We start from the raw sequence: 57,248 nt of genomic DNA, 5'->3' as shown, positions 1-57,248 counted from the left end.
TTCAGAAAATTCCTTGACGAGGCGTCGAACATGGCGTCCACTGAAACCGGTTTCAAATTGATTCATGTACCGTTATCCAAAATAAGAAAGGCCCGCTACCGTGACTTCATTCTCTGCCGCCCAGCGCAGCCGCGTGACCATGCTTGATGTAGCCAACCGTGCCGGTGTGTCCAAGGCCAGCGTGTCGCGTTTTATCGGCGATGACCGCGCCCTGCTCTCCGACACGATCGCCCTGCGTATCGAGCAGGCCATCGAGGAGTTGGGCTACCGCCCCAACCAAATGGCCCGCGGCCTCAAGCGTGGGCGCACGCGCCTGATCGGCATGCTGGTGGCCGATATCCGCAACCCCTATTCCATTGCCGTGATGCATGGTGTGGAAACCGCCTGCCGGCAACACGGCTACAGCCTGGTGGTGTGCAATACCGACCGCGATGACGAGCAGGAGCGCCAGCACCTGGAGGCCCTGCGGGCTTACAACATCGAAGGTTTGATCGTGAACACCCTGGGCCATCACCTTGAGCAACTGCTGGAGTTGCAGCGGGAAATGCCGCTGGTGCTGGTCGATCGCAAGGTCGAGGCCTTGCACAGCGATCTGGTGGGCCTGGACAACCCGCTGGCCGTGCGCATGGCCCTGGAGCACCTGGAACAACAGGGCTACCGGGATATCCTGCTGGTCAGCGAAGCCGCTGATGGCACCAGTTCGCGGGTTGAGCGCATGGAAAGCTTCCATGCCCAGATCAGTCGCCGCAACAGCCTGCATGCCGCCGTGCTGGAAATTGGCGATGATTTGACCAGCCGTTTGCAGGCATTCCTTGGCGCCTGCGACACCGGCCCCAAAGCCCTGTTTTGTGCCAACGGCGTCGCCGCACTCGCCTGCACCAAAGCCCTTCGCCAATTGGGTTGCCGGTTGTTCGAGGACGTCGGGCTGATTGCCTTGGATGACCTGGACTGGTACCCGCTGGTAGGCAGCGGCATCACCGCCCTGGCCCAACCTACCGAAGCGATTGGCGCCAGCGCGTTCGACTGTTTGCTCAAGCGTTTGCGCGGCGATACCTCGCCGCCCCGTGCCCTGGATTTTGCTCCGCAACTCATTCTTCGAGGCTCCACCCAACCCGTGTAGGAGCTGCTTGCCGGTGAGGTGCCCGGCGTAAGGGCCTTATCGCCGGCAAGCCGGCTCCTGAAGGGTGTTTTTTTATTTACAAATGAAACCGGTTTCAGAGATCAATAACAATGCACAGATATCCCGTTTCCATCAGCCTCTCCAGCTACGGCGCCGACCTGGTTCGCCAGCGCGGCCAATTGAGTTTCGTCGAGGTGCTGGCCGCTGCCGGCGCCACGCGCATTGAATGGCGCGAAGAACTGCTCACCAGCGAACACCCCGGCGAGCTGGCCCAAGCCGCCGCTGAACAGGGCCTGGAGTGCGTGTTTTCCTCGCCCCTGGAGCTGTGGGTGGCCGGCCGCGCGCAAGCCAATGCACAGTTGTCCGCCACCCTCGACCGGGCCCAGGCCTTCGGTGCGCGCTGGTTGAAGGTTTCGCTCGGCTACTTCACCGACACCAACGACCTGCACAGCCTCAGCGCCCTGCTCCACCGCCACCCGGTACGCTTGCTGGTGGAGAACGACCAGACCCTGCACGGTGGACGCATCGAGCCGATGCAACGCTTCTTCGATCAAGCCGAACGCTTGAGCGTCCCGGTGAAGATGACTTTCGATATCGGCAACTGGCACTGGCAGGACCAGTCCCCCCAGACCGCCGCGCGCCTGTTGGGGCGGTATGTCGATTACCTGCACTGCAAGGCGGTGGCACGTCGCGCCGACGGCAAGCTGGTGGCCCTGCCGCCGGGCGCCCCCGACCTGCATCTGTGGGAACAATTGCTGGGGCTGATGCCTCAAGGAATCAGCCGGGCAGTGGAATTCCCACTGCAAGGCGACGACCTGCTGGAGGTCACTGCCCAGCAAGTGGCCACCCTTAGCGTCCTTGGCCAACCGCGTGTGGAGAATGCCCATGTCTGAGATCGATATCCTGTCGTTTGGCGAGACCATGGCGATGTTCGTCGCCGAGCAAACCGGCGACCTGGCCCAGGTCGGCCAGTTTCACAAACGGATCGCCGGCGCCGACAGCAATGTCGCAATTGGCCTGTCGCGCTTGGGTTTCAATGTGGCCTGGTTGAGTCGGGTCGGTGATGACTCATTGGGGCGTTTCGTGGTGCAGACCCTCGAGCGCGAAGGCCTGGACTGCCGACATGTGACGGTCGACCCCGCGCACCCCACCGGTTTTCAACTCAAGTCTCGGGAAGATACCGGCGCCGATCCGCAGGTCGAGTACTTTCGCCGTGGTTCGGCGGCCAGCCACCTGTCCAGTGCCGTGATCACGCCTGCGCTGCTGCAAGCGCGGCACCTGCACGCCACCGGCATTGTGCCGGCGTTGTCGGACACCGCCGCCGAGCTGTCGCGCCAGTTGATGAGCCAGATGCGCGCCGCAGGCCGCAGTGTGTCCTTCGACCCCAACCTGCGCCCCTCGCTATGGCCCAGCGAGCAAAAAATGATCCGCGAAATCAACGCTCTGGCCCGCCTGGCCCATTGGGTGCTGCCGGGGTTGAGCGAAGGTCGCCTGCTGACCGGTTTCGAAGACCCTGCGGACATCGCCGCCTTCTACCTCGACCAGGGGGCCGAAGCCGTGGCGATCAAGCTCGGCGCCCACGGCGCCTACTACCGTAGCCATCTGGACCAGGGGTTTATCGCCGCCGTGCCGGTGACCAAAGTCGTGGATACCGTGGGTGCCGGTGATGGCTTTGCCGTGGGCATGATCAGCGCGCTCCTTGAAAACCTCAGCTTTGCCCAGGCAGTGCAGCGCGCCAACTGGATCGGCAGCCGCGCGGTTCAGAGCCGTGGCGATATGGAAGGCCTGCCCCTGCGCGCCGACCTGCCCGCCCTGCAAAAAGCCGGCTGACCCGGATACACCGTTACCTGTTGCCACAACTACAACAAGCTCAGGAGCAACCCCATGAATAACCTGAAACTCGCCACCCGCCGTTGGTGGTACATCATGCCCATCGTCTTCATTACCTACAGCCTGGCGTACCTGGACCGCGCCAACTACGGCTTTGCCGCCGCCTCCGGCATGGCCGAAGACTTGATGATTACCCCGGGCATGTCTTCACTGCTCGGCGCACTGTTTTTCCTTGGCTACTTTTTCTTCCAGGTGCCGGGCGCGATCTACGCCCAGCGGCGCAGCGTGAAGAAGCTGATCTTCGTCAGCCTGATCCTCTGGGGCGGCCTGGCCACGCTGACCGGGGTGGTGTCCAACGCCTATATGCTGATCGCCATCCGCTTTTTGCTCGGGGTGGTCGAGGCCGCAGTGATGCCGGCGATGCTGGTGTACCTGTGCCATTGGTTCACCCGTGCCGAACGCTCGCGCGCCAATACCTTCCTGATCCTTGGCAACCCGGTGACCATGTTGTGGATGTCGGTCGTGTCGGGTTACCTGGTTCAGCATTACAGCTGGCGCTGGATGTTTATCGTCGAAGGCTTGCCGGCGGTGTTCTGGGCCTTTATCTGGTGGCGCCTGGCCGATGAGCGCCCAGCGGATGCCAAATGGCTGAGTGCCGGCGAGAAACACGACCTGGAAACCGCCCTGGCCGCCGAGCAGGTGGGTCTCAAGGCGGTGAAAAACTATGCCGAAGCCTTCCGCTCGCCCAAGGTCATCATCCTGGCGTTGCAATTCTTTTGCTGGAGCATCGGCGTCTACGGCTTTGTGCTGTGGCTGCCTTCGATCCTCAAGGCGGGCCTGCAGATGGATATGGTCGAAGCCGGCTGGTTATCGGCGCTGCCTTACCTCGCCGCGGTGATTGCCATGCTGCTGGTGTCCTGGGGCTCGGACAAGCTGCAAAAACGTAAACGCTTTGTGTGGCCGCCACTGCTGATCGCCTCCATCGCGTTCTACGGTTCCTACCTGCTGGGGGCCGAACACTTCTGGTGGTCCTACACCCTGCTGGTGATCGCCGGCGCGTGCATGTATGCGCCCTATGGGCCGTTTTTTGCCATCGTCCCGGAAATCCTCCCGGCCAACGTCGCCGGTGGGGCCATGGCCTTGATCAACAGCATGGGCGCGCTGGGCTCGTTTGGCGGCTCGTACCTGGTGGGCTACCTCAACAGCAGCACCGGCTCGCCGGGCGCGTCGTACCTGCTGATGAGCGGTGCGTTGCTGCTGTCGGTGGTGCTGACGATTTTCCTCAAGACCGGTGCACGTGAACCCTCCCCGACAGCACCGTTGCATTCCCTGGATTTGAAGGTAAGAACCTGATGAAAAAGCATGTCGTGTTGTACAAGAAACTCTCCGCGCCGCTGATGGCCCGCCTGCACGAAGCGGCCCAGGTCACGCTGATTGAAAACCTCGGCCCCACCGGCCTGGCACAATTGCGTGATGCCTTGCCCAGCGCCCACGGCTTGCTGGGCGCCAGCCTGCGCCTGGATGCGAACCTGCTGGACCTGGCACCGCAGCTGGAGGCGGTGGCCAGTGTTTCGGTGGGCGTTGATAACTACGACATCGACTACCTGACCCAGCGCGGCATCCTGCTGAGCAACACCCCTGATGTGCTCACCGAAACCACCGCCGACACCGGTTTTGCGCTGATCCTCGCCACCGCCCGACGCGTGGTGGAGTTGGCGAATATGGTGCGCGCCGGTAACTGGAACCAGAACATCGGCCCCCTGCACTTTGGCAGCGATGTGCATGGCAAGACCCTGGGCATCATTGGCATGGGGCGTATTGGCGAAGCGCTGGCACAGCGTGGGCACTTTGGCTTTGGCATGCCGGTGATCTACCACAGCCACTCGCCCAAGCCTGCGGTAGATCAGCGGTTTGACGCGCAATACCGCAGCTTGCCGGATCTGCTGCAGCAAGCCGATTTTGTTTGCCTGACATTGCCGTTGACTGCCGAGACTCAGGGGTTGATTGGCGCCAAGGAGTTCGCGCTTATGGGGCCGGAGACGATTTTCATCAATATCTCCCGGGGCAAAGTGGTGGACGAAGCGGCACTGGTCGAAGCCCTGCAACAGCGGACGATTCGCGCTGCGGGTCTGGATGTGTTCGAGCGTGAGCCGTTGAATCACGACTCGCCGTTGCTGCGTTTGAGCAACGTGGTGGCGACCCCCCATATCGGCTCTGCGACCCACGAAACCCGCGAAGCCATGGCCAAATGTGCGGTGGACAACCTGCTGGCATCACTGGCCGGCGAACGCCCGAAAAACCTGGTGAACACCAGCGCCTGGAAGCAATGAGCCTGGCCTGATTGGTCAGAAGACTTGCCTGTGGTGAGAGGACTTGTCTGTGGCGAGCGGGCTTGCCCCGCGCTGGGCGGCAAAGCCGCCCCAATAGCCTCACCCTGTCCTGCCAGGTACACCAAGGTGGCTGGTTTTGGCGCTACCGCCGCCCCCCTTTCCACACCAATAGTTAGATCACGAAGCGTGCCACCATGGCATTCAAGTCCACTGCCAGGCGCGACAGTTCGTGGCTGGCGGCGCTGGTCTGGTTGGCACCGGCCGCCGATTGGGTGGCCAGGTCGCGGATGTTCACCAGGTTGCGGTCCACTTCCCGTGATACCTGGGCCTGCTCTTCAGAGGCGCTGGCGATCACCAGGTTGCGCTCGTTGATCAGGCTGATGGACTGGGTGATCTGCTCCAGTGCCACACCCGCCGCGCGGGCCATTTCCAAAGTGCTTTGGGTACGCTGGTTGCTCTGCTGCATGGATTGCACCGCTTCACCCGTACCGTTCTGGATCCCGGCCACCATCTTCTCGATCTCTTGAGTCGACTGCTGGGTGCGATGGGCCAGGGCGCGTACTTCATCGGCCACTACGGCAAACCCACGCCCGGCTTCACCGGCGCGTGCGGCCTCGATGGCCGCGTTGAGGGCCAGCAGGTTGGTTTGCTCGGCAATCGCGCGAATCACGTCCAGTACCTTGCCAATATCACGGCCCTGGGTCGCCAGGCCTTCGATCAACACCGAGGTGTTCTGCACGTCCTGGGTCATGGTCTGGATCGCGCCCACGGTTTCCACCACACGGTCGCGCCCTTCCCGCGCGGCCTGGTTCGACTGGGTCGAGGCCTCGGAGGTCGACACCGCGTTGCGCGCCACTTCTTCTACGGCGGCGGTCATTTCATTGACCGCCGTGGCGGCCTGGTCGATTTCATTGTTCTGCTGCTGCAAGCCCTTGGAGGCTTCCTCAGTAACTGCGCTCAGCTCTTCGGCGGCCGAGGCCAATTGCGTAGCTGAGCCGGCGATGTGCTGGATGGTCTGGCGCAGGTTGTTCTGCATGGTCGCCAGGGCACCGATCAGGCGGGCAGGCTCGTCCTGGCCGTCGTCCTCGATGGCTTTGCTCAGGTCGCCACTGGAGATGGTCTCGGCGGCTGCCACGGCCTTGCGCAGGGGCGTTACGATGCTGCGGGTCAGCAGCCAGGCAAGCAATACGGTCATCAGCGCCGCGACCACCGACACCACGATGATCCCGCTGATCGCATCGCTATAGCTGCGCCCGGCGTCTTCGCCGGCCTGTTTGGCATCGGCGGCATTGATCGCAATCAACTGGTTCAGTTGCTCACCCATCCGATCGGTGCCGTCCTTGATCCGGCTGTTGATCAGGGCGCGCATCTCCTCGACTTTGTTCTGCTGGGACAGCGCAAGCATTTCGGCCTGGGCTTTGAGGTAGTTGTCGAGCGTGGCCGCAAAGGTCTTGTACAGCGCGGCTTCTTCGGCGCCGGCCGGCATCGCGGCATAACCTGCCTGGGCTTGGCGGGCCTTGTCGACCAGCACCCCGATGCGCGTTTGGGCATCTTGCAGGGCTGCCGGCTCACGATTGACCAAGATACGGAAGGACAGAATGCGCAGGCGCAACACGTTCTCGGTCATATTGGCCAGGTAGCCGACACTCGGCAGTTGGTTGGCGCCCATGTCCAACGCGGCCTGGCGAATCAGCGTCATGCGGTTGACGGCAAACACCCCTAGAACAATCACAAGCAACGCAATAAACGCAAAACCGAGAAACGCCCGAGGTGCGATATTCAAATTACGGAGGGACATAGGAAAGCTCTCAAGAAGGGATGGCTGCGAGCGTCCTTGCCGCGACACGGTCACTGTGCGTCAACGCACACAGGCGACTGTTCGGCGCCACTGTTGTAAGGGTTATGTGGGCCTATAAGGGATATCGGCAGGCTTGAGGCTTTTTGCACGGATCCGAGAAATATATTTTCACACTTTTGACAGCGGGCGCTTTCTGGCATCCTGCGCGTCCATTTTCTGACCCGAGCACATATTTTGTCTGACGCTCAAGCCCCCCGCCCCCGCTATAAATCGGACCTGATCTATGGTCTGGAAGACCGTCCGCACTTCACGGCGGCGATTTTTGCCGCCCTGCAGCACGTGCTCGCCAGCTTTGTTGGGATCATTACCCCGACCCTGATCGTCGGCGGCGTGCTGGGCCTGGAAAGCGAAGTGCCCTACCTGGTCAGCATGGCCCTGTTCGTCTCGGGGCTGGGCACGTTTGTCCAGGCGCGGCGCTTTGGTCCGGTGGGCTCGGGTTTGTTATGCCTGCAAGGCACCAGCTTTTCGTTTATCAGCGTAATTCTCAGTGCCGGGTTCATGGTCAAGGCCCGGGGCGGCGGCACCGATGAGATCCTGTCGACGATCTTTGGCATCTGCTTCTTTGCAGCGTTTATCGAAGTGGTGCTCAGCCAGTTCATCGGAAAATTGCGCAAACTGATCACCCCGGTGGTTACCGGCACCATCATCACCTTGATGGGCCTGTCGTTGATCAAGGTCGCCGTCACTGACATGGCCGGCGGCTACGGCGCCGCCGACCTGGGTGCCGCCAGCAATATGGGGTTGGCCGCCCTGGTGTTGGTGACCATCGTGGTGCTCAACCGCTTCAATAACCCATTCCTGCGTCTGGGCTCGATTGTCATCGGCCTGACCCTGGGGTTTGTCGTGGCCTGGTGGCTGGGCCGGGTCGACCTGGCGGCATTGCCCCAGGTGCCGTTGGTCAGCGTGCCGGTGCCGTTCAAGTACGGATTTTCGTTTGATTGGGTGGCGTTTATCTCGGTAGCCGTGATCTTCCTGATTTCCCCGCTGGAGGCGGCCGGAGATCTGACAGCCAACTCGATGATTTCCCAGCAACCGGTCAAAGGCCCGCTGTACATCAAGCGCATCAAGTCTGGCCTGCTGGCTGACGGCCTGAACTCGGTGATGGCCGCCACCTTCAATAGCCTGCCGATGGTGACCTTCGCCCAGAACAACGGCGTGATCCAGTTGACCGGCGTGGCCAGCCGCTATGTGGCGTATTTCATTGCCGGCCTGCTGGTGCTACTCGGTCTGTTCCCGATGATTGGCGCGGTCTTGCAATTGATGCCCAAGCCGGTGCTAGGTAGCGCGACCCTGATCATGTTCGGTACCGTGGCCGTGGCCGGGATCAAGATCCTCGCCGAGGCCGGGCTGCATCGACGCAATGTGCTGATCGTGGCCATTTCCCTGGGGATGGGCCTGGGTGTGGCGGCGGTGCCAGAAGTGCTGCGCGAGTTGCCCAAGGCCCTGCATAACATCTTCGAGTCGCCGATTACCGTCGGTGCATTCTGTGCGATCCTGCTGAACATCTTCCTGCCTGAAGAGTTCATAGAGTTGCAGGAAGATGAATTTGATCCGGAAGCCTCGACCCTCAAAGTGATGCAGGACCCGGCCCCGACGAAATAGGAACCCTTATGCGCAGATTGATCGGCCTGACCCTATCCCTGGTATTGCTCAGCCTGAGCGCCTGCGCCCTGTTCCCCGACCGTGATGCGCTGCATATCAATGTGGTGGGCATCGAACCGTTGCAAAGCCAGGACCTGGAAGTGCGGTTTGCGGTGAAACTGCGGGTGCAGAACCCCAACGAAACAGCGATCGACTACAACGGCGTGGCCTTGGACCTGGAGGTCAATGGACGGCCACTGGCGGCCGGGGTCAGCGATCAACAGGGGTCGATCCCGCGCTTTTCTGAGACGGTGCTGACAGTCCCGGTCAGCGTTTCGGCATTTTCCGTGCTGCGCCAGACCCTTGGCCTGAGCCAGACCCAGAGTTTGAACAACCTGCCCTATGTCCTGCGCGGCAAGCTGGCCGGTGGCTTGTTTGGCACCGTGCGTTTTGTTGATCGCGGGACGCTGGACCTGCCCACCACAGTGACGTGGTAAACAACATGGACACCTTGCCCACCCTGCACACCGAACGCCTGATCCTGCAACCGCTGACCCTGGACGACGCCGAGGGTATCCAGCAACAGTTTCCCCACTGGGAGGTGGTGCGTTACCTCAATGCCTTGGTGCCCTGGCCCTACCCGGCCGATGGCGCCCGCAGCTTCCTGGAGCAAATAGCCTTGCCGGCCATGGTCGAGGGGCGCGAGTGGCACTGGTCGATCCGCCTGCGCGAAGAGCCCGGGCAGTTGATCGGCAATGTGAGCCTGATGGATGAGCTGGATAACAACCGAGGCTTCTGGCTGGCCCCGCATTGGCAAGGTCAGGGGCTAATGAGCGAAGCCAGTGCGGCGGTGACCGAGTATTGGTTCAAGGTGCTCGAACGCCCACTGCTGCGGGTGCCCAAGGCCGCGCCGAACCTGGGGTCGCGCAGGATTTCGGAAAAAACCCGGATGCGCTTGATCCGCACGGAAGAAGGACACTTCGTGGCGGGGGTATTTCCCAAGGAAATTTGGGAAATCACCCGCGAAGAATGGATGAAACAATCCCTGTAGGAGCGGGCTTGCCCGCGATAGCGGTATACCAGCCAGCACATGTAGTGACTGAACTACCGCAATCGCCGGCCCCTACTTGGCCGCCATCAGTCGGTTGACTTCACTGCGCACCATGTTGGCAAACTCCGGTGGCGACATGCCGTCCAATTCCGAGCGGACCCATTCGGCCCATTTGCCCTTGCGTTTGGAGCGCTCGCCAAACAGTCGGGCGCCCTCGCCTTTGGCCTTGCCCAGGTTGCTTTGCCACAAGTCGTACAGGCGCGACTTTTCATCTTCAAGCGCAGCGCGCTCGGCAAGGGGCTTGTTGGCCAGATTGAAGCTCATGTGGAATTACCTGCTGCACAAATAGGTGACATCTTACACTGTAGGTCGAAAGGTCCGAATTCGGATTTTATCCCGTGCTGAGAGTCAGCGAAAAAAACTGCAACTTTTAGCCCACTGCAAGACTCCATTGTTCACTGCCCACTTACCCCGCAAGGAGCTACTCAATGGCCCGTAAAACCGCCGCCCAAGCAGTCGAAGAGCAAATCAAGGACCAGGCGTTCAGCGAACTCCAGGCCCTGATCGAAGAATCGGACAAACTGCTCAAAAGCAGCGCGTCGCTGGTGGGAGAAGAAGGTGAAACCCTGCGCGAGCAGGTCGCGATCAAGCTCAAGCAGGCCCTGGACTCGGTGTCCAACGTGCGTGAGCGCAGCAAGCCGGTGGTCGATGCTACCGAAACCTACATCGGTGGCCACCCGTGGCAGACGGTGGCAATCTCGGCCGGTTTCGGCCTGGTCGTCGGCCTGTTGCTGGGCCGTCGCCACTGATAACGGTCATCACTGGCGCGGCGTCGTCCGCGCCGGTGTTCAGGCCTGGGCCAACGCCCGCAAGCGCTCCAACTCTTCACCGTCGATGATAATCCCCTCCTCCTCAGACCTGGCCCGCGCCCGATGACGGCGGTCGCCCGGCAAACGTCGTAACCCTGCTGCATGCATCTGGCGCACCAGTTCCTGGCTGCGTTCGGCAAAGCCCTGGCCAGCGTTTTTGCTCGGGTCAATGACGATCAGCAACTGGCCGGTCCAGGGCGTCTTGGCGCCGGGATGGTTGGACCAGTCGAACTCAAAGGAAAAATTGCCCCCCGTCAATGCCGCCGCCAGCAGTTCAACCATCATCGACAAGGCCGAGCCCTTGTGCCCACCGAACGGCAGCAACGCGCCCCCTTCAAGGATGGCCCGAGGGTCCTGGGTCGGCTGGCCCAGGCTGTCGACACCGGTGCCAGGTGGCACGCGCTCGCCCTTGCGCGCGGCGATCTGCACGTCGCCATGGGCAATGGCGCTGGTGGCCAGGTCAAACACAATCGGCGGCCCATCGGCGCGGGGCGCGGCGAACGCGATGGGATTGGTGCCGAACAAGGGGCGATCTGCGCCGTGAGGCACCACACACGTCATGCTGTTGACCACACTCAGCGCCACCAGCCCTTCCTCGGCGAAAGGCTCGACATCGGGCCAGAGCGCCGCAAAGTGATGGGAGTTGCGAATGGCCAATACCGCGATCCCGGCGCTACGGGCCTTTTGCACTAACAGCGGGCGCGCTGCTGCCAGGGCCGGCTGCGCAAAACCATTGTCGGCATCGACCCGGACAAAGCCTGACGCGACATCTTCGACCTGCGGCACGGCCATACCATTGACCCAGCCGCTGTTCAGCGTCGAGACGTAGCCAGGTATACGAAAGACCCCATGGCTGTGGGCGCCGTCCCGTTCGGCACGGGCGCAGTTATCGGCCAGGACAGCGGCCACATCGGGCGAGGTGCCATGACGAATGAAGATGCGTGTAAGCAGGGCCACCAGTTCGCTGAAGGCCATGGATGTGTTCACTGCAGTAACGGGCGTGGCTGACATCTGAAGCTCCGGAATTGTTATTGGAGGGGGCTACAGCCTGCTGGACTCAACGCCCTGATTAAACAACGCCCGGCAACCCGCCTGTCAACACCTGTGCGGGCTCGCGGCCTATTTATTTAGCGCCGCTGCGCCCATCGGTACTCGTAGGCTTTGCCCTTCCTCAAGCCAGTGCACAAACGATCATGGACGACCAGCCTCTACCCTATTTTTTCCCCGAAGCGTTACGGGTGATCAAGCGTTTGAACGAGCGTGAGCGACAACGCGGCATTACCGAAAAGGATCGGGAATTCCTGCGCAATCTGTTTTTTGTCGATGCCGATGCACGCAAGGCGCAAACCCCGCCAATGATTGCCGAACGGTTGTTGATCAACTTGCCGGGGCACGAGCCGGTCGAATTGGCCGGCGCCTTCATGATGAGTTCCGAAGACGCCTACACCCCAGTGTTTTTCTACGGCCCGCAAACCGGGCTGGAGAAGTTCAGTGATGCCGGGCAACTGCTCGACACCCTGGAAAAACGCCTGCTGGACGATGCACAACGGGGCGAACTCCTGCACTTCCTGGCCCTGGACGACCGCATAGGCCTGGACTTCAAGCCCGGCGCCAGCCTCACCCGACAGTTGATCACGGGCAACGTATTTGATGAACAGCGAGCCTGTATCGAACGTGGCCAGAACCGCACCGTGCAGACCCTGCTCAATGAATTGAGCAAGCTGCCATTGGTGGCAACCCTGCTGGACCAGTTGTTGTCCAGCACCTTGCGCAAGCCCTTCCCGAGCGTGGACCAGCGCAAGACCCATGTATTTTTTTACGCACGGGTTTCATCATCCACCGACCAGGAAAAATGGGTAAATGCCCTGTTGTTGCGTGATGCCCTACTGCTGTTCCACCGCCAGCATGCCTGGCCGGTGGGGCTGCGCCGGGTCTACACCAACCCCGAGATATTGTCGCCCTCAGGCACCAGCCCCCAGGCGCGCGACCTCAGCCGCTGGGACGATGGCATCCAGCAAGCGTCCGATCAACTGCGCCTGTATCTGAACAACTCACTGCTCACTTACTGGAACACCGACGTTTACGCCGGGTGGTCCAGGCGCGAATACTTTGCCCAGGCCATGAGCGATAAATCCAGGGTCGACTTACTGCTCAAGCGTCAGCAGGAGATCTTCACTCCCGGACAGTGGCAGCAACTGAACGCGCTCTACCAGCCCGTCGAACGCGAGCACAGGCCGTTGACTGAAAAAGTCCGCCTGTGGGAGCACACCTCTTACTATGTCGAGCTGGCCAGCACGCTGGTGGTCACTCATCCCGACGCCTACCTCTACACCCAGTCCAGAGGTTGGCAAGTGCTCAAGGACGAGCACGACTTGCAGGCCACGCTCAAGGCAATGGCCGTTGCGCAGGGGCATGAGGATGATTTCTTCGGTTTTTTGTCACTGGAAGAGCGGGCACGGTTTGTCGGGTTTGAAAACCCGCAGTTCAGCTCGGTGCCGTTCACTGGGCCGGTATTCAGCACCTTGTTGGAAACGGTCATCGGCAAACAGCAGCAGAACCTCGAATACTGCCTGGACCTGTACCGACGCAACCAGGGTACGGTCAACGCCTACGCCATGCTGGATTACGGCCTGGATATCCGCGCGATGCTCGACCACAGGTTACGGGCACTGGACGCCGAGGGACGCTGGAGCACCCATCCTTGCGCGCCGTCGGTGCCAGCGGAAAAGGCCCGCCTGACCCACCGGCGATTGCACAGCGTCAGCCATGCGCTGGACACCCTGATAGCGCAGGTTCCCAGCCTGGAGCGCGTCATCAGCGAGCAGTTGCATGCCACTTTCCCGGCCTCTGAGGTGGCCGCGCTCAACCCACAAGACCTTTTTATCAATCGCTATGCTGGCAATGCCGACGCCCAGGAGCGGCGCACGCCACAGTCCAGCCAGAGCCTGTTGGTGCACTGTGTCGCCCGCCTGCTGCACCAGGCACAGGCCATCCCTGACACTGCGCAATACGGGGTATATGGACCACGGACTCGCGGCCAGGCCACGAAAAGACCGGACCTGGACATTGTCCGCCTCAATAGTATGGTCACCCAGTGGCTAGCCGGTCTGAGCCGCCAGCCCGTCGCGCAAATCCCCCGTGCGGGCCTGGAGGCCTTGATCCCCAAGCTGGCGCACAGCATGTCCGTGGGGATTCTTGAAGAGGCACGGCTCAGAGGGCTGGACAAGACCCTTGATGAGCGCGATATCCAGATCCTGCAAACGATGCTGGATCCGGACAACACAGTGCGCGGACAGGATCCTGTGTTGAAAGGCTTCACCCCACAAGCATTCACAGTGTCAGTGTTGCCCGCTGGCCAGACCAGCCTGCTGCGACTGACCAACTGTTTTGTGCTCACTGAACGCGGGGGCCTCGATCATTACCACTCCGGGCATGCGCTGCTGTGGACGCCGGCGGCAGGCGTGGAAGCCTTCGCTTCGATCAGCGACTTGCGCGAGGTCCTGGCTCAACGGCTACGCAGCCCGACCCAGCGCCTGGGCCTGCTGGAAAACCTCTCGGCCTTGCAGCACATCCCCCATCGACGTTATGAGCTGGGGCCGTTGCAATTGATGACCAAGCCCGCATTGCAGCAATGCCAGCAATCCTGGATCGAGCATTATCTTGCCCAACGCCAACACACCCTGACGCTCAAGGCCCAAGCCTCGTCGCTGGCCCAGGCTCTGGGACAACTGCGCAGCGAAGTCCCCGCCAATAACCTGCAGCGCGCGATGGATATCGCACGCTTGGCAGAGCTGCGGCACTCACTGCACAACCGGCTGGGCGCAGCGCCGCCCAGGGAGCAACGGCGCCAGGCCGAGATATTGGAGCAATATCGCATCCATACCTTGCACGGCCGGGACTATCTCTACGAGCTTGATTCGTTGCGTCAACATGTGGAGAACCGCCTGAACGACATGCTCGTCGATTACTCAACCTATGCCACGGGTGTCGAGATTGTGCCCAGGCTGGCGTTGGCAGGACGGCGCCAAAGCTTGCTGGATTTCGCCATGGGCCCCACCAGTGCGCAAGCGGCCGAATTTGACGTGGTGTCCCTGGCCACCGGCCTGACGCAAACCGTGGTGCGTCAGATGCTGACGCAATTGAATATCCAGAGCGACTATCACACGTACCTGAATCAAAAACTGTCGGCGGGCGCAGCCGGTGTCGCACAGCGCTTGCAGGATTTCAGCCAGCAGTTGCCCTGGCAACTGTTGCAACACGCCCATGCCCTCAAGTTGCAAGAGCGCCTGTCAGATGTGGGTTTCGAACTGCTGCAACAGGCATTCGACATGCCGGATGCGGTGGCCCGTGCACTGGTGCCAGGCACCACGGCCCAGGTCAGGCCCCTGGAATTGCTCGCCACCGCCGGCGCTTCGCTGGCCCCGGCCCTGGGGCTGTACTTCATCAGCGCCGGGCGCGAGGGGCCGCAGGTGTTGTACGCGCCCTATCACCCAACCTTGAGCTTGCGCGAGTTCGAAAGCGAGGCGCAGTTCGTGCAAGCCCTGAATACTCCAGGCGCCCTGCAAGACTGGGTGCTCAGGCGGCTGGCCGCGCCCCAGGACGCCACCTATCGAAACCTGTTGGCCAGTTCCCAAGGCGCTACCTCGGAGATCACCCTGGGATTCAATCCGATCCAGGGCAACCTGCTGGGCCGCCTGTTCGACGATAACCGCCAGTTACTCCTCAATCTGCTGGGTGCCCAATTGATCCAGGGGGCCGAGGCCGAGTGGCAAACCCTCACCCAGGTGCTCGATGGCACTGCGGGCCGGATGCTCGGCTTGCTGCCCGGCAAGCTGGCACTGCCTTGGGCCATCTGGCAAAGCATTTCACTGTTCACTGAGTCCGCAGAGGCCTTGCAGGACCAGCACTGGGGCCTGGCCTTGCAGACGTTCATCAACGGGCTGGGACAAATGGCCGCGCTCGGCCAGGCCTTGCAGGACGCCAAGGCTTTGATCTTCGACCCGGCGCAGCACCCCCCCGTCGCGCCGACGCAACCCTCGGCCAATTGGTCGACACTGGACATCACCGCCCCGCAGCGCACCCTGCTGTCGCCCAGCGAAGTGCACGATGTGGGATTGACGGATATGACGCTCAATACATTCAACGGGACTTACCAGCATAAAGGCGTGCCGTACATTGCGCTGGCGGGCAAGGTCTACCGGGTAGAGAGCCTCGGTACGTTCTGGCGGATCAAGACGGCCGCTAACCATGGCCCGTTTGTCTATCGCGACAGCGCGGGCCAATGGCGCCTTGACACCCGGCAAAAGATCGCGCGCTATGGCCAGGCCTTGGGCCGCCTGCAGGACCGGGCAGATGTCAGCGCCTCAGCCCGTACCACCATGAATATCGAAGCGATCGGCATGAAGGCGATTCGCCGGTTGTATCCCCAGCGGGCCAGGATGATTGTGGAGGCCATGGACCTGGCAACGTTTTATGTGCAGAACTGCAAGCTGAACCTGGCGTTACTGGCGCCAGGCATCGCGCCGGTGACCCGTATACATCGCTTCGTCAACAGCTTCTTCGGGATCGATATCAACCCGGACCAGGGGCCTCAAGAGATTGCCCCGGCCCTGGTGCAAAAGCTGCATCGCGTCGTCGACCAGATTCTCGCCGGCCTGCTGGACCCCAGCCTGTATACACTCGATTCGAAACGGTTCGTGGTGGGGTCCCATCGAATCGACCCACAGAACAACTGGGGTTTTACCATCGACAATGATCCGGACCGGCGGATCTTTTTGACTGAGCACTTTTTTGCACCGCCCTTCAGCGACTACGACAATCGCCTGACCGACTACTTCGACCGGGAGGCCCATGCGCGGGCCACGCTGTTGATTCACGAGTTGAGCCATCTGGTGGCCACGACGGCCGATGCAGCGTACCTGGACTCGGTGATGCCGTTTTCCGATCTGATCGAGACACTGACCCAGGCCGGGCGCGAGTTGGCCGCCTACCAGAAAAATCGGCAAACCACGGGGTATTCGCGCAGGACGCCCGTCAGCCAATTGTTCAAGTACGTGGACGTCGCGGGCAACGTCTGGAGAGACTTCGGCTCGACACCTGAAACCGAATACATCAGGGATCAGATCCTGCGTACTACGGGCGGTGTGGACCTGAGTAATGCGAGGGGGATATTCATGACCAATCTCGGCAAACGAGTCGACACTATCCTGGATAATGCCGACTCGGTGGCGTTCCTGATCAGTAACCTGGGACGTCAATTGGACCCGGTGCCTTTCGAACGAAAGGCGTCCGCGCACTGATCGGTTTGCGATCAGTCTTTCTGGTCGCGTGTCACATTGCCCGAGGCGCCATCGACACGGAACTCATAGACGCTGCCGTCAGCTTTGCGCCCCTTGCCTTCCCAATAACCGTCGTTATCGGCTTCGATACTGTAGACCTCGATGTAGCCGGCCTTGGTCTTGGCAGTCTCGATGGCTTTTTCGATGGTGATCCAGCCTGCACCTGGCTTATCGGCCAGGGCGGCGCCAGCGCCGAGCAAGGTGGCTGTGGCAAGCATGGCGGTGAGGGTTTTCTTCAGCATTTTCTTACTCCGTTATAGAGAATGACTTACAGATCCAGATTTTTAGGGTGTTTGCGGGCCCAATTAGTTCCACATTGATGCTCATTCGCCATGATGGCTGTTCTCGGCACCCTACCGGGAAGGTTAGAATGTACGAAATCAGGAAGCACCAATGACCCAACAGCCTTTTTCAGAAGCCGAATATGATGCCGTCACCGATGCCGCCGCGCATTGGTGCATGCGCCTGCACGCTTTTGATTGCACAGAGGCCGAGCGGCAGGCTTTCGAACAGTGGCACGATGCGCATCCCCTGCATGCCTTCGAATATGCCGCCATGCTGGAAATCTGGGATGTGGCCGACCATCTGCCACGCACAGGCCAACCTTCCCCGCCCGTTGCACTGGCGCCGCCGCCCAGCCGCTGGCGCAACTACGCCGTAGCTGCGGCCATCTCGTTGGTGGCCCTGCCCCTGGCTGCCTTCACTGGCTGGGAAGCGGGTTGGCTGCCCAGTTCCTATGAACATTACGATGCCGAAAACGGCCTGCGCCAAGTGACGCTGGCCGATGGCAGTGTGGTGGAGCTGAACCTGGGTACCGAACTGGTCTACAGCAACTATAAAAACGAACGCCGGGCCACCCTGAAAAAGGGCGAAGCGTTCTTCAATATCAGCCATGACCGCCAACACCCGTTTGTGGTGCGCGCCGGCGCCGGGCAGATCCGTGTGACAGGCACCCAGTTCAACGTCTGGAAGTATGACGATCAGGTGCGGGTCATGCTGCTCGAAGGCTCGGTGAAGATCACCAGCGATGCCAGCCACAGCGGGCTGAACCTGACGCCTGGGATGCAAGCCAGTTACAACCGCGGTGACGCGCAGCCACAGCTCCAGGCGTTCTCTCCCCATGATCCGGCACTGGCCTGGCGCACCGGCAAGTTGATCCTCGACAACCTGGCACTAGCGGATGCCTTGCCCCTGATCAACCGCTACCTCAACAAACCGGTGATGCTGGCCGATACCAGTACCGGCAATATCCGTATTGGCGGGATCTACGATATCCATGAAGTCACCCATCTGGTGTCCTCCCTGCCCAAGGTGCTGCCGGTCTATCTGACCCAGAACCAGGATGGCAACACCGTGCTCAACTCCATACCCCGCAAAGCACCGAAGATCTGAGCAGCACGCTCTGCCCAGGGTGTTGCTCGCGCCGCTGTGTCCACTTTTGAAACACTCAACGCCGCGCAACCGCCCTGTGGCTGCGGATTCATCGATTCGTCATCGATAGTGTTGCTTTGCTGAAACACCCCCTTCCCCCTGCAAGGCGCTGGTCATCCGCCGGCATCCTGTTTCATGCCTGATACACCCCACGCCACCTCCACCCCGCCATAAATCCCAAGCCATTGAAAAGCTGGAACATATAAAAAGCGGCACAGCTTCTGCTCTATTCCTTACAGCGCTGTTTAGGGTCAGCGTCACAAAACAAGGAATGATGCCGTGGCAACTCTCAATCAAGGCTCCATAGGCCTGCTGCTGATCAGCTGTGTACTCAGCGCCAGCGTGAGCCTGCCCGCCTGCGCCGAGGACGGCATCATCGTGACGGGCCGCAATGTGCAAGGGTTTATGGTCGGCCGGCCCGCCTTTGGCAAAGACCCGTACCCATCCACTGCCAACGCCAACCCCAGCCAACAGATCCTGCGCGCTACCGGTGGCGAACTCAGCGACAACGATTTTGCGGGGGTCAGCAGCGGCTCGAGCATCACCCGCGCCATCCTGCCTAACGGCGACCTTCCCGGCTTGAGCAATACCCTGGGCAGCAACTCCGCTGGCCTGGGCGCCGGTGCGGCGGCCGGACATGCCAGCGGCAACACGCTGGGCGGGCAGATCAGCGGCTCGATCGAGCGCGGCCTGGCGCCGCTGAACAACATCGGCGCGATGATGGGGGTCCAGCAATGAACCGTTCGTGGCTGTTCCTCACCGTAATCGGCTGTTCGGCGGCCATGGCCGATAGCAGCCACCAGGCGCTGATCGACAACGCCGGCAAGCAATACACCGGTGTGCTGTCAGTCAACCAGGCCGCCGGCAATCAACAACAGCAGATCAACAGCCGCGCGATCAGCCTCGGTGGCCAGGCCAGCGACGCGCTTGTCCAGAAACTCGACGGCAAGGTTGATCCCGCCCTTAACGCCAGCGCGGCGATCCAGGGCAACTCATTCAGCAATGGCAACGGCATCCTGGGTGTCAACCAGTCGGCCGGGGCCAATAACCAGATGATCAATGCGGTGCGGATCAGCACGGGTCCGCAGAGCATCGATGACAGCGTCCTGTCGCAACAGAACATGACGCTGTTACCAGACTCACGATCCCCCTCTACCACTGGCAGCCGCCAGGTCGTTACCAGCGACCAGGCCTTCACCGGCAGCCGTGGAGTGGTACAGGTGAATCAGAGTGCAGGGGTGGGGAACCGGATGGCTAACACCCTCGGTGTGACTATCAAGTAACAGCTTGATAGGCGTTTGTTAGACCGTACCAACACTTAACCAACTAATAGAAGCAAGGAGATACACCATGAAACCTACAATGGCTCTCAAACCACTGGTTTTCGCTCTGGCTGCGCTCATGGCTGTTGCTGCACAGGCAAGTCCTGCCGAAAAATGGAAACCAACCCCAGTTCCAACCGGCACCGTGGCTGCCGTTGTGACTGACACGCAAGTGAGCAAGGACAACAAGTTCGACGATACCAAGACCCTCAATAATGCAGGGGCCAACGGCTCGTTGAGCAACAGCAAAGGCAACCTGGGTGCCAACATCGCAGCCGGTGGCGGCCACCAGCAAGACAATGCTGCTGCCATCACCAGTAGTGCAGATGATGCGGCCAGTGTCTTCGCAGGAGCTGATATCTATCAAGAAAGCAAAGACAACAAGTTCATTAACAAAGGCACGCAAAACAACGCTTCGCTGGTCAACTCGGCCAACAACAGCTCCGGCAACGTGGGCGTGAACGTGGCGGCCGGTCAAGGCAACCAACAGAAAAACAACCTGGCAATCGTGACAGCTGACGGCAAAAACGTCGCGTCTGCCTCGAACACCGAACAAGTGTCCCTGGATAACCACTTCCTCAACGAAGCGTCCTCCAAACACAGCTACCAACCTCAGTACGTGGTCAACAACGCTGGCCTGCTCAACTCCGCCAACAATGCGTCCGGCAACATCGGCGTGAACGTGGCGGCAGGTTCAGGCAACCAACAAAGCAACACCCTCACCCTGGGCAGCGGCTGCACCGTCTGCGCAGGAGGCACCAGCAACAAACTGGCGTTCTGATGCAACGGGGCCTTGGCAACAAGGCCCTTTTTATTTCCAGTGTCCACCAGGTCATGATCATGCGCCTCGCGACCCTCTGCCTCTTGTTTTTACTCACCGGCCCGTCCTGGGCAGGGCAAATGGCGATTTCCGCCATGCCCGGCGGTGCAGTGATCTTCAAGAAGGTCGAGAGCATCCGGGAACGCCGGTTCGCCAACCTGGTGGAACAGAAAACCGATTTCAGCTGCGGTGCCGCGGCACTCGCCACCATCCTGCGCCAGGCCTATTGGCTGGACGTCGATGAAGCACACATCATCAAAGGCATGCTGATCAACGCTGACCAGGATCTGGTGCGCACCCAGGGTTTTTCCATGCTGGACATGAAGCGCTACCTGGAAAGCATCGGCATGCGGGCCAGGGGCTACAAGATCGGCCCCGACACCCTGCTGACGGTAAAGATTCCGGTAGTGGTGCTGTTGGAGATCCGTGGCTACAAGCACTTCGTGGTGATGCAGCGAGCCGAAAAAGACTGGGTCTATATCGGCGATCCGGTCCTGGGCAACAAGCGCTATTCGCGGGATGACTTCGTCGCAGGCTGGAATGGCATCGTGTTCGCCGTACTGGGTGAAGGCTATGACAAGACCAACGCCCTGCTCGATCCCCCTACGCCGTTGACCGCCAAGACCAAAATGAACGAGTTCCGGCCCGTGGGCGACGCCGAGCTGATGGACTTCGGTTTCATCCAGAGCGACTTCTTCTAGAAGCGCCATAAGGGGAAGGACGCCCCAGGAGCAGATGATGAACACTTCCCGTTGGCTCACGGCCCTGTGCCTGGCAGCCTCGATGCCTGCTTATGCGTCCTCGGCGTTCAAGCCCATTGAAATGAACGACGCGGAACTGGCTGAACTGCGCGGCCGCTTCGTGATGCCGGGGCGCATTATCAGTTTCGGCATTGTCATGAGCACCACCTGGACCAATGCTGCGGGCGACACCAGTACGGTGAGCGCCAACATGCATATCGACTCAGCCACGATCACTCCGCAATTCTATGTGCAATCCAGCGGGTCGGTGGGTAATGGCACCCAACGCGACCCGGGCACCGGCACCGTGGTCGGTGGCGCCGGGCTGGGCAGCGGCCAGGGTGTGACCCAGACCGTACGTGCCGCCGGCGATGGCAACACGGCGTACAACAACGTCGGGATCAATGTCAGTGAAAACGGCCTGTCACCGGCCAACGTGGCGCAATCAGGGCAGGCGTTGATGGCGGGCGGCTCCTTTACAACAGACAGTGCAGCCGGGCGGGTCAGTGTGTCGGCCAACAATGGCGGCGTGCAGATGGCCATCGCGGCCCACAACAACCAGGGCAACGCGCTGCAGCAGATCGGTGGCGGCAACGTGCTGCAAGGCACGGTGTTGCAAGGCAACAGCAACTTCGTCAACAACATGACCCAGCTCAATGTCGCGCTTGGTAGCAATGGCCTGAGCGCCGGGGCTCTGAACTGCAATCTGGATCAACTCAAGGGCCTACGCACACTCGGTTATTGAACTACGCTGACCCTCGACACTTACGCATTAGAAAAGGACGGCTTACTTCATGCACCGATCGTTATCACTACGTGCCGTTGTCTGTTTAAGTACGCTCTTGCCCGCGAGTATGTTGTACGCAGCGCCAGACGCGGATATCGAAACCCTCAAACAAGAACTGCTGGAGCTCAAGCAGCGCTACGAAGTCCAACAAAAAGCCCTGGCAGTCCTCGAACAACGGGTACGCCAGGTGGAAGACCAACCTGCTGTACCGGCACCCAAGCGCCTGGCCAAGTCGCCAGCAGACTTCAAGCAAAGCGGCAGCACCGTGGCCGCCAGCGGCGGTACAGGGGGGGCCACGGGTGGCAGCTCCTACGGGCAATCACTCAAGGATGATTCGGCGCCGGCGCAAAGTGTCAGTAACTTGTATAACGAAGCCAGCGGCTTCTTCGGCAACGGCAAGTTCAGTTTTGAAACCGGCATTACTTACGCGCGTTACGACGCCCGCCAGTTGACCCTCAATGGTTTCCTCGCACTGGATTCGATCTTTCTCGGCAATATCAACCTCGACCGGATCAAGGCCGATAACTGGACCCTGGACTTGACCGGCCGCTACAACCTCGATAACCGTTGGCAGTTCGACGTCAACGTCCCGGTGGTGTACCGCGAGTCCACCTATCAATCGGGTGGCGCCAGTGGCGGCGATCCGCAGGCCACTTCCGAAGAGTCCGTGAGCCGGGACCCGACCATCGGCGACGTCAACTTCGGGATCGCCTACAAGTTCCTCGACGAATCGCCAACCATGCCCGATGCCGTGGTATCGGTGCGGGTCAAAGCGCCAACCGGCAAGGAGCCGTTCGGGATCAAGTTGGTGCGTTCGACCGCCAACGACAACCTGTACGTGCCGGAGAATCTGCCCACCGGCAACGGTGTGTGGTCGATCACGCCGGGGATTTCCCTGGTCAAGACCTTCGACCCGGCCGTGCTGTTTGGTTCGGTGTCCTATACCCACAACCTCGAAGACTCGTTTGATGACATCAGCAGCGACGTCAACCAGAAGGTCGGGGGTAAGGTCCGCCTGGGCGACAGCTTCCAGTTCGGCGTGGGTGTGGCATTTGCCTTGAACGAGCGCATGAGTATGTCGTTCTCGGTGTCCGACCTGATCCAGCGCAAGAGCAAGCTCAAGCCTGATGGCGGGGACTGGCAGTCGATTGTTTCCAGCGACGCCAACGCCGGCTATTTCAACGTCGGCATGACCATCGCCGCCAGTGAGAACCTGACCATCGTGCCCAACCTGGCTATTGGTATGACCGATGACGCACCGGACTTCACCTTCAGCCTGAAATTCCCGTACTACTTCTAAAACCGCCGCTCCTACAAAGGAGAAAAGGAAAAGCCCCGTCGCGATAAGGGTCGCGACGGGGCTTTTTTACCCGCCCTAGCGGATCTGGTGTTTGTGCAGCAACCGGTAGAACGTCGGCCGGGAAACCCCCAGCACACGGGCGGCGACACTCAGGTTGTCACTGTGCCGGTTCAACACATCACACAGCGCCTGGCGTTCAGCGCGGTGCTTGTAGTCCTCAAGCGTAGCCATGGGCAGCGCGATTGCCTGCTGGCTTTGCAAGCCAAGGTCAGCTGCTTCGATTTGCCGCCCTTCAGCCAGTACCAGGCCACGCCGCACCCGGTTGGCCAACTCACGCACATTGCCCGGCCAACCATGCTTGCCCATGGCGATCAGGGCATCTTCGCTGAAGCTGCGTGGACGGCGCCCGGTTTCCTGGCTGTAGAACCTGGAGAAATGGTTGGCCAGCATGCCGACATCGCCATGCCGCTCACGTAACGGCGCGGTGATCACTTGCAAGACATTGAGCCGGTAGTACAAGTCCTCGCGAAAAGTCCCCCTCTCGATGGCGGCTTCAAGGTCGACGTGAGTCGCGGCCAGCACCCGCACATCTACCGGGATCGGTTGGCTACCCCCTACGCGCTCAATGTGTTTTTCCTGGAGAAAGCGCAACAGGTTGGCCTGCAACTCCATGGGCAAGTCGCCGATTTCATCGAGGAACAGGGTGCCGCCGTTGGCCGCTTCGATACGCCCGATCTTGCGTTGATGGGCGCCGGTGAATGCGCCCTTTTCATGGCCAAACAGTTCGGATTGGATCAAGTGCTCTGGGATCGCCCCACAATTGATCGCCACAAACGGCTTGGCGTGGCGCTGGGATTGGCGGTGCAGGGTCTTGGCCACCAGTTCCTTGCCGGTGCCGCTGTCGCCACGGATCAGAATCGGCGATTCGGTGGGGGCCAGCTTGGCCAATAGTTTGCGCAGCTCCCGGATTGGCCGGCTGTCGCCCAACAATTCATGTTCCAGTTCATTCACATGAGCGGCGCCTTTACCCCGCAGGCGTGCCATGCCAAAGGCGCGGCCCAGGGTCACTTGGACCCGTGACACATCGAAGGGCAAAGTGTGGAAGTCAAAAAACCATTCGCAGACAAAGTCGCCGACGTTCTGCAGGCGCAGCATTTCTGGGCTGAGCACGGCGATCCATTCGGTACCACTGCGGCTGATCAGCTCCTTGACCGCCTCGGGTCGCTCCAAGTGCATGGGCTGGAGCCGCAACAACCCCACATCACAGGTACGATCCCCCAATGCATCCAGGGCGCAACTGTCTACATCCCAGCCAGCCGCCCGCAAACCAGGCAATAACTGGTGGCAGTCGTCACAGGGATCGACCACAAGCAAGCGACGCAGGGCTGGTGTAACAACCATGACTATTCCTTGGCGTCAAAATCATTAAAGTTATTTAGAAACAATAGTTTGGGCAGGCTGCTCATAACCCTAGCAAGATCTTGACGCTAGCCTTGTATCGTTTCGCGATAAAACCATCACCGATACAGCGTTTAGCGATCAGGCCCACGGCAAGCGCTACTTCAATCTTTCATTCACCTTTCAAAATCGCGCCTTACATGACGTTAATCACGAAAAGTTGAATTTTCTTGTTCTAACATGTGACCCGTACCCCGTCATCGTGCATCAGTACAGGTACTAGCCGAACGGTAAGCCCAACCGACGGCACATCTTCTGATTGGGCACTTAGAGAGAAGACCCCATGAACGCCCCGCTCCGTATCAACGAAGCTCTTTTGATCGCAGACCGTGCTTTCCAACCCTTTCACTGCGTGGCCTGGGACCCACAAAACGGCACTGACGAAGTGAGCCTGACCGTGATCGACCGCACCGCGAAACATATCGGGCGCAAACAGATTCCTTGCAGCACTTATTCCGATCCAAAACAATTGGAAACCCTGCTGCTACAAGCCCGCGCCGAACTCAATGGCGAAGGTTATCAACTACAGTCCTGGGCAATGCCCAAGTAAGTTAAGGCAGCCACTGCGACATGCCGTCGCTTCTTATATTGGCTGCAACTTGTTAAGACTATTAAACCCGTGGCGCGTGAGTTCGACTCCCGCCACGGGTTTTGCGTGCCTGACACTTAAGTATCTCCCTTCTTTATATGGCTGCCATGCCATGACCGCTTGATCTTCCTGCGAGCATCGGGCACTTTGCGCGCTTCTCGCCCCCAGGAGCACCCCATGTCCGGTTCAATGGCCCAGGCCTTCGCCCATAACTTCCTGGGGCACTCGCCCCGTTGGTACAAGGCCAGCATCCTCGCTTTCCTGATCATCAACCCACTGGTGCTCTGGGCTTTTGGCCCGGTTGCGGCTGGCTGGTTGCTGGTGGCCGAGTTCATTTTCACCCTGGCCATGGCGCTGCACTGCTATCCGTTGATGCCCGGTGGGCTGTTGATGGTCGAGGCACTGTTGCTGCGCATGACCACGCCCCAGGCGCTGTACGACGAGCTGCTGCATAACTTTCCGGTGATCCTGCTGCTGATGTTTATGGTGGCCGGCATCTACTTTATGAAGGACTTGCTGCTGTTCCTGTTTTCGCGCCTGCTGCTGGGCGTGCGCTCAAAAGCGCTGCTGGGGCTAATGTTCTGCTTTTTGTCGGCCTTTCTTTCAGCCTTTCTTGATGCCTTGACGGTCACTGCGGTCATTATCAGTGCGGCCGTGGGCTTCTATTCGGTGTATCACCGCGTAGCCTCAGGCAATGATCCACGCCAGGACAGCGAATACAGCGACGACCGCCACCTGCCCACCTTGCACCACGCCGACCTTGAGCAATTTCGCGCCTTCCTGCGCAGCCTGTTGATGCACGGCGCCGTCGGCACCGCCCTGGGTGGCGTGTGCACGCTGGTAGGAGAACCACAGAACCTGTTGATCGGCCATGAGATGGGCTGGAATTTCACTGAGTTCTTCCAGCGAATTGCCCCGGTATCGCTGCCGGTGCTGGTCGCCGGCCTGATGACCTGCGTGTTGCTGGAAAAGCTGCGCTGGTTTGGCTACGGCACCCTGCTGCCAGACAACGTGCGCCAAGTGCTGGCCAACTACGCCCGTGAAGACAACGCCGAACGCACCCCGCGCCAACGTGCGGCGCTGATTGTCCAAGGCCTGGCAGCGCTGATCCTGATCGCCGGCCTGGCATTTCATATCGCCGAAGTGGGCCTGGTCGGTTTGTTGGTGATCGTACTGATCACTGCCTTTACCGGGATTACCGAAGAACACCGCATCGGCAATGCCTTCAAGGACGCCCTGCCCTTTACCGCGTTGCTGGTGGTGTTTTTCGCCGTGGTCGCAGTGATTCATGATCAACAGCTGTTCACCCCATTGATCCAATGGGTGCTGGCACTGCCCGCCGAACAACAGCCGGGCATGCTGTTTATTGCCAACGGCCTGTTATCCGCCATCAGCGATAACGTGTTTGTGGCGACGATCTACATCACCGAGGTCAAGCAGGCGTTTGTGTCCGGCCATATGAGCCGCGAGCATTTCGAGACCCTGGCCATTGCGATCAATACCGGCACCAACCTGCCCAGCGTAGCGACGCCCAACGGCCAGGCAGCTTTCCTGTTTTTGCTGACCTCTGCGATTGCGCCGCTGATCCGCCTGTCCTACGGGCGGATGGTGTGGATGGCGCTACCGTACACCGTGGTGATGGGCGTGCTGGGCTGGTACGCGGTCAGCTATTGGCTGTGAAGGATAAACCGTTCGATAGCCTGGGCTGCGCCGTCCTCGAGATTGCTGCCGGTGACCACATCGGCCTGGCGCTTGACGGCCTCTTCGGCCTGGCCCATGGCAATCGATAACCCGGCCACCTGAAACATCGCCGGGTCATTGCCGCCGTCGCCGATGGCCGCTGTCTGCTCCAGCGCCACGCCAAGATGAGCGGCCAGGGTTTTCAGGGCATCCCCCTTGTTGGCCTGCATGGCCGTGATATCGAGGTACACCGGTTGCGAACGCGATACCTGGGCCAGGCCTGCGACCTTGGGCTGCAACTGCGCCTCCAGGTCAATCAACAACTGGGCGTTGGCGCTGGCGGCGACGATCTTGTCGATCCGCCCCAGGACCGGCGCGAAACTCTCCACCACCACCGGCGCATATCCCAGGCCCTGCTGCTCCCGAGGCACCATGGGGCCGGTGGGATCGCGCAGCAGCCAGTCGCCTTCGGCAAACACCCAGACCTCCACCTCTGGCTGCTCGCACAGCAGCGCCAGGGTGATCAGCGCCGCTTCAGCCGGCAAATGGTGGGCAACCAGGATGCTGCCATCCGGGTTGACCAGAGTGCCACCGTTGAACCCCGCGGTGGGCACGTCGACGCCCAGCGCTTCGATCTGCTGCAACATGGCCCTGGGCGGCCGCCCGGTGGCGAGGCTGAAAAACACCCCGGCCTCGCGCAGCGCCCTTACGGCTTCGATGGTGCGTTGGCTCAGGCTGTGATCGGGCAACAACAAAGTGCCGTCCATATCACTCAGCAAAAAACGGATGGGTTGAATCGCGTCTGCACTCATCCGAGGCTATGCCAAGCGCGGCCATCACGGGCCAGCAACGCATCTGCCGCCGCCGGGCCATCTTCGCCAGCCTTGTAGGCCTGGATCCCGTCGTCTTCTTTCCACGCATCGAGAAACGGCTGTACCGCACGCCAGCCGTTTTCGATATTGTCCGCGCGCTGGAACAGCGTCTGGTCACCGGTCAGGCAGTCGTAGATCAGGGTTTCGTAGCCGGTGGACGGCTGCATCTCGAAGAAGTCCTTGTAGGCAAAGCCCAGTTGGATGTTGGCCATGTCCAGGGTCGGCCCGGGCTTTTTCGCCAGCAGGTCGAACCACATGCCTTCATTGGGCTGGATCTGGATCTTCAGGTACGTCGGCTTGAGCTCGTCGACTTCGGTGTCGCGGAACTGCGCATACGGCGCCGGCTTGAAGCAGATGACAATCTCGGTGTCGCGCACGCTCATGCGCTTGCCGGTGCGCAGGTAGAACGGCACGCCGACCCAACGCCAGTTATCGATCATCACCTTCAGTGCCACGAAGGTCTCGGTGCTGCTGTCCGGGGCCACATTGGCCTCCTGCCGATAGCCCGGCAGCGCCTTGCCACCGATCTCGCCGGCGGTGTATTGGCCGCGCACCGAGTTGGCCCGCGCATCTTCCAGCGACCAGGGGCGCACAGCGCCAATCACCTTGGCCTTCTCGCCACGTACCGCGTCGGCACCAAACGCCGCCGGCGGTTCCATGGCAATCATCGCCAGCAGCTGGAACAGGTGGTTGGGCACCATATCGCGCAGGGTGCCCGTGTTTTCGAAGAAACTGCCCCGGGTTTCGACCCCGACGGTTTCCGCAGCGGTGATCTGCACGTGGTCAATGTAGTGGTTGTTCCAGAACGCTTCGAACAGCACGTTGGAGAAACGGCTGATCAAGATGTTCTGTACCGTTTCCTTGCCCAGGTAATGGTCGATGCGGTAGATCTGCTTTTCGCTCATGACCTTGAGCAGGCAGGCGTTCAACGCCTCGGCGGTGGCCAGGTCGGAGCCGAACGGCTTTTCGATCACCACGCGGCGGAAAGCCTCGGGGCTCTCCTCCAGCAGGTTGGCCCGGCCCAGGCGCTGCACCACTTCACTGAAGAAGCGCGGCGCGGTGGCCAGGTAGAACACCGCGTTGCCGGTGCCGCTGTCAGCGATTTTGCTGGCGATGTCGGCATAGGTGCCATCATCGAGGAAATCGCCCTGCACGTAGCTGATGCCCTTGGCCAACTGGGCCCACAACTGTGGGTCCAGTGCATGTTCGGCATTGCCCTTGACCTTGCTCGCGGCTTCGGTGCGGATGAAGTCTTCGAGTTTCTTGGCGAAGTCGACATCGCTGATCGCGTTGTGATCCACCCCGACAATCCGCAGGCCCTCACCCAGCAGACCATCGCGACTGAGGTTGTACAGCGCCGGCATGAGCAGGCGCTTGACCAGGTCGCCATGGGCGCCAAACAGGAACAAGGTAGTGGGTGGAGCGGGTTCGGCCTTGGGTTTCTTGCCGTTGGCCGTCATTTTTTGGAAGTCTCCACATGGCCGCCGAAGCCGAAGCGCATAGCCGACAGCAGCTTGTCACCGTAAGTGCTTTGCTGGCGCGAGCGGAACCGCGCGAACAGCGAGTTGGACAGCACCGGGACCGGCACCGATTGCTCCATGGCCGCTTCGATGGTCCAGCGCCCTTCGCCGCTGTCGGCCACGGAACCGGAGTAACCGTCGAGCTTGGGGTCGGTCGCCAGGGCATCGGCGGTCAGGTCCAGCAGCCAGGAAGATACGACGCTGCCGCGACGCCAGACTTCGGCGATGTCGGCCACGTTCAGGTCGAAGCGCTGTTCTGGCGGCAGGTTTTCCGAGTTCTTGGTCTTGAGGATGTCAAACCCTTCGGCAAACGCCTGCATCATCCCGTACTCGATGCCGTTGTGGATCATCTTCACAAAGTGTCCGGAACCGGCAGGGCCAGCATGGATGTAACCACGTTCGGCACGGTCATCGGTGGCGGTACGGTCCTTGGTCCGCGGGATATCGCCCAGGCCTGGCGCCAGGGTGGCGAAGATCGGGTCCAAGTGTTTGACGGTCTCGGCGTCGCCGCCAATCATCATGCAGTAGCCACGCTCCAGGCCCCAGACGCCACCGGAAGTGCCGACGTCGATGTAGTGCAGGCCTTTTTCCGCCAGAGCCTTGCCGCGACGCACGTCATCCTTATAGAAAGTGTTGCCGCCGTCGATGATCACATCGCCGGGTTCCATCAGTTGGCTCAGGTCGTTGATCGTGGTTTCGGTGGGTTCGCCCGCCGGCAGCATGACCCAGACAGCCCGCGGTTTTTGCAGGCCGGCGACCAGGGCGGCGAGATCGGCAACGCCAGTGGCGCCCTCTTCACTCAAGCCTTTGACGAATGCTTCATTGCGGTCGTAGACCACGGTGGTATGCCCATTGAGCATCAAGCGGCGCGCAATATTCCCGCCCATGCGGCCTAGTCCGATAATCCCCAGTTGCATGTATTGATGCTCCCAACTACAAATAAAAAATGTGTGACACAGTTTATAGCGCAATGACGAATTAGTCCGGCGCCAATCGCACTAGTTTCATCACAAAAACAGGCCATCGTTTCACCATCACTGGCTGAAAAGTCACAGCGACCCCAAAAAATAAAAAAGTTCCCTTGAGCCAAAAAAGAAATCAGAATCGCCCCTGACTCCTGCCGAGGGCCTCGACTCAAGCCCCCTGGCACCGCGATACACCGGCTATTTGCGAGGTAAGCAATGCGCACTGCACAGATCACACGCCCGCCACAAACCCTTTACGTCACCGTCCGCCGCGACGAGTTGCGCCAGTTGAAAGACGAACGTGAACAGTTGCAGCAGGAAGTGATCCGCCTGCGTGCGCAATTGCAGGCCCAGCTCACGAATCAAGCCATCACTTGCTGACCTTTTGTAGGAGCCGACTTGCCGGCAAGCCGGTTCCTACAGGGGTCGCCATCTCGGATCAAACTCACGAAGTTTTCACCCGCCCTTCCCGATAATCCTCCACCAGAACGCCGCCTCACCCATGGGCGGTGGCAATTATCGGGTTGGAGCGCTGCATGGCGATGTTCAAACGCAGCACAAAGTCTGCGACAGGGTTTGATTGGGCCGGCCTTGGCTGGATGTTCCTGTTTTTCTGGTATTTCTCGGGCATTACCCAGCTGCTGATCCAATTGACCGGTACTTCCGGCTTCAGTGGTTTCCGCCAGGCGTTCTTCATGAGTGCACTGTGGTTGGCGCCGATGCTGCTGTTCCCGCGTCGCGCCAGGCTGCTGGCCGCGCTGATCGGCGTGGTGTTGTGGGCCTGCTCCATGGCCAGCCTGGGCTATTTCTTTATTTACCAGCAGGAATTTTCCCAGAGCGTCATCTTCATCATGTTCGAGTCGAACATCTCTGAAGCGGGCGAGTACGCAACCCAATATTTTGCCTGGTGGATCGTGCTGGCCTTTATTGCCCACACGGCCTTGGCCATCTTCCTCTGGACCCGCTTGCGCCCGGTCTATCTGCCCAAGGCACGGGCGATGGTCGCGGCCACCGCCATTGTGCTGGCGATTGTCGGTTATCCGTTGATCAAGCAGATCGCCACCAACGACACCCTGGAACGAGCCATCGATGGTTTCGAAACCCGTGTCGAACCTGCGGTGCCGTGGCAGATGATCGTCGCCTATCGTCGCTATACCCAGCAGTTGAACAACATGCAGGGCATGCTCGACAACGTCAGCAAGATCCCGCCCCTGAGCAACTTCAAAGACAGCATGGCCGGCCAGCCATCGACCCTGGTGCTGGTGATCGGCGAGTCCACCAACCGCCAGCGCATGAGCCTCTACGGCTACCCACGCAAGACCACCCCGGAACTGGACAAGCTGCGTGACCAACTGGACGTGTTCGACAACGTCATCACCCCGCGCCCCTACACCATCGAGGCGCTGCAACAGGTGTTGACCTTTGCCGACGAAGACCACCCGGACCTGTACCTCAAGACCCCATCAATCGTCAGCATGATGAAACAGGCCGGCTACAAGACCTTCTGGATTACCAACCAGCAGACCATGACCAAGCGCAACACCATGCTCACCACGTTCTCGGAACAGGCCGACGAGCAGGTATACCTCAATAACAACCGCAACCAGAACGCCCGCCAGTACGATGGCGACGTGCTGGAACCGTTCTCCAAGGCCCTCGCCGACAAGGCCGAGCGCAAGCTGATCGTGGTGCACCTGCTGGGTACCCACATGAGCTATCAGTACCGCTACCCGCCGAGCTTCGACACCTTTACCGACCGCCAGGGCGTCCCGGATGGCGTGCGCGACGACCAGTTGCCGACCTACAACAGCTACGACAACGCGGTGCGCTACAACGACTTCGTGGTGTCGAGCCTGATCAAGGACTACGCCAAGACCGATCCCAACGGTTTCCTGCTGTACCTCTCCGACCACGGCGAGGATGTGTTCGACTCGGCGGGCCACGACACCCTGGGCCGCAACGAGGGCAAGCCGACGGCGCCGATGTACACCATTCCTTTCATGACCTGGGCCTCGCCGAAATGGCGCGCCAGCCACGACTGGAATATGCGAGGCGATTTACAACGGCCGTACAGCAGCTCGCAGTTGATTCATACCTGGGCCGACCTTGCCGGCTTGAGCTTCGACGAACTGGACCGCAGCCGCAGCTTGGTCAGCGATAGCTTCACCCCGCGGCCATTGCTGATTGGCGATCCCTACCAGCGTTCGCAGAAGGCCTTGATCGACTTCAGCCTGATCAAGCCCAAGGTCAGCGCCGACCCCAGGAATGTGGTGCTGAAGTAAACGCCCCCGCCCCGTCCAAAGTTAACCGGGTGATTAACTTTGGACGTTCTTGACGTTAATTCTCATTTAATAAGCTTCCTACAGACTATTCCCATAAATCTGATCAGGGACGGTGCAGATACCGATCACTCTTAATGGGAATACATGCAATGAAACTTTCAACCTTGATGCTCGCCGGCGTACTGGGCTTGACCTCGGCCGGAGCCTTCGCCGAAGGTGGCGCGGAACGCGTGAAGGAGCACTTCGACAACTTCAGCTTCACCCAGAAACAAATCCACAGCGATGCTGAGCAGACTGCCGCGACCGATGCCAAGGGCGCTGAAGGCGGCTCTGCCGAGCAGGCGCGGGATAGTGAACAACCCAAGAGCTGACGCGCCACTTCCGCTCTGATGGAGACGTTCATCAAGGCTGTCTGTGGTGAGGGGCATTCGCAACCCGACGGGATAAGCCCCTTACCACCGACGCGGCCTTAAAGCACCTTGCTCCAGAACAGCATGCGGCCATGGGCGGGGTCAAACACCGAGTCATCAAACCCAAACTTGCGGTACGACGCCTGAGCCACCGGATTGCCTTCCAGCACTTCGAGGGTGATCTTGCAGCAGCCGCGCTGACGGGCAATTTCCTCGACCTTTTGCAACATTTTCTGGCTCAGGCCCAGGCCACGGAACTGCTCCATGACGACCACGTCATGCACGTTGACCAGCGGGCGACAGGCGAAGGTCGAAAACCCCTCAAAGCAGTTCACCAGCCCGGCCGGCTCGCCACCCACAAAGGCCAGCACGCTGAATGCGTGGGCACGCTTGGCCAATTCAGCCGGCAGTTGCTCCAGCAGATCGGCGGACAGGGCTTTGCCTCCGCCCATCGGGTCTTGCGCGTAGTGATTGAGCAGCAGGCCAATGGCCTCGGCCTGTACAGGATTGCTGTAGCTGGCTTGCAACACCAGTATTTCTGCGGCTTCCATTTCCTTCCTCGATAACAGTTAGGCAGGGATCACCTCCCCGCAAAACCTCGATTGTAAGCGGGCTGTCGGCCATAGATGAAGGAGATTAACTACAGGTTTGTGCAGGAAAGCGCTGTCACGACTCCTGTCGAATAAAAGTGGCTCAAGGCCATTATCGGCCGAAGCGCTGTAGCTGCATTTCTTGTAAGCGACTGAACGTTCGTCGGAACGCAAATTCCAGGTAACCCTCTGTGTAAAGCGACACCAGGGGCACTTTGGCTTCGATGTATAACGGCACCTTGCGGTCGTAGCACTCATCGACCAGGGCAATAAAGCGTCGCACGCCGTCGTCATGCACAGACAATTGCGGCAACTCACGATCCCCCGCCTCCACACGCTGGGCGCCGTCCTCGGTGCCGCGGGCAATCCGTCCGGGACGCTGCTGAGCACTCAAGCAGGGGACCTCGCCGAGCAATATGGCGCTGTAACGATCGCACAGTTGCATGAAATCCATGGCCGCCAACGGTTGCTCGCACAAGTCGGCATAACGGCACCACAGCACCGTTGCACAGGATTTCACCGTGGCAATGCTGCGCGAGCCCACCACCACCGGCGCATCGCTGCAGGCTTGTCCCGCGCTCAACCGCTCAAATACCTGTGCCAGTGCCTGTGGCTCATCGACCCAGTAACGCTGCTCAGCGGTGCCGGGATGCAGGCGGTGATCTTCACTGCCCGCTACCGCCACCACCTGCATATGGGCCTTGATAGCCTCGATGGCCGGCATGAAGCGGTCCCGGTTGAAACCGTCAGCGTAGAGCTGCTCTGGCGGTTGATTGGAGGTGCAGACCATCACCACCCCTTCGTCGAACATCACCTGGAACAAACGCCCGAGGATGATCGCATCGCCGATGTCATTGACGAACAGTTCGTCAAAACACAGCACCCGCACCTCCCCGGCCAATTCACGGGCCAGGGCCTGCAAAGGGTCGGGCGTGCCGGTCAACTGGAACGAGCGCTGGTGGACCCAGCCCATGAAGTGATGAAAATGCTGGCGCCGCGCAGGCACCCGCAGGCTCTGGTAGAACTGATCCATCAGCCAGGTTTTGCCACGGCCCACCGGGCCCCAGAGATAAACCCCGGTCACGGGACCATGGGTGCCCTGATGCAAGGCCTCATGGCAATCCTGCAAGATTTGCACGGCATGGCGCTGGGCATCGTCGGCGACAAAACCCTCATGCAGGGCCTGCTGGTACGCGGCCAAGGGTGAATCAAAAATCATACCGATCCATAGCCAGAATGGCTCATCTGTGGCGAGGGGGCTTGTCCCCCGTTGGGCTGCGAAGCAGCCCCAGTAGGCTCCTGAGCTCTATCTGACACACCGAAGCAGCAGGTTTTGGGGCTGCTTTGCAGCCCAGCGGGGGACAAGCCCCCTCGCCACAGACAAGCATCTTTACTACAGACAGCCCTACGCAAGACTTTTGCTGACCACCTCGAACACATCGCTGGACAGCTCGCCCGAACCGCGGATGCGCTCCAGTTCAGCCTTCATCAGCGCTTGGCGGGCGCTGTCGTATTTACGCCAGCGGGTCAGCGGCGCCAACTGACGCGAGGCGATCTGCGGGTTGAAGGCATTCAGCTCGATGACCAGGTCCGCCAGGAAGCGATAGCCCGAACCATCGGCCGCGTGGAAGTTGATCAGGTTTTGCCCAGCAAAGGCGCCAACCAGCGCGCGTACCTTGTTCGGGTTCTTGATATTGAACGCCGGGTGCTGCATCAAGGCCTTGACCCGCGCAAGCCCGTCCGGCAATACGCTGGCGGCCTGGACACTGAACCATTGGTCCATGACCAGTGGGTTGTCCTTGAAGTTCTCGGCAAACACTTGCAGGGCCTTGGCCTTCTCGGCCTCGAACGGCGAGTTGACCAGTACCGCCAATGCAGTCAGGCGTTCGGTCATGTTGTCGCATGCGTCAAACTGTTCCAGGGTCGCGGCCAGCACTTCGGGCTTGCCGCTGAGCATCAGGTACGACAGCGCGATGTTCTGCAGGGCGCGGCGGGCAAAGTGCTCGGCCGACGCCACGTACGGCGTGTTGCGCGAAAGATCGCGGTTGGCCTGGTAGCGCAGCCACAGGCCTTCGAACAGTTGGTCGGCCAACTGCTTGCGCGCAAATTCGCGGGCGGCGTGGATCGCGTCGACGTCTGCCACTTCGCTGATTTCGGTGAGGTAGGCTTCACCGGGCAACGACAACATTTCCGCGACCATGGCCTGGTCCAGGCTGTCGTCGCTCAGTACGCTGCGCAGTGCATTGACCAGCCGCTGATCCAGCACCAGGGCCTGGCCCTGTTGGTGTTGGCCGATCAGGTCCTGCAATACCTGCACTGCCAGTTGCTGGCCCGCCTCCCAGCGATTGAAACCGTCGCTGTCGTGTTGCATCAGGAACATCAACTGGTCACGGCTGTAGGGGAAGCTCAACTTCACCGGCGCGGAGAAACCACGCAGCAGCGACGGCAATGGCTGTGCGGCGATATCGACAAAGGTGAACGTCTGCTCGGCCTCAGTCACCGACAACACTCGCGAGGTGCCCTGCGCGGCGGCTTCACCGGCCAGGCGCAGCGGCAAATCAGCCCCATCGGCGTCCAGCAGGCCCAGGGCCACGGGAATCACGAATGGCAGCTTTTCCACGTTGTCCGGGGTTTGCGGGCAGCTCTGGCGCACGGTCAGGCTGTAGGTTTTGGCTGCGGCGTCGTAGGACTCGCTCACCGCCAAGCGTGGCGTACCAGCCTGGCTGTACCAGCGCTTGAACTGGGTCAGGTCGGTGCCGTTGGCGTCTTCCATGGCCTTGATAAAGTCGTCGCAGGTCACGGCCTGGCCGTCGTGGCGCTCAAAGTACAGGTCGCTGCCTTTGCGGAACCCTTCGGCGCCGAGCAAGGTGTGGATCATGCCGACCACTTCCGAACCCTTTTCGTACACGGTCAGGGTGTAGAAGTTGGAAATCTCGATAAAGCTGTCCGGGCGCACGGCGTGGGCCATTGGCCCTGCATCTTCAGCGAATTGGTGAGTGCGCAGGTAGGCCACATCCTGGATCCGCTTGACGGTGGCCGAATTCATGTCGGCAGAGAAGCCCGAGTCGCGGAATACCGTGAAGCCTTCCTTGAGCGACAGCTGGAACCAGTCGCGGCAAGTCACGCGGTTGCCCGACCAGTTGTGGAAATACTCGTGGGCGACGATTGCTTCGACCCGCTGATGCGCGGCGTCGGTCGCGGTCTCGGCGCGGGCCAGCACCGCACTGGAGTTGAAGATATTCAGGCCCTTGTTTTCCATGGCGCCCATATTGAAGTCGTTCACGGCCACGATCATGAAGATATCCAGGTCGTATTCGCGACCGTAGACCTCTTCATCCCAGCGCATGGACTTCTTCAGGCTGTTCATCGCGTGCTGGCACTTGTCGATGTTTTCTGGCTCGACATAGATGCGCAGCGCGACGGTGCGCTGGCTCATGGTGGTGAAGGTGTCTTCGACACACCACAGGTCACCGGCCACCAGGGCAAACAGGTAGGCCGGTTTCTTGAACGGGTCTTCCCAGGTTGCCCAGTGCCGGCCGTCTTCGCCGGGGCCGCTGGCAATCGGATTGCCGTTGGACAGCAGCACCGGATAGCTGTGCTGCTCGGCGATCACGGTGGTGGTGAACGTGCTCATCACGTCCGGGCGATCCAGGTAGTAGGTGATCTTGCGAAAACCCTCGGCCTCGCATTGGGTGCAGAACATGCCGCTGGACTTGTACAGGCCTTCCAGGGCGGTGTTGGTTTCAGGGTGGATCCGCACGCTGGTGTCGACAGTGAAGCTGTCGCTGAGCGGCTGCAATGTCAGGTGGCTGTCGCTCAACTGGTAGTCGCCGGCGCTCAGTTCCCGGTCGCCCAGGTTCACGCTCAACAGCTCCAGCTGCTGACCGTCCAACACCAGCGGCGGCAGGCCGGCACCGCGCTCGGGATTGCGGCGCATCACCAGCTGCGCGTGGACCAGGCTATGGTCCTCGAACAACTCGAAGGTCAGGTGGGTCTCGTCGATCAGGTACTCGGGCGCCTGATAGTCCTTCAGGTAGATCATCTTCGGTTGTTCGGTGCGCATGCGTGAAATCCTTCTACTGATGCACGGCGAGCTGGTAAGCCGTGTATTTACGAATATTGATAACGCCGGTATCGAAGATCAGGTATTGGCCCTTGACCCCCAGCAGCGTGCCTTCGGCAATCGGGTTCTTGTCCAGGTTGAAGCTGACGATCTTGGTCGGATATTGCTCCACCGGGTAGCGGATTTCGAGGGGCTCGATATCAGTCACCGGTTGGATGGCCTGCAGGCCAAAGCGTTCCTGCAATTGCAGCAGGCCGTCAGCGCAGGAGACGAACAGCTCGTCGCGCACCTGCTTGAGGTCCACCGTGGTCGCGTCGCCCTTGAGCAAGGCGCGCCAGTTGGTCTTGTCGGCGACCTGGCTGCGCAGTACATCCTCGACAAAACCTGATTGCTGGCGTGTAGCCACGCGCATGATCGGCAGCGCCTGGCTTGCCCCCTGGTCCAGCCAGCGTGTGGGCAACTGGGTGGCGCGGGTGATGCCGACCTTGATCCCCGACGAATTCGCCAGATACACCACATGGTCGGTCATGCAGAATTTTTCGCCCCAGGCCGGATCGCGGCAAGTGCCAGCATCGAAATGGCAGCGCTCAGGGCTCATGATGCACAGGTCGCACTGGGCCAGCTTGGTCATGCATGGGTAGCAATAGCCCTGGCTGAAACTGGTCTTGGTCTTGCGTCCGCAATGGGTGCAGTGGATCGCACCGAGGTATTCCAGGCGTATATGAGTGCCAATCAACGGGTTGACCGGCACCTCGGTGTCACCCAGGCGAAAAGCGTATTGAACGGTCGGCGAACCCAGTTGCGCCGACATCTTGCTGACTGCACCACGGCCAATCTCAATCAATGGATGGCATCCGACTTGAACAGGATGTTTTCCACCGGGGTCGATTTGGACTGGCATTCCTGCGGGCCCATATAGCCGGTGCGCTGGTCTTCCGGCAGGTTTTGCAGCTCCCAGGCAATCATCGCCTGCAGGGACAGTTCACGCTGTTCGGCGGTGAGCTTGCGGCCGTCGGACCATTTGCCGATTTCTACCGCGAGCTTGAGGCTCTGGTAGATATCCGGAGTGATGTTTTCGATCATTTCAGCAAAAGAGGACATAAGACTCTTCCTTAAAGAATGGGCAGAGATTCAAGCGTTACGTTTATGGCGGCTGTACAACCCGCCGAGCAAACCGGTGATGCAACCCACCACTAGGCCGCTGACATGGGCCGCATTGGCGATTTCGCCGAAACCGATCATCGACACCAGGCCCGACAGGCACAGCACCAGCCACACCAGCATCATCACCAGCACACCACGGGGCAGGCGATACGCGGGGTTGGGCGCGAGCAACTGATAGATCCAGCAATGGCCCAACAGGCCGTACAGCACGCCGGACAAACCGCCAAACAGGCCGGGGCCGCCAAAGGTGTATTGCGCGTAGTTGGAGGCCAGGCTGAACAGCAACGTCAGGCCCAGCAGGTTGATACTGCCCTGGCGCGACTCGATCCGCCGCCCCAGCTCCCAGTACCACATGCCATTCATCGCCAGGTGGAGGATGCCGAAGTGGATCAGCATCGGCGTTACCAACCGCCACCACTGCCCCGCCGCCAGGCTGTCGGCCAGGGGGGTGAAGTACAGGTATTCGCCGGCCACGTGAAAATTGAGGAACGTCAACCAGCTCATTGCTTGCAGATTGTCACCCAGCATCGTGACAGCGCCGACGATCAGGCTCAGCAGCAGCACCGTGGCGGTCAGTGGGCTGTGGCGCAATTGCAGGAGGAAACCGGGACGCTTGCCCACCTGCTCCGGGGGAAGGTCCAATTGCTGGTCCGGGTCGCCAGCAGGAAAGCGTTGATACAGGCTGCGTACGTCCTCGCTGATCGCGTCCGGCACCCAGAGCACCTGCTCGCCGGCCTCTTCGCTGACGCGATGGGGCACTTGCATGCGCTGCAGCAGTTTGACGAAGCCACCCAGGTCCACGCTCAGGGGCAAGCGCAATACCGCAACGGTACTCATGAAATCACCTCAGGGCGCTCGACATCGACCCAGACAAATTTGTTCGGGTCGAGGCGGGTTTCTTGATCCAGTCGATAGGCCACCAGCTTGCCGTAGAGCACCGCGCTGTAGTCCAGGCAGGCCAGGTTCGAGCGGATCGGCGCCGGTTTGCCGCTGCGCCAGTAATGCCCCACGAACAACAGCGGCTCATCGACGCCATAACGCAGCAGGGAGTTTTTCTCAGTCGAGGACAACGGTGTACGCGCCACCGGGTCAGGCAAGGCGTCAGGCTGGAAAACAATATCGCCGTAGGTCTTCGGGTCGTCCTCCCAGAACTTGGTGCGGAAGAACGAACGGGTCAGGCCGTCGCCACCGGTCAGCGTCAGGCCGTCCGGCAGGCGCATATCAGTGCCGCGCAGCAGGCGGTCGAACGCGTTGCAGGCAAAACTGCCAGGCACCGCCGCCGCTTGCAGGAAGTGCTCGTCAATGCAGCCGTCGGGGAATTGCCTGCGCAGCGGCTCGATCAATCCCGAATCCCAGCAAGCGTGCACCACGCGAAAGCGCCCGGCGTCGACAAACAACGGCATGTCGTAGAACCAGGCCAGGAAGTCATGCCAGTCGCCAGGATGCTGTTCAAACTGGGTCAGGGTCTCGTGGATCAGCCGCGCGTGGCGTGGCGAATGTTCGCGCACGTACTGCTTGCCACTGCCGGGAGGCGCCAGGGTGCTCCAGCCCAGGGCGTTGAACTCATGGTTGCCCATGATGCACAGCGCCTGGCCGGCTTCGGTCATGTCATGGACGATATGCAATGCCTCGCGGATCCGTGGCCCACGGTCGATGATATCGCCGAGGAACACCGCCATGCGTGAAGGATGGCGCCAGGTGCCGCCCTGCTTGTGGTAACCCATCTGGTCGAGCAGGTGCTCAAGGGTATGAGCGCAACCGTGCACGTCACCAATCAGGTCGTAGCTACGCGCGGGATCGAGCATCAGTCGCCTCCACCCCCCAAGCGGCTGCCCCAGCCCAGCTTGGTGCGGCACACTTCGTAGTAGTTGTGATCCAGCGGGTGGATCAACCGCAGTTTCTGCGCCTTTTTGCTCACGGTGATGGTGTCACCGGGGGCGCAGGTGAAGTGGTTCTGCCCGTCACAGGAGACTTGCGGGTAGATCTGCATGTCTTTGGAAACCACGATTTTCAGCTCACTGTTGCCATCTACCACAATCGGCCGGCTCGACAACATATGGGGGTACATCGGCACGATCACAATGGCATCGAGCTTGGGATGCATGATCGGCCCGCCCGCCGACAGCGCGTAGGCCGTGGAACCGGTGGGCGTGGCGACGATCAGGCCGTCGGCTTTCTGACTGCAGACGAACTGGCCGTCGATGTACAACTCGAACTCGATCATCCGCGTCGATTTGCCAGGGTGCAGCACCACGTCATTGAGGGCATCGCCCTGGCCGATGGCTTCGCCGTGGCGACGCACTTCGGCTTGCAGCAGGAAGCGGTTTTCTACCAGGTAATGGCCGTCCAGCACCTTGGCCACTTCGACTTCCAGGTCATCGGGGCGGATATCGGTAAGGAACCCCAGGCTGCCGCGGTTGATCCCCAGCACCGGCACGTTGTGCCGCGCCAGGGCGCGAGCGGCGCCCAGCAGGCTGCCGTCGCCGCCGACCACGATCACCATGTCGCAGACTTCACCCAGCATTTTGCGCGACGAGGTCTGCAGGCCGTGGCCCGGCAGAATCTCGGCGATGGTGTCTTCGAGGATCACATGCAGGTGGCGCTCAAGCAGAAACTTTTTCAGCCGGCGGACGGTGTCCAGAACCTGGGTACTGCCCAGGCGACCGATAATGCCGATATTGCGAAATTGCTCCATGGGGCTCCTGCAGGGTTTGGGTGTGGCGAAAAACAACGATTATGGGCGAAAGGCCGCATTAGACAAAATCCTTTGTCGCCGCAGGGCCCAGACGACAACGGTTCTCAACACCCGACACGATCACCCCGGCAGTAGGAAACAGCTATGCTCGGACCATGAATCCGTTCCCAGACTTGCAGGACTTGCCCCGTCAATTACGCCATCCCGAGGTGCGGGACCTGGCGTGGGTGATCCTCGCCCCGCCGATGCTGGAACAGACCCCCTGGCCGCAACGCCACCCCCTGGCCGGCAGCGAGTGGGTGCAGCGGCCTGCGGCTCTGGAGCACTGGCTCAGGCAGCTGGACCAGGACAGCAGCGCCCTGCAGCATTGGCTGAGCCTGGCCCGCACCCGGCGCCTGGGCCTGTATTACGAGCGTCTGTGGCAGTTTGCCGTGCAGCACGCCCCCGGCGTGGAGTTGCTGGCGGCCAACCTGCCGATCCGCCAGGCCGGGCATACCTTGGGTGAGTTGGATATGCTGCTGCGCGACCGTGACGGCGTGCATCACCTGGAACTGGCGATCAAACTCTACCTCGGGCCTCAAAACGGCAGCGGCCAGGACACGGCGCAGTGGCTGGGCCCTGGCTGCCATGATCGACTGGATCGCAAGCTGGCCCACCTCGCCGACCATCAACTGCCCATCTCGGCCAGAGCCGAAAGCCGGGAGGTGCTGGCGGCGCTGGATATACAACAGTTCGATGCCCATCTGTGGCTGGGAGGCTACTTGCTGTACCCCTGGCCCGGCGAGGCTGGGCCTCCCCTTGGCGCCCATCCCCAGCACTTGCGCGGGCGCTGGTTGCATCAGCGTGACTGGTCGGACTTTATCCGCAACAGCCCAGCGGGCCGCTGGCAGCCCCTGCCCCGCCACGCCTGGCTGGCGCCGGCGCATTACCCGGCAGAGGACGTGTGGACGGCAGAACAGATGCAATGCTGGCTCGCCGACCTTGACCCGATGGCGCCAGCGCAGTTGTTGGTGCGGATGATTCAGAATGGCGGGGATTGGGAGGAAGCGGAGCGGCTGTTTCTGGTGGCGGATCTCTGGCCGAATGTGCCGGGGGCGGGCTGATATTCCGATGGTGGATTTGAGGGCCTCATGGCAGCATCGGTATCTACACAATTTTCAGACACTGACGACCTCCCCTGTGGCGAGCGGGCTTGCCCCGCGCTGGGCTGCGAAGCAGCCCCAAAACCAGCCGCTACGGAGTATCAGATACACCGCACTCTGCTTACTGGGGCTGCTTCGCAGCCCAGCGCGGGCGATGCGGCGTTCCGACAAGCCCGCTCGCCACAGGGGAGGTCGTCAGCTTATCGGAACGCCGCACCGCCGCGAAATCGCTAGCCGCAGCGCTACAAACCATCAATATGCCGATAATCCACCTGCAACCCGGCGGCCAGCTCACGGGCCCGACCCAACCTGATCGGGCCGCGTTCAATATCCACCAACAGCCCGGGGCACTCCAACCCGGGCAACTGGCCGATATCTTTCAACCGGCCATCGGTAATCACCAGTAATCGCTGCTGTTCAGCCGGATACCGCTTGCGCCGTGCTACCAGCCAATGCCCGGCCTCGGTCAACGCCGCCAGCAACGGCGTCCCGCCGCCCGCGCCCAGCCCGTCCAACCAACGGCCCAATCCTTTCGCGGCCTTCAAGCCTTGGACCTGCCAGCTCGGCACCTGCCCGCTGGCCGTCAGCAATGCCAACCGCGCCCGTTGCCGATAGGCATCGTCAAACACCTGCGCCAGTAAGCCCTTGGCATCGCTCAACGCCTGATGGCGCCGCGTGGACGCCGAGGCATCGACAATCACCAGCCACAACTCATGGGCCGAGCGGCTGCGCAGGTGGTAGCGCAGGTCTTCACGGGATTGCGGCCGCCCCCCCAGCAAGGTGCCCGGCCAGTTGACCAGGCCCTGCTGCGCGCTGCGCGCCTTACCCTGCCGCCCGCTACTCAATCGCCCGGCCTTGGGGCGGGCATCCACCCCCGTGTCAGGTCGGGGGCGGATGCCTAGGGCTTTTTTGGCCAGGCCGGCACCTCTCGGCGAGCGCCCATGGGCAACGCAGGCGCGGGCATATCGCCCCACTGACCTTGGCCGGGCGCGTTATCTGAAGGCTGGGGCGCCTGGCCCTGCTCGGGCATGCTCGCAGGCGAAGAGTGTTCCTGGCGACGGTGACGCAGGGCAAATTCCGCCACAGCCTCTATATCTTCTTCAGCGATAGCCACGGCACCACGCCACGCGGCATGGGCCCGCGCCCCGCGCAACCACACCAGGTCGGCACGCAGGCCATCGACACCGGCGGCAAAACAGCGCTCGCTAATCTGCGCCAGGGCCTGGTCATCCAGGGCGATGCTGGCCAGGCGCGCACGAGCCTGGGTACAGCGTTCGCGCAGCGCGCCTTGCTGATCGGCCCACTGCGCGCAGAAGGCCGCAGGGTCGCTGTCGAAATCCAGGCGGCGGCGGATGATCTGCCCACGCTCGGCCGGCAGCGTCTGCCCGCTCAGCGCCACATTGAAACCAAAACGATCCAGCAGTTGCGGGCGCAACTCGCCCTCTTCCGGGTTCATCGTACCGATCAGCACAAAACGCGCCGAGTGCCGGTGGGAAATGCCGTCGCGCTCGATCAGGTTGGTGCCGCTGGCAGCGACGTCGAGCAGCAGGTCCACCAGGTGATCGGGCAGCAGGTTGACTTCATCCACATACAACACGCCGCCGTCAGCCTTGGCCAGCACGCCCGGAGAGAACTGCGCACGGCCTTCGGCCAACGCAGCGTCGAGGTCCAGGGTACCCACCAGGCGCTCTTCAGTGGCGCCCAAGGGCAAGGTGACAAACTGCCCGCTGGCCAACAGATCGGCCAAGCCGCGGGCCAGGGTGGACTTGGCCATGCCGCGCGGGCCTTCGATCAGCACGCCGCCAATCTTCGGGTCGATGGCAGCCAGGCACAGCGCAAGCTTCAGGTCGTCGGCGCCGACTACAGCCGACAATGGAAAATGTGGGGTGTCAGTCATACTGATATCTCGATGAATTCTGTAGCGCCCCTGTAGGAGCGAGCTTGCTCGCGAAAATAGTCAACGTTGACGCGAGCCTTGATGAGCGCGTTGCCCTTGGGTTTTTCGCGAGCAAGCTCGCTCCTACATTGAGGCGTGCGCTCTTTTGGCACTGAGCTTCACGGCAAGCACGATCAGCATCAGGTGTCTTCTTCTATGTCCAGCAACAGGTTTTCCAATGCCTCGCGGTACGCCCCCGGCTCCTGCCACATGCCGCGCTGCTGGGCTTCGAGCATGCGTTCGGTCATGTCACGCAGGGCATCGGGGTTGTGCTGTTGCACAAACGCCCGGGTATCGGGGTCGAGCAGGTAGGCATCGGCCAGCAATGCATACTGATGATCGTCGATCAGCGCGGTGGTCGCGTCGAAGGCGAACAGGTTGTCCACCGTTGCCGCCATCTCGAACGCACCTTTATAGCCGTGGCGCTTGACCCCCTCGATCCACTTGGGATTGGCCGCGCGGGAACGGATCACCCGGTTCAGCTCTTCCTTCAGCGTGCGGATTTTCGGCAGGTCCGGCTGGCTATGGTCGCCATGGTAACTCGCGGCCTTGGCCCCACTGAGGGTTTCTACGGCGGCGAGCATGCCACCCTGGAATTGATAGTAGTCATTGGAGTCGAGCAGGTCGTGCTCGCGGTTATCCTGGTTCTGCAGCACTGCCTGAACCTGGCTCAGGCGCTGGGCGAACTGTTCACGAGCGCCAGTGCCTTCATCGGCACCGCCATAGGCGTAGCCACCCCAATTGAGGTAGACCTCAGCCAGGTCTTCGCGGCTTTGCCATAGGCGGCCGTCAATTGCGCCCTGCACACCCGCACCATACGCGCCGGGCTTGGCGCCGAAAATGCGCCAGCCGGCCTGCCTGGCCGCGGCCTCCTCATCCAGCCCAGACTTGAGCAGCGCCTCACGCTCGCTGCGCACTTTGGCTGCCAGCGGGTTCATATCGTCCGGCTCATCCAGCGCCGCAACCGCCTGCACCGCGGCATCGAACAGCCGGATCAGGTTGGCAAACGCATCCCGGAAGAAACCGGACACCCGCAGGGTCACGTCCACTCGCGGGCGGTCGAGCAAGCTGATAGGCAGGATTTCAAAGTCATCGACACGCTGGCTGCCCGTGGCCCACACCGGACGCACGCCCATCAGCGCCATGGCCTGGGCGATATCGTCACCACCCGTACGCATGGTTGCGGTGCCCCACACGGAAAGCCCGAGTTGGCGCAAATGGTCGCCGTGGTCCTGCAGGTGCCGCTCGAGCATCAGGTTCGCGGACTGGAAACCGATCCGCCAGGCGGTGGTGGTCGGCAGATTGCGCACATCGACGGTGAAAAAATTCCGCCCGGTCGGCAGTACATCAAGGCGCCCCCGGCTCGGCGCACCGCTGGGGCCGGCCGGTACGAAACGACCGCCCAGGGCACCCAGCAAGCCGCGCATTTCCGCCGGGCCGCAGGCATCCAGGCGCGGCGCGACGACGATGCGCAGGCTTTCGATCACCGATTTCACGTCTTCCCAGCCCGGCTCCTCAAGCTGTTCGAGCGGCCCTTCCAGCGCCTGTTCGATCAGCCGCGCCGCGTACAACTCCAGGCGCTCGCGGGTGTCACCGGCGGTGCGCCACAACTGGCCGTCGATTTTCTGCAACACCTCGGGGCGGCGCCCGGTCCAGGGCTCTGCCAAGGCACAGTCCAGTGGGTCAAAGCCCAGTTCGAAGGCCTTGGCCAACACGCGCAGCAGGCTCGATTGCGGGCCGCGCCCGTCGCCACGCGGGATGCGCAGCAGGGCCAGCAAGGTGTCGATACGCAGCCGACCTTCGGGCGACTCACCGAAGATATGCAGGCCGTCGCGGATCTGCGACTCCTTCAAATCGCACAGGTAGGTATCCAGGCGCGGCAACCAGACCGCAGCGTCGGCATCGTTATCCAGCTCAAGCTCTTGGTCGATACGGGTTTCGCGCACCAGCTTGAGGATGTCCTTTTGCAGCTCCAGGGCGCGTCTTGGGTCGAGCAATTGCGCTTCGTAATACTCGTCTGCCAACAGCTCCAGGTTGCGCAGCGGGCCATAGGTCTCGGCGCGGGTCAGCGGCGGCATCAAATGGTCGATGATCACGGCCTGGGTGCGCCGCTTGGCCTGGGCCCCCTCGCCCGGGTCGTTGACGATAAACGGGTAGATATTGGGCAACGGCCCCAGCAGCGCATCCGGCCAGCAGTGCTCGGACAGCCCGACGCCTTTGCCCGGCAGCCATTCCAGGTTGCCATGCTTGCCGACGTGGATCACGCCATGGGCGCCGTAGGTGTGGCGCAGCCAGAAATAGAACGCCAAGTAAGCATGGGGCGGCACCAGGTCCGGGTCGTGGTACACCGCACTGGCATCCACCTGGTAACCCCGCGCCGGCTGGATGCCGACAAAGGTCAGGCCCAGGCGCAGGCCGGCGATCATCATGCGCCCGTCGCGACACATCGGATCGTTATGGGGCGTACCCCAACGCTCCAGCACAGCCTGGCGGTTGGCCTCGGGCAAGCGATTGAACATCGCCTGGTAATCGTCCAGGCCCAGGCTTTGGTGGCAGGGCCGCAGGTCGAGACTGTCGAGGTCGTTGGTCACGCCGCCGAGCAGCTCATGGATCAAGGCCGTGCCGCTGTCCGGCAAGGTGGATGGCAGCGGATAACCTTCGGTTTGCAGGGCCCGCAGGATGTTCAAGGCGGCGGCCGGGGTATCCAGGCCAACGCCGTTGCCGATGCGCCCGTCGCGGGTCGGGTAATTGGCCAGAATCAGGGCGATGCGTTTATCTGCATTCGGCACCCGCGCCAGTTCGACCCAGCGCCGCGCCAGTTCGGCCACAAAGTCCATGCGCTCGGGCGCCGCGCGATAGCACACTACGTCCGACTGACTGCGCTCGCTGCGCCAGGCCAGATCCTTGAAGCTGATCGGGCGGCTGATGATGCGCCCGTCCAGCTCCGGCAAGGCGATGTGCATGGCCAGGTCGCGTGGGCCAAGGCCTTGCTCGCTGGCTTCCCAACCGGGTTGGTTGTCTTGGGCGCAGATGGCTTGTATCACCGGGATATTGCGGCGAAACGGGCGCAGATGGGGCGCTTCGGGGCTGGATTGGGCAAAGCCGGTGGTGTTGAGAATCACCGCCGCCTGCACCTCATCAAGCAGATCCTCGACCACCGCCAGGCAGCCCGGCTCTTTCAGGCTGGCCACCGCCATTGGCAACGGGTTGAGGCCCGCAGCCTGCAAGCGCTGGCAGAACACATCGATAAAAGCGGTATTGGCCGCCTGCAAGTGCGAGCGGTAGAACAGCACCGCCGCCACCGGCCATGCAGCGTTCCAGTCTGCTTGCCAGTCATTGAGGCAGGCATTGGCTTTGTGTGGATGATAAATCGCGGTGCGCGGCAGGGTTTGCGGCTCGTCCCAGGTGTAATTGCGCCCCAGGTAGCTGCTGGCCAGGCAGCGATAGAAATCCAGCGCATTCCCCAGCCCACCCTGGCGCAAAAAGTGCCACAGGCGGTCACGCGCCGGCGCATCCACAGTGCTCAGGCCGCTGAGTTCGGGATCGGGACGATCATCCCCCGGCACCAGGATCAGTTGCACGCCCTGCTCGGCCAACTCCACCAGGCGCTGAATACCGTAGCGCCAATAGCCAATGCCACCATGCAGGGATATCAGGATGACTTTGGCGTGGCGCAGCACCTCGTCCACGTACAGGTCCACCGACGCGTGGTTCTGCACCTGCATCGGGTTGGCCAGGCGCAGGCTCGGATAGTCGTCGGGCAGTTGCTGGGCCGCTTCGGCCAGCAGCGCCAGGCTGGAATCACCGCTGCACAGGATCACCAACTCGGCGGGAGTCTGTCCAAGGTCGGCGATATTGTCGTCGGAGACGAAACCGCCGGGCTGGGTCCTGAGCAAGTGCATGGGTTAAACGCTGAGGGCGGCGCGCAGTTGCGCTTCGAGGCCAGCGGCATCCAGATCCTGGCCGATCAGCACCAGGCGCGTGATGCGCGCTTCGTCAGCGCTCCAGGCACGGTCGAAGTGCTTGTCGAAACGCGTGCCCACGCCCTGGATCAGCAACCGCATCGGCTTGTTTGGAATCGCTGCGAAGCCTTTGACACGCAGGATGCCGTGCTGCACCACCAATTGGGTCAAGGCATCGAGCAGCAGTGCTTCGTCAGCCTGTGGCAGGTCGATGGAGATGGAATCAAAAGCATCGTGATCGTGATCGTCTTCACCTTCGTGGTGATGATCGTGATGGCTGTGGCGCCCGTCGATATGCTCCTCGGAGCCGGCACCCAAGCCGATCAACACGTCCAGGGGCAGGCGACCACTGCTGGCTTCGACGATTTTCACCGCTGGAGGCAGCTCTTCGGCGACTTCCAGGCGCACGCGGGCCAGGTCTTCGGCGCTGATCAGGTCGGTTTTGTTGAGGATCACCAGGTCGGCGCTGGCCAGTTGATCGGCAAACAGTTCGTGCAGCGGCGATTCGTGGTCCAGGTTGGGATCCAGTTTGCGCTGGGCGTCGACCTGATCCGGGAAGGCGGCGAAGGTGCCAGCCGCCACAGCGGGGCTGTCGACCACGGTAATCACCGCGTCAACCGTGCAGGCGCTGCGAATTTCCGGCCACTGAAAAGCCTGCACCAGCGGCTTTGGCAGGGCCAGGCCGGATGTTTCGATGAGGATATGGTCCAGATCGCCACGACGCGCGACCAGTTCACGCATCACCGGGAAGAACTCTTCCTGGACGGTGCAGCACAGGCAGCCGTTAGCCAGCTCATACACACGGCCGTTGGCCTCTTCTTCGGTGCAACCGATGGAACACTGCTTGAGGATCTCGCCGTCGATACCCAGCTCACCGAACTCGTTGACGATCACGGCGATACGGCGGCCCTGGGCGTTATCCAGCATATGACGCAGCAAGGTGGTTTTGCCCGAGCCGAGAAAGCCGGTGACGATAGTAACGGGGAGTTTGGCCAGTGTTTTCATTGGATGCCCTTTGGGGCGGGCATACGGGACGACTGGCCCTGCGGCGACGCGCAGGCGCTGGATTCGTCACCGGATCACCCCGCCCGGTTGAAATGGAAAATCGGTTGCGAGGCAGGTCTCCTGGCTTGGGGCTTGCCGGCCTGGTGGCTGGCGCTGGCTGCGCCTTCCCGCCGGATAAAGGCAGTGGCGTGGCAGTCAGATAAACCCTTTACAGTTGCGGGGGCAGCCGCGGCATCGACCGCGTTCCCTTCTTAGCTTCGGCCTGGGCCGAAGAACCTCGAAGGTGCAAGGCTACGCAGTGCGAGAGGACGGGTCAACGTCGGCAAACCCAGATCAATTTTTACCCCACGGCACTCTGAGAAAAAACCTGTATCACTCTGCAGGCCTCGGCGGGGAACAAGTTTGATGGGGGCGCCACACATTTACCGATTCATGCATTTGCAGCCCTGTTGGCATTGCTCACAGGAGTCCATCTGCGGTGAACGCCCTATACAGCAGTGAATTCGAGGATCTGTCATGACACTTTCAATATCGCAGCCCCACAATCTCTACTCTCCGCCGATCGCACCGGGCAACAACCAAGGGGCGGCTGAAGCCAGCGGTAACAGTCGCACAACCCGTGCAACGCCAGAGGAATCACGCCCAACACGTTCTCCCTCGTCCTATAACGACAAGCGTCTGCTGCAAGAGGTAAAGAAGCACTTTAGGGAGTACGCAGCGGGGGCCGATGACAAATACGTCAACTTTAATGAGCTAAAAGAAGCTGCCGGCCACCGTCCAAGCACTAGAACATTTTCTGCCCAAGCATCAGCAGTTGCGGATGAGCTGCTCAAACGCAGTCGTCTACTTAACGAGTTGGATATTGGCGTTGGGTTTACTTGGGATGGACGGGGCTTGAAAGATCAAAGGTTTGATCATGACAACCTTGATCACATGATCGGACGGTTGCCTGACAGGGTCAAATTCAAGTGGCGATCCTAAGGATAAATCTGTTGAAACAAGCACCTATACTCACCAACCACCGGTACGTCTGACGGTACTGCGATCAAAACCTCAGCCAGCGTTCAAGGTGTTTGAGGCACATCCCTCACACATGCTCTCCAGCGCCTTGTTTCGGGTGCCCTTGATTGGGTGAAACGGGAAACCGGTAAGCCGTAGTTGCGGGGGCAGCCACGGCATCGGCCGCGTTCCCTTCTTAGCTTCGACCGGGGCCGAAGAACCTTGAAGGTGCGAGGCTACGCAGTGCCGAAGAGAGGGTCAATGTCGACAAACCGAGATCAATAATTTACACACCGGCCGGGATTAATATTCTGTACGACTCTGCGCGTAGCAGCGAGGAACGGATTTATCGTCGGCGCCACTCATCTATCGACTCGCCCAGTTAAAGCCCTGTCGGCACTGCTACAGGAGCTTATCTGCGGAAAGCATCCAATACCGTAACAAACTTGAGTACACCGGCGTCGCCAGACTGAAACAGGCTATTCACTTATCAGGCGACACCGGCAAAATTTATAACTAACGAGATCAAGAAATGGCAATTACAGCGCCCAGTACGACCCAGCCCCTGCTGCAATCAAATGAATCCCCACAAACATCTGCAGCAGAATTATCAGCCCAGGCTAAACCTTACGAGACTATGACTAACAAAGAACTCGTCGGCCAACTATTGACTCATTCCAAGGCTATTGATCTGTATAAGGAAGACAGGTTCTCAACTCATACCCTAAAGCAATTATCACAAGGGACTCAAGCAAACGGCACAGACGCTACACCGGAGCAGAAGGATCTTGCGAAAGAACTATTGAAACGCCCGGAACTGCTTGACTACCTCGACCTATCTCCCAATGGCGGTGTCGAAGATGGACAGATAACCTGGGACGCCGTCGCAGCCATGGCTGGAGAACCTTCTCGCCTCAGCGATCGGGGACTGTTGATGGAGGCCAAAAGATATCACCAGGAGTTCGATTCAACCGGCAATGGCTACGTGAACTTTAAAGAGTTGAAAGAAGCAGCCGGATTATTACCCAGTGATCGAACGTTTTCCGAGGGGGCACGACAAACTGCCCGCGAACTACTGAAGCGCCCTAGCCTTCTCAAGACGTTGGATATCGGTGTCGGTTTCTTAGGGCTGCCTGGCAAACAAGACGAAAGGTATGATGTCACCAATCTAGACCATACAATCGCTAAGAGCTCACGCACCCATAATCATCCTTTTAGAAGCAAGACGGACTGATATTGACCTTGCCGTGCAGCGAGCAGGGGCGCGAACAGCGGCTTTGCTCACTGCTTTGGATTTCAATTCGTCAGGTGTCCGCGCCTGCGCCACCCTTGATTATGTTGTCCGCGTGGTTGCCGATGATCACGTCATTGCCCGAGCCCAACCAACCATTGCGCGAAGACCCGCTGCAGTTACATATAGGCTCAGAAGATATTTTTGTATTACGGCAACAGATCAATACCTGTTCATGTTTTTTGATATAGATCGGCATGAGTTTTCTCAGCGCGCGCACTCACTCAATTGACGAGATCCCCCTGACCATGCTCTCCTACACATCTTGTTTCAGGTGCCCTTCACAGGGTGAAACGGGAAACCGGTGACCCATGCGTGCATGACAGTCCGGTGCTGCCCCCGCAACGGTAGGCGAGCGAAGTGTCAGATCCACTGTGCCTGTACGGCATGGGAAGGTGATGCTTTTAGGCCCAGAGCCCCTCGCAAGCCCGGAGACCGGCCCGAACAATCAGATAACAAACCCGCGGTGGGCGGGCGCTGTTCAGAACCCTGCGTGCCCGGCTCGCGGGGTTTTCATGCGCTCGTATCACCCTGCCACTCGAAAGGGACGTGCCATGTCGATCATCAGCAGCACCTCACACACCGCCAGCAGCTCCGCCACCTTGAGCCAGCGCCTGACCGCCGCCATTGGCGCGTCGATCCTGGGTGCGTGCCTGGTGTATTTCGCCGGGTTCTCCCATATCGAGGCCGTACACAACGCCGCCCACGATACGCGCCACAGCGCTGCCTTCCCGTGCCATTGAGACCTGCCGCCATGATCAAGCGAATTGCGCAAACCGCAGGTTTCAGCGGCCTGCTGGCCGCCCTGCTGCTGACGCTGCTGCAGAGTTTCTGGGTAGCCCCGCTGATTCTGCAGGCGGAAACCTTCGAAAACGCCCCGGCCGCAACCGAGGTACATGAACACGCCTCAGGTGCCGCAGCCCACAGTCACGACGCCGAGGCCTGGGAACCGGAAGACGGCTGGCAACGCGTGCTGTCCACCACCGGCGGCAACCTGGTGGTCGCTGTCGGTTTTGCGCTGATGCTCGCGGGCCTATATACCCTGCGCGCTCCGACTCGTACTGCCCAGGGCTTGCTCTGGGGCCTGGCCGGCTACGCCACCTTTGTGTTGGCGCCGACCCTGGGCCTGCCACCGGAACTGCCCGGCACCGCAGCGGCAGACCTGGCGCAACGGCAGATCTGGTGGATTGGTACCGCAGCCTCCACGGCTGCCGGCATTGCGCTGATCGTGTTTGGCCGCAATTGGCTGTTGAAGATCCTCGGCGTGGCGATCCTGGCGGTGCCCCATGTGGTTGGCGCGCCACAGCCGGAAGTTCACTCGATGCTGGCTCCCGAAGCACTGGAAGCACAATTCAAGATCGCCTCGCAGTTGACCAACGTCGCGTTCTGGCTGGCGTTGGGGCTGATTAGCGCCTGGTTGTTTCGCCGCAATCGTGACGATCAATACGCCGCATGATTTTGACGGTTGGCCTGGGTTGCCAGCGTGGCTGTGAGGTTGAAGCCTTGCTGGAACTGTTCAACAGTGCGCTGGCCGAGGCCGGTATCGACCCCGGCCAAATCAGCGCATTGGCAAGTATTGCTCACAAGTGCGATGAGCCAGGCATAGTCGCCCTGGCCAACGCGTTGAACCTGCCATTGCAGTGCTTTGATGCACAACAACTGCAGGTCTACGAAGGACGATTGAGCCATAAGTCGGATGTGGTTTTTGCCCATACGGGGTGCTACGGCATCGCCGAAAGTGCCGCTTTGGCATTGGCAGAACAGCTTGCCAAGGCCCCTGCCCGACTGCTGATCACCCGCAAAAAAGCCCCCAGAGCCACGTTTGCATTGGCCTGCGCCGGCTAAAGTCCGATAATTGCCCTTCTCGATCATGAGCCGTACTCATGCGCGCCCGCTTTTGCACAGGATTTTTCCATGACCGTCTTCTTCATCGGCGCTGGCCCCGGCGACCCGGAACTGATTACCGTCAAAGGCCAGCGGCTGATCCGCGATTGCCCGGTAATCATCTACGCTGGCTCCCTGGTGCCGGCTGCCGTGCTTGAGGGGCACCGGGCCGAACAGGTGGTCAACAGCGCCGAACTGAACCTGGAGCAGATCATTGGCTTGATCAAGGCCGCCCATGAAAAAGGCCAGGATGTGGCGCGGGTACATTCTGGTGATCCGAGCCTGTATGGGGCGATTGGCGAGCAGATCCGCCATTTGCGCGAGCTGGGCATCCCCTTCCAGATCATCCCCGGTGTTACCGCAGTCGCCGCTTGTGCCGCGCTGCTGGAGACCGAGTTGACCCTGCCGGATATCGCCCAGAGCGTGATCCTGACTCGCTATGCCGATAAAACCACGATGCCGGCCGGTGAAGCCTTCGCCAGCCTGGCCAGCCATGGCACGACCATGGCGGTGCATTTGGGGGTCAATCATCTGCAGAAAATCGTCGCCGAGTTACTGCCCCATTATGGTGCCGACTGTCCGATTGCCGTGGTGCATCGGGCGACGTGGCCGGATCAGGATTGGGCCATTGGCACCTTGGCAGATATTGTTGAAAAGGTTGCTGCGAAGGGGTTCAGACGGACTGCGCTGATTGTGGTGGGCCGGGTCCTGGCCAGTGATAGCTTCAGCGAATCCTCGCTGTATCGTGCGGGCCATGCCCACCTCTATCGCCCCTGACACCACGCAAGACACTGTGTGGGAGCTGGCTTGCCTGCGATAGCGGTGAAACAGTCGATAGATAAGTCGCCTGGCGCACCGTCATCGCAGGCAAGCCAGCTCCCACAGTTGATTCTCTTTGTTAGATAGCTCGTGTAACTCATTAATTTAAATCAATAAAAAACGGCGCTCACGGGCGCCGTTTTTTTGTTTGCAGCGAACGCCTTAGTAGTAGGCGTTTTCTTTCTGCGTATGGTCGGTCACATCACGTACGCCCTTGAGCTCGGGGATGCGCTCGAGCAACGTACGCTCGATACCTTCACGCAAGGTCACGTCAGCCTGGCCACAGCCCTGGCAGCCGCCACCGAACTTGAGCACGGCGATGCCGTCATCCACCACGTCGATCAGGCTGACCTGGCCGCCATGGCTGGCCAGGCCCGGGTTGATCTCGGTCTGCAGGTAATAATTGATGCGCTCGTTGACCGGGCTGTCGGCATTGACGTTCGGCACCTTGGCGTTGGGGGCCTTGATGGTCAGTTGGCCGCCCATGCGATCAGTGGCGTAGTCGACCACGGCATCGTCAAGGAACGCTTCGCTGAAGGCATCGATGTACGCAGTGAAGCTCTTGAGCCCCAGCGCGGTATCTTCAGGCTTCTCTTCCCCCGGCTTGCAGTAGGCAATGCACGTCTCTGCGTACTGGGTGCCCGGCTGGGTGATGAAGACGCGGATGCCGATGCCCGGGGTGTTCTGCTTGGACAGCAGATCGGCCAGGTAATCGTGGGCGGCGTCGGTAATGGTTATGGCAGTCATGGGAACTCCTCACAGGCTTGCCGGCAGTTTACGCCAATCGCCTCGGCGGCACAAAGTCCTAGTATTTTTGTCAGGCAAATCCACATCTACAGGTTCTCGTAGCGGTTCATATCCAGCACACCCTCTTCCACCGGCGTGGTTTCGTGCAGGTACTGCGACAGATCGTGGAAGTACTCCCAGAACTGCGGGTGACTGCGGCGGATGCCCCAGCGCTCGACAATCCGCTCAAAACGCTTGGTATCCCTGGCCAACTCCATGTCCTCGACGAACTCAGGCACATCCTCGGCCGGCACGTTGAAGATGAAGTTGGGGTAGCTGCTGAGTACGCCTGGGTAGATCGTCAGGGTATCCAGGCCCGGCTGGTAGCGATAGGCCTCGCCCAGCATAAACGCCACGTTGCTGTGGGCACGGTTGCGCAGCAGGCTGTAGACCTCGCGCTTGCCACTGCGGGTCTGGATGCGCAGCAAGGTGGCTTCCGGCAATTGCTCGATCACCTTGAGCCCGGCCGCCGGCCTGGAAGTCAGGCGACTAAGGGTCTGTTCGGCATCGCGCAGTTGCGGATCGATACCGGGACGCGAGCAATAGGCGCTGATACAGCGGTTGATCGGGTCGGGGCTGGCGTTCAAATTGCCATAACGGGCGAGCAACTGGTGGGCAAAGTCGCGTTTCGGGTCCTTTTCATCCAGCTTCAGGCCCGTTGGCTTGTCGTTGTCGATGGCTTCATAGTCCAGCCACAGCTTGACCTTGCCGCTGTTCTGGTACCAGTCATCCAGGTATCCATCGCGCGAATCCGCCGGCATCAAGCGCAGGAAGTTCTGTTCGGCACCATTGCGGATCAGGTCGAAGTACAGGCGGGTCTGGGCTTGGTGCGAGACGTTGCCGAATACGTCGAAATTGACCGCCAACTGGTAATAGGTGCGCTCCAGCAACGGGAAATCGAACAACCACATCGTCTGCGGCACTTCGCCAATCAAGCCCTTGGTCACCGAGGCGCTATCGAAATGGCGGAAGATGCTCAGCAAGGCGTTGTCATTGCCCGCCCACAGGCTCGGCCAGCCAGGCGCCGGTAAGTCAGCGTAGTTGTCGCGGCGCAGGGCCTCGTATTGATTGCGTTTGTCGCGGTAGGCCAGCCACAGGCTCAATACACTGCCCACGTCATCGTTCTGCCCCGGCATGGCAAGCAACGGCGTGGCCTGGCCGCGATAACGGGCATCGGTGATGTACAGGTCGTGGTCCGGATCCTGGAACAGGGTCCAGAAGTTGTCGCGGATCACATCCGTGGCAATCTGCCCCCGGCACACCGGCCCACGGATAAAGGTGCGCACGAAGTATTCGGCGTTATCGAGCATAAACTGATAGCGCGCCTTGGCCGGGATCGCCTCGAAGGTTTCGAACGGGTTGGCCCGACGGCCAGGGCCGTAGCCCGGCAGCGCCATGGCCTGCCAGTCGCCGCTGTAGAACAGCGACTTGATCCGCGCCATCTTCGCCGCGCTGAACGGGTAGGTAATGTGGGTCTTGTGCACGATCACCCCTTGTACCGGCCACAGGCGGTAGTACACCTGGGTGCCCGGGTCGTCATTGGGGCGACGGGTGTTGATCAGGTCGATCGGCTGGCCGCTGGGCGTACGCGAGCGCACCCATTGGAAGTAATGCCCCGGCTCACCGCCTTCGAAATAGATGTGGGCAAGGAACAAATGCTCGAACAACCAGCGCGCCACCAGGCTTTCGCGGGCACCGGGCTGGTTCAGCAAGTTTTCCCATTGCTGCACCTGCAAGGCTTCCTGGGCATTGGGCGCCA

At 60.8% G+C, this 57,248-nt stretch carries 51 protein-coding genes, 1 pseudogene and 2 riboswitches (1 of these 54 cut by a window edge); of the genes and pseudogenes, 29 read left to right on the top strand and 23 right to left on the bottom strand.

Translation table 11 applies throughout. The features are described from left to right. Positions 1-100: 100 nt before the first annotated feature. The 5 genes from HKK57_RS22825 to HKK57_RS22805 all read left to right on the top strand — a co-directional run bounded on the left by HKK57_RS22825 (position 101) and on the right by HKK57_RS22805 (position 5,280). A complete protein-coding gene (locus HKK57_RS22825; RefSeq protein ID WP_154905979.1) occupies positions 101-1,120 on the top strand; it encodes a LacI family DNA-binding transcriptional regulator in 1,020 nt (339 codons plus the stop codon). Between the two features lie 110 nt (positions 1,121-1,230). After that, on the top strand, positions 1,231-2,013 hold the full coding sequence (locus HKK57_RS22820) for a sugar phosphate isomerase/epimerase family protein (protein WP_029291516.1): 783 nt from the start codon (positions 1,231-1,233) through the stop codon (positions 2,011-2,013). Next, positions 2,006-2,950 (top strand): sugar kinase, encoded by a 945-nt coding sequence (locus HKK57_RS22815; RefSeq protein ID WP_169390819.1) that lies wholly within the window; start codon positions 2,006-2,008, stop codon positions 2,948-2,950. The genes HKK57_RS22820 and HKK57_RS22815 overlap by 8 nt, the downstream gene beginning before the upstream one ends. Before the next feature lie 54 nt (positions 2,951-3,004). Next, positions 3,005-4,303 (top strand): MFS transporter, encoded by a 1,299-nt coding sequence (locus HKK57_RS22810; RefSeq protein ID WP_070995274.1) that lies wholly within the window; start codon positions 3,005-3,007, stop codon positions 4,301-4,303. Then, a complete protein-coding gene (locus HKK57_RS22805; protein ID WP_169390818.1) occupies positions 4,303-5,280 on the top strand; it encodes a 2-hydroxyacid dehydrogenase in 978 nt (325 codons plus the stop codon). Before HKK57_RS22810 ends, HKK57_RS22805 begins: the two co-directional genes overlap by 1 nt. 172 nt (positions 5,281-5,452) lie before the next feature. On the opposite strand, the gene HKK57_RS22800 is transcribed toward HKK57_RS22805, so the two are convergent. Then, entirely contained in the window at positions 5,453-7,078 is a 1,626-nt protein-coding gene (locus tag HKK57_RS22800) for a methyl-accepting chemotaxis protein (RefSeq protein ID WP_029291506.1), read from the bottom strand. 234 nt (positions 7,079-7,312) lie between these two features. Here HKK57_RS22800 and HKK57_RS22795 point away from each other — a divergent pair, with 234 nt between their 5' ends. From HKK57_RS22795 to HKK57_RS22785, 3 genes are read left to right on the top strand one after another with little or no spacing between them, the layout of a single operon-like run. Continuing rightward, positions 7,313-8,740: a nucleobase:cation symporter-2 family protein gene (locus HKK57_RS22795; protein WP_169390817.1), complete on the top strand. Its 1,428-nt coding sequence runs from the start codon at positions 7,313-7,315 to the stop codon at positions 8,738-8,740. A gap of 8 nt (positions 8,741-8,748) precedes the next feature. Next, positions 8,749-9,216, top strand: a complete 468-nt coding sequence (locus HKK57_RS22790) for an LEA type 2 family protein (RefSeq protein WP_029291501.1) — start codon at positions 8,749-8,751, stop codon at positions 9,214-9,216. Positions 9,217-9,221: 5 nt separating this feature from the next. Continuing rightward, entirely contained in the window at positions 9,222-9,770 is a 549-nt protein-coding gene (locus HKK57_RS22785; RefSeq protein ID WP_169390816.1) for a GNAT family N-acetyltransferase, read from the top strand. A 72-nt stretch (positions 9,771-9,842) separates the two neighbouring features. Here the strand turns inward: HKK57_RS22785 and HKK57_RS22780 are convergent, their stop codons facing one another. Then, positions 9,843-10,094, bottom strand: coding sequence for a hypothetical protein (locus HKK57_RS22780; RefSeq protein ID WP_029291496.1), 252 nt, complete (start codon positions 10,092-10,094; stop codon positions 9,843-9,845). Positions 10,095-10,258: 164 nt separating this feature from the next. Between HKK57_RS22780 and HKK57_RS22775 the strand changes: the two genes are divergently transcribed. Further along, on the top strand, positions 10,259-10,579 hold the full coding sequence (locus tag HKK57_RS22775) for a DUF883 family protein (RefSeq protein WP_070995271.1): 321 nt from the start codon (positions 10,259-10,261) through the stop codon (positions 10,577-10,579). Positions 10,580-10,618: 39 nt separating this feature from the next. Here HKK57_RS22775 and HKK57_RS22770 read toward each other — a convergent pair whose 3' ends face one another. Then, entirely contained in the window at positions 10,619-11,650 is a 1,032-nt protein-coding gene (locus tag HKK57_RS22770) for an Ldh family oxidoreductase (protein WP_133715734.1), read from the bottom strand. Between the two features lie 182 nt (positions 11,651-11,832). Here HKK57_RS22770 and HKK57_RS22765 point away from each other — a divergent pair, with 182 nt between their 5' ends. Next, positions 11,833-16,938 carry a DUF6543 domain-containing protein gene (locus HKK57_RS22765; RefSeq protein WP_169390815.1) on the top strand — a complete coding sequence of 1,702 codons (5,106 nt, stop codon included), beginning with the start codon at positions 11,833-11,835 and terminating at the stop codon, positions 16,936-16,938. 11 nt (positions 16,939-16,949) lie between these two features. Here HKK57_RS22765 and HKK57_RS22760 read toward each other — a convergent pair whose 3' ends face one another. Then, positions 16,950-17,219 (bottom strand): PepSY domain-containing protein, encoded by a 270-nt coding sequence (locus HKK57_RS22760; protein WP_029291487.1) that lies wholly within the window; start codon positions 17,217-17,219, stop codon positions 16,950-16,952. Positions 17,220-17,370: 151 nt separating this feature from the next. On the opposite strand from HKK57_RS22760, the gene HKK57_RS22755 reads away from it, so the two are divergent. From HKK57_RS22755 to HKK57_RS22725, 7 genes and pseudogenes are all read left to right on the top strand, one after another. Further along, entirely contained in the window at positions 17,371-18,369 is a 999-nt protein-coding gene (locus HKK57_RS22755; RefSeq protein WP_029291486.1) for a FecR family protein, read from the top strand. 318 nt (positions 18,370-18,687) lie between these two features. Continuing rightward, a complete protein-coding gene (locus HKK57_RS22750; protein WP_029291484.1) occupies positions 18,688-19,146 on the top strand; it encodes a hypothetical protein in 459 nt (152 codons plus the stop codon). Next, positions 19,143-19,691, top strand: a complete 549-nt coding sequence (locus tag HKK57_RS22745) for an adhesin (RefSeq protein ID WP_070995268.1) — start codon at positions 19,143-19,145, stop codon at positions 19,689-19,691. The genes HKK57_RS22750 and HKK57_RS22745 overlap by 4 nt, the downstream gene beginning before the upstream one ends. A 451-nt stretch (positions 19,692-20,142) precedes the next feature. Further along, positions 20,143-20,236, top strand: a pseudogene (locus tag HKK57_RS27435) (hypothetical protein); the annotation flags it as partial. 334 nt (positions 20,237-20,570) lie between these two features. Then, a complete protein-coding gene (locus HKK57_RS22735; protein WP_029291480.1) occupies positions 20,571-21,251 on the top strand; it encodes a C39 family peptidase in 681 nt (226 codons plus the stop codon). 37 nt (positions 21,252-21,288) lie between these two features. Continuing rightward, on the top strand, positions 21,289-22,035 hold the full coding sequence (locus tag HKK57_RS22730; protein WP_029291478.1) for a hypothetical protein: 747 nt from the start codon (positions 21,289-21,291) through the stop codon (positions 22,033-22,035). Positions 22,036-22,084: 49 nt separating this feature from the next. Continuing rightward, complete coding sequence (locus HKK57_RS22725; RefSeq protein ID WP_029291476.1) at positions 22,085-23,377, top strand: autotransporter outer membrane beta-barrel domain-containing protein; 1,293 nt, start codon at positions 22,085-22,087, stop codon at positions 23,375-23,377. A gap of 75 nt (positions 23,378-23,452) precedes the next feature. On the opposite strand, the gene HKK57_RS22720 is transcribed toward HKK57_RS22725, so the two are convergent. Next, positions 23,453-24,778, bottom strand: coding sequence for a sigma-54 dependent transcriptional regulator (locus HKK57_RS22720; protein WP_154905987.1), 1,326 nt, complete (start codon positions 24,776-24,778; stop codon positions 23,453-23,455). 340 nt (positions 24,779-25,118) lie between these two features. Between HKK57_RS22720 and HKK57_RS22715 the strand changes: the two genes are divergently transcribed. After that, entirely contained in the window at positions 25,119-25,385 is a 267-nt protein-coding gene (locus HKK57_RS22715; RefSeq protein ID WP_154905988.1) for a hypothetical protein, read from the top strand. A gap of 216 nt (positions 25,386-25,601) precedes the next feature. Continuing rightward, the gene (gene nhaB / locus HKK57_RS22710; protein WP_092236911.1) at positions 25,602-27,104 is read left to right on the top strand and encodes a sodium/proton antiporter NhaB; all 1,503 of its coding nucleotides are present in this window, start codon (positions 25,602-25,604) and stop codon (positions 27,102-27,104) included. Here the strand turns inward: nhaB and HKK57_RS22705 are convergent. The 3 genes from HKK57_RS22705 to gnd are packed head-to-tail and all read right to left on the bottom strand — an operon-like array spanning position 27,092 to position 30,413. Further along, positions 27,092-27,916, bottom strand: coding sequence for an HAD family hydrolase (locus tag HKK57_RS22705; protein WP_169390813.1), 825 nt, complete (start codon positions 27,914-27,916; stop codon positions 27,092-27,094). The genes nhaB and HKK57_RS22705 overlap by 13 nt on opposite strands. Further along, complete coding sequence (gene zwf / locus HKK57_RS22700; RefSeq protein WP_070995263.1) at positions 27,913-29,436, bottom strand: glucose-6-phosphate dehydrogenase; 1,524 nt, start codon at positions 29,434-29,436, stop codon at positions 27,913-27,915. The genes HKK57_RS22705 and zwf overlap by 4 nt, the downstream gene beginning before the upstream one ends. Then, positions 29,433-30,413, bottom strand: a complete 981-nt coding sequence (gnd, locus tag HKK57_RS22695) for a phosphogluconate dehydrogenase (NAD(+)-dependent, decarboxylating) (RefSeq protein ID WP_070995262.1) — start codon at positions 30,411-30,413, stop codon at positions 29,433-29,435. Before gnd ends, zwf begins: the two co-directional genes overlap by 4 nt. Positions 30,414-30,692: 279 nt before the next feature. Here gnd and HKK57_RS22690 point away from each other — a divergent pair, with 279 nt between their 5' ends. From HKK57_RS22690 to HKK57_RS22680, 3 genes are all read left to right on the top strand, one after another. Further along, positions 30,693-30,842, top strand: a complete 150-nt coding sequence (locus tag HKK57_RS22690) for a DUF6026 family protein (protein ID WP_222936214.1) — start codon at positions 30,693-30,695, stop codon at positions 30,840-30,842. A 155-nt stretch (positions 30,843-30,997) separates the two neighbouring features. Continuing rightward, positions 30,998-32,743, top strand: a complete 1,746-nt coding sequence (locus tag HKK57_RS22685; protein ID WP_169390812.1) for a phosphoethanolamine transferase CptA — start codon at positions 30,998-31,000, stop codon at positions 32,741-32,743. A gap of 149 nt (positions 32,744-32,892) precedes the next feature. Beyond that, positions 32,893-33,114, top strand: a complete 222-nt coding sequence (locus HKK57_RS22680; protein ID WP_029291460.1) for a hypothetical protein — start codon at positions 32,893-32,895, stop codon at positions 33,112-33,114. 98 nt (positions 33,115-33,212) lie between these two features. Here the strand turns inward: HKK57_RS22680 and HKK57_RS22675 are convergent, their stop codons facing one another. From HKK57_RS22675 to HKK57_RS22640, 8 genes are all read right to left on the bottom strand, one after another. Beyond that, the gene (locus HKK57_RS22675; RefSeq protein ID WP_029291458.1) at positions 33,213-33,704 is read right to left on the bottom strand and encodes a GNAT family N-acetyltransferase; all 492 of its coding nucleotides are present in this window, start codon (positions 33,702-33,704) and stop codon (positions 33,213-33,215) included. Between the two features lie 151 nt (positions 33,705-33,855). Then, complete coding sequence (zapE, locus tag HKK57_RS22670; protein WP_070995260.1) at positions 33,856-34,962, bottom strand: cell division protein ZapE; 1,107 nt, start codon at positions 34,960-34,962, stop codon at positions 33,856-33,858. 186 nt (positions 34,963-35,148) lie between these two features. Beyond that, a complete protein-coding gene (pepN, locus tag HKK57_RS22665) occupies positions 35,149-37,806 on the bottom strand; it encodes an aminopeptidase N (RefSeq protein WP_169390811.1) in 2,658 nt (885 codons plus the stop codon). A 13-nt stretch (positions 37,807-37,819) separates the two neighbouring features. Continuing rightward, positions 37,820-38,650, bottom strand: a complete 831-nt coding sequence (locus HKK57_RS22660; RefSeq protein WP_029291451.1) for a DUF2797 domain-containing protein — start codon at positions 38,648-38,650, stop codon at positions 37,820-37,822. Beyond that, complete coding sequence (locus HKK57_RS22655; RefSeq protein ID WP_029291449.1) at positions 38,647-38,907, bottom strand: YeaC family protein; 261 nt, start codon at positions 38,905-38,907, stop codon at positions 38,647-38,649. Before HKK57_RS22655 ends, HKK57_RS22660 begins: the two co-directional genes overlap by 4 nt. Positions 38,908-38,937: 30 nt before the next feature. Further along, positions 38,938-39,807, bottom strand: coding sequence for a rhomboid family intramembrane serine protease (locus HKK57_RS22650; RefSeq protein WP_169390810.1), 870 nt, complete (start codon positions 39,805-39,807; stop codon positions 38,938-38,940). Beyond that, complete coding sequence (locus tag HKK57_RS22645) at positions 39,804-40,778, bottom strand: metallophosphoesterase (RefSeq protein ID WP_166647898.1); 975 nt, start codon at positions 40,776-40,778, stop codon at positions 39,804-39,806. The genes HKK57_RS22650 and HKK57_RS22645 overlap by 4 nt, the downstream gene beginning before the upstream one ends. Then, positions 40,775-41,665 carry an NAD(+) kinase gene (locus HKK57_RS22640; RefSeq protein WP_010210870.1) on the bottom strand — a complete coding sequence of 297 codons (891 nt, stop codon included), beginning with the start codon at positions 41,663-41,665 and terminating at the stop codon, positions 40,775-40,777. Before HKK57_RS22640 ends, HKK57_RS22645 begins: the two co-directional genes overlap by 4 nt. Positions 41,666-41,820: 155 nt before the next feature. Between HKK57_RS22640 and HKK57_RS22635 the strand changes: the two genes are divergently transcribed. Next, entirely contained in the window at positions 41,821-42,768 is a 948-nt protein-coding gene (locus tag HKK57_RS22635; protein WP_169390809.1) for a DUF1853 family protein, read from the top strand. Between the two features lie 281 nt (positions 42,769-43,049). On the opposite strand, the gene HKK57_RS22630 is transcribed toward HKK57_RS22635, so the two are convergent. The 4 genes from HKK57_RS22630 to cobW all read right to left on the bottom strand — a co-directional run bounded on the left by HKK57_RS22630 (position 43,050) and on the right by cobW (position 49,710). Continuing rightward, complete coding sequence (locus HKK57_RS22630; protein WP_032866420.1) at positions 43,050-43,652, bottom strand: vWA domain-containing protein; 603 nt, start codon at positions 43,650-43,652, stop codon at positions 43,050-43,052. Positions 43,653-43,705: 53 nt separating this feature from the next. Next, a complete protein-coding gene (locus HKK57_RS22625) occupies positions 43,706-44,704 on the bottom strand; it encodes an ATP-binding protein (protein ID WP_169390808.1) in 999 nt (332 codons plus the stop codon). A gap of 179 nt (positions 44,705-44,883) precedes the next feature. Then, a complete protein-coding gene (cobN, locus tag HKK57_RS22620) occupies positions 44,884-48,645 on the bottom strand; it encodes a cobaltochelatase subunit CobN (RefSeq protein WP_169390807.1) in 3,762 nt (1,253 codons plus the stop codon). A 3-nt stretch (positions 48,646-48,648) separates the two neighbouring features. Further along, positions 48,649-49,710: a cobalamin biosynthesis protein CobW gene (gene cobW / locus HKK57_RS22615; protein WP_029291434.1), complete on the bottom strand. Its 1,062-nt coding sequence runs from the start codon at positions 49,708-49,710 to the stop codon at positions 48,649-48,651. A 93-nt stretch (positions 49,711-49,803) separates the two neighbouring features. After that, a riboswitch (cobalamin riboswitch) is annotated at positions 49,804-50,005 on the bottom strand. Between the two features lie 221 nt (positions 50,006-50,226). Between cobW and HKK57_RS22610 the strand changes: the two genes are divergently transcribed. Beyond that, positions 50,227-50,691 carry a hypothetical protein gene (locus HKK57_RS22610; RefSeq protein ID WP_169390806.1) on the top strand — a complete coding sequence of 155 codons (465 nt, stop codon included), beginning with the start codon at positions 50,227-50,229 and terminating at the stop codon, positions 50,689-50,691. Between the two features lie 550 nt (positions 50,692-51,241). Beyond that, on the top strand, positions 51,242-51,943 hold the full coding sequence (locus HKK57_RS22605; RefSeq protein ID WP_169390805.1) for a hypothetical protein: 702 nt from the start codon (positions 51,242-51,244) through the stop codon (positions 51,941-51,943). A 70-nt stretch (positions 51,944-52,013) separates the two neighbouring features. Here HKK57_RS22605 and HKK57_RS27430 read toward each other — a convergent pair whose 3' ends face one another. Further along, on the bottom strand, positions 52,014-52,199 hold the full coding sequence (locus HKK57_RS27430) for a hypothetical protein (protein WP_143007536.1): 186 nt from the start codon (positions 52,197-52,199) through the stop codon (positions 52,014-52,016). Between the two features lie 56 nt (positions 52,200-52,255). After that, positions 52,256-52,458, top strand: a riboswitch (cobalamin riboswitch). A gap of 96 nt (positions 52,459-52,554) precedes the next feature. Here HKK57_RS27430 and HKK57_RS22595 point away from each other — a divergent pair. The 4 genes from HKK57_RS22595 to cobM all read left to right on the top strand — a co-directional run bounded on the left by HKK57_RS22595 (position 52,555) and on the right by cobM (position 54,661). Further along, a complete protein-coding gene (locus HKK57_RS22595) occupies positions 52,555-52,743 on the top strand; it encodes a CbtB domain-containing protein (protein WP_027606475.1) in 189 nt (62 codons plus the stop codon). Positions 52,744-52,754: 11 nt separating this feature from the next. Further along, entirely contained in the window at positions 52,755-53,456 is a 702-nt protein-coding gene (locus HKK57_RS22590) for a CbtA family protein (RefSeq protein WP_104912446.1), read from the top strand. Continuing rightward, positions 53,453-53,845, top strand: coding sequence for a cobalamin biosynthesis protein (locus HKK57_RS22585; RefSeq protein ID WP_029291422.1), 393 nt, complete (start codon positions 53,453-53,455; stop codon positions 53,843-53,845). Before HKK57_RS22590 ends, HKK57_RS22585 begins: the two co-directional genes overlap by 4 nt. A gap of 69 nt (positions 53,846-53,914) precedes the next feature. Further along, on the top strand, positions 53,915-54,661 hold the full coding sequence (gene cobM / locus HKK57_RS22580) for a precorrin-4 C(11)-methyltransferase (protein WP_169390804.1): 747 nt from the start codon (positions 53,915-53,917) through the stop codon (positions 54,659-54,661). Positions 54,662-54,865: 204 nt separating this feature from the next. Here the strand turns inward: cobM and nfuA are convergent, their stop codons facing one another. Continuing rightward, positions 54,866-55,450: a Fe-S biogenesis protein NfuA gene (gene nfuA / locus HKK57_RS22575; protein WP_003190728.1), complete on the bottom strand. Its 585-nt coding sequence runs from the start codon at positions 55,448-55,450 to the stop codon at positions 54,866-54,868. Between the two features lie 86 nt (positions 55,451-55,536). After that, positions 55,537-57,248: the 3' portion of a fatty acid cis/trans isomerase gene (locus tag HKK57_RS22570; protein ID WP_169390803.1), read on the bottom strand. It continues 580 nt past the right edge of the window; only the last 1,712 of its 2,292 coding nucleotides appear in the window; the start codon falls outside the window, past its right edge; the stop codon is at positions 55,537-55,539.

It is taken from the genome of Pseudomonas sp. ADAK21 (assembly GCF_012935735.1).
Taxonomy (GTDB): Bacteria; Pseudomonadota; Gammaproteobacteria; order Pseudomonadales; family Pseudomonadaceae; genus Aquipseudomonas; species Aquipseudomonas proteolytica.
This window is presented reverse-complemented; position numbering and strand designations above follow the sequence as displayed.

Excerpts from the sequence above, each read along its gene's own strand:
- HKK57_RS22650 (WP_169390810.1), bottom strand. The coding sequence starts at position 39,807 with ATGAGTACCGTTGCGGTATTGCGCTTGCCCCTGAGCGTGGACCTGGGT.
- cobM (WP_169390804.1), top strand. The coding sequence starts at position 53,915 with ATGACCGTCTTCTTCATCGGCGCTGGCCCCGGCGACCCGGAACTGATT.
- HKK57_RS22800 (WP_029291506.1), bottom strand. The coding sequence starts at position 7,078 with ATGTCCCTCCGTAATTTGAATATCGCACCTCGGGCGTTTCTCGGTTTT.
- nfuA (WP_003190728.1), bottom strand. The coding sequence starts at position 55,450 with ATGACTGCCATAACCATTACCGACGCCGCCCACGATTACCTGGCCGAT.
- HKK57_RS22820 (WP_029291516.1), top strand. The coding sequence starts at position 1,231 with ATGCACAGATATCCCGTTTCCATCAGCCTCTCCAGCTACGGCGCCGAC.
- cobW (WP_029291434.1), bottom strand. The coding sequence starts at position 49,710 with ATGAAAACACTGGCCAAACTCCCCGTTACTATCGTCACCGGCTTTCTC.
- HKK57_RS22685 (WP_169390812.1), top strand. The coding sequence starts at position 30,998 with ATGGCGATGTTCAAACGCAGCACAAAGTCTGCGACAGGGTTTGATTGG.
- cobN (WP_169390807.1), bottom strand. The coding sequence starts at position 48,645 with ATGCACTTGCTCAGGACCCAGCCCGGCGGTTTCGTCTCCGACGACAAT.
- HKK57_RS22760 (WP_029291487.1), bottom strand. The coding sequence starts at position 17,219 with ATGCTGAAGAAAACCCTCACCGCCATGCTTGCCACAGCCACCTTGCTC.
- HKK57_RS22765 (WP_169390815.1), top strand. The coding sequence starts at position 11,833 with ATGGACGACCAGCCTCTACCCTATTTTTTCCCCGAAGCGTTACGGGTG.
- HKK57_RS22730 (WP_029291478.1), top strand. The coding sequence starts at position 21,289 with ATGAACACTTCCCGTTGGCTCACGGCCCTGTGCCTGGCAGCCTCGATG.
- HKK57_RS22640 (WP_010210870.1), bottom strand. The coding sequence starts at position 41,665 with ATGGAGCAATTTCGCAATATCGGCATTATCGGTCGCCTGGGCAGTACC.
- HKK57_RS22625 (WP_169390808.1), bottom strand. The coding sequence starts at position 44,704 with ATGACTGACACCCCACATTTTCCATTGTCGGCTGTAGTCGGCGCCGAC.
- gnd (WP_070995262.1), bottom strand. The coding sequence starts at position 30,413 with ATGCAACTGGGGATTATCGGACTAGGCCGCATGGGCGGGAATATTGCG.
- HKK57_RS22770 (WP_133715734.1), bottom strand. The coding sequence starts at position 11,650 with ATGTCAGCCACGCCCGTTACTGCAGTGAACACATCCATGGCCTTCAGC.
- HKK57_RS22780 (WP_029291496.1), bottom strand. The coding sequence starts at position 10,094 with ATGAGCTTCAATCTGGCCAACAAGCCCCTTGCCGAGCGCGCTGCGCTT.
- HKK57_RS22785 (WP_169390816.1), top strand. The coding sequence starts at position 9,222 with ATGGACACCTTGCCCACCCTGCACACCGAACGCCTGATCCTGCAACCG.
- HKK57_RS22735 (WP_029291480.1), top strand. The coding sequence starts at position 20,571 with ATGCGCCTCGCGACCCTCTGCCTCTTGTTTTTACTCACCGGCCCGTCC.
- HKK57_RS22590 (WP_104912446.1), top strand. The coding sequence starts at position 52,755 with ATGATCAAGCGAATTGCGCAAACCGCAGGTTTCAGCGGCCTGCTGGCC.
- HKK57_RS22585 (WP_029291422.1), top strand. The coding sequence starts at position 53,453 with ATGATTTTGACGGTTGGCCTGGGTTGCCAGCGTGGCTGTGAGGTTGAA.
- zapE (WP_070995260.1), bottom strand. The coding sequence starts at position 34,962 with ATGATTTTTGATTCACCCTTGGCCGCGTACCAGCAGGCCCTGCATGAG.
- HKK57_RS22725 (WP_029291476.1), top strand. The coding sequence starts at position 22,085 with ATGCACCGATCGTTATCACTACGTGCCGTTGTCTGTTTAAGTACGCTC.
- HKK57_RS22815 (WP_169390819.1), top strand. The coding sequence starts at position 2,006 with ATGTCTGAGATCGATATCCTGTCGTTTGGCGAGACCATGGCGATGTTC.
- HKK57_RS22775 (WP_070995271.1), top strand. The coding sequence starts at position 10,259 with ATGGCCCGTAAAACCGCCGCCCAAGCAGTCGAAGAGCAAATCAAGGAC.
- HKK57_RS22635 (WP_169390809.1), top strand. The coding sequence starts at position 41,821 with ATGAATCCGTTCCCAGACTTGCAGGACTTGCCCCGTCAATTACGCCAT.
- HKK57_RS22810 (WP_070995274.1), top strand. The coding sequence starts at position 3,005 with ATGAATAACCTGAAACTCGCCACCCGCCGTTGGTGGTACATCATGCCC.
- HKK57_RS22745 (WP_070995268.1), top strand. The coding sequence starts at position 19,143 with ATGAACCGTTCGTGGCTGTTCCTCACCGTAATCGGCTGTTCGGCGGCC.
- HKK57_RS22680 (WP_029291460.1), top strand. The coding sequence starts at position 32,893 with ATGAAACTTTCAACCTTGATGCTCGCCGGCGTACTGGGCTTGACCTCG.
- HKK57_RS22720 (WP_154905987.1), bottom strand. The coding sequence starts at position 24,778 with ATGGTTGTTACACCAGCCCTGCGTCGCTTGCTTGTGGTCGATCCCTGT.
- HKK57_RS22610 (WP_169390806.1), top strand. The coding sequence starts at position 50,227 with ATGACACTTTCAATATCGCAGCCCCACAATCTCTACTCTCCGCCGATC.
- HKK57_RS22715 (WP_154905988.1), top strand. The coding sequence starts at position 25,119 with ATGAACGCCCCGCTCCGTATCAACGAAGCTCTTTTGATCGCAGACCGT.
- HKK57_RS22655 (WP_029291449.1), bottom strand. The coding sequence starts at position 38,907 with ATGTCCTCTTTTGCTGAAATGATCGAAAACATCACTCCGGATATCTAC.
- HKK57_RS22605 (WP_169390805.1), top strand. The coding sequence starts at position 51,242 with ATGGCAATTACAGCGCCCAGTACGACCCAGCCCCTGCTGCAATCAAAT.
- pepN (WP_169390811.1), bottom strand. The coding sequence starts at position 37,806 with ATGCGCACCGAACAACCGAAGATGATCTACCTGAAGGACTATCAGGCG.
- HKK57_RS22755 (WP_029291486.1), top strand. The coding sequence starts at position 17,371 with ATGACCCAACAGCCTTTTTCAGAAGCCGAATATGATGCCGTCACCGAT.
- nhaB (WP_092236911.1), top strand. The coding sequence starts at position 25,602 with ATGTCCGGTTCAATGGCCCAGGCCTTCGCCCATAACTTCCTGGGGCAC.
- HKK57_RS22675 (WP_029291458.1), bottom strand. The coding sequence starts at position 33,704 with ATGGAAGCCGCAGAAATACTGGTGTTGCAAGCCAGCTACAGCAATCCT.
- HKK57_RS22595 (WP_027606475.1), top strand. The coding sequence starts at position 52,555 with ATGTCGATCATCAGCAGCACCTCACACACCGCCAGCAGCTCCGCCACC.
- HKK57_RS22790 (WP_029291501.1), top strand. The coding sequence starts at position 8,749 with ATGCGCAGATTGATCGGCCTGACCCTATCCCTGGTATTGCTCAGCCTG.
- zwf (WP_070995263.1), bottom strand. The coding sequence starts at position 29,436 with ATGACGGCCAACGGCAAGAAACCCAAGGCCGAACCCGCTCCACCCACT.
- HKK57_RS22805 (WP_169390818.1), top strand. The coding sequence starts at position 4,303 with ATGAAAAAGCATGTCGTGTTGTACAAGAAACTCTCCGCGCCGCTGATG.
- HKK57_RS22705 (WP_169390813.1), bottom strand. The coding sequence starts at position 27,916 with ATGAGTGCAGACGCGATTCAACCCATCCGTTTTTTGCTGAGTGATATG.
- HKK57_RS27430 (WP_143007536.1), bottom strand. The coding sequence starts at position 52,199 with ATGCCGATCTATATCAAAAAACATGAACAGGTATTGATCTGTTGCCGT.